Annotated in this window: 56 protein-coding genes, 1 tRNA gene and 1 pseudogene (2 of these 58 running past the window's edge); 25 read left to right on the forward strand and 33 right to left on the reverse strand. The window is 69.6% G+C overall.

Translation table 11 applies throughout. The features are described 5' to 3' along the window. The 3 genes from A4W93_RS11785 to A4W93_RS11795 form a co-directional block, all read left to right on the forward strand. Window positions 1-33 carry the end of a PEP-CTERM sorting domain-containing protein gene (locus tag A4W93_RS11785; protein ID WP_099959894.1) on the forward strand. It extends 612 nt beyond the left edge of the window, so the window shows 33 of its 645 coding nt (coding positions 613-645); the start codon falls outside the window, past its left edge; it ends in the stop codon at window positions 31-33. A gap of 109 nt (window positions 34-142) precedes the next feature. Next, window positions 143-562, forward strand: a complete 420-nt coding sequence (locus A4W93_RS11790) for a hypothetical protein (RefSeq protein ID WP_085750786.1) — start codon at window positions 143-145, stop codon at window positions 560-562. Between the two features lie 77 nt (window positions 563-639). Further along, window positions 640-1875, forward strand: a complete 1236-nt coding sequence (locus A4W93_RS11795; protein WP_085750787.1) for an MFS transporter — start codon at window positions 640-642, stop codon at window positions 1873-1875. A gap of 10 nt (window positions 1876-1885) precedes the next feature. On the opposite strand, the gene A4W93_RS11800 is transcribed toward A4W93_RS11795, so the two are convergent. The 10 genes from A4W93_RS11800 to A4W93_RS11845 all read right to left on the reverse strand — a co-directional run bounded on the left by A4W93_RS11800 (window position 1886) and on the right by A4W93_RS11845 (window position 10774). Continuing rightward, window positions 1886-2785 (reverse strand): sugar phosphate isomerase/epimerase family protein, encoded by a 900-nt coding sequence (locus tag A4W93_RS11800; RefSeq protein ID WP_085750788.1) that lies wholly within the window; start codon window positions 2783-2785, stop codon window positions 1886-1888. Window positions 2786-2798: 13 nt separating this feature from the next. Beyond that, window positions 2799-3650 (reverse strand): VOC family protein, encoded by an 852-nt coding sequence (locus A4W93_RS11805; RefSeq protein ID WP_085750789.1) that lies wholly within the window; start codon window positions 3648-3650, stop codon window positions 2799-2801. After that, window positions 3647-4105, reverse strand: a complete 459-nt coding sequence (gene aroQ / locus A4W93_RS11810; protein WP_085750790.1) for a type II 3-dehydroquinate dehydratase — start codon at window positions 4103-4105, stop codon at window positions 3647-3649. Before aroQ ends, A4W93_RS11805 begins: the two co-directional genes overlap by 4 nt. A 29-nt stretch (window positions 4106-4134) precedes the next feature. Beyond that, window positions 4135-5184 (reverse strand): Gfo/Idh/MocA family protein, encoded by a 1050-nt coding sequence (locus tag A4W93_RS11815; protein WP_085750791.1) that lies wholly within the window; start codon window positions 5182-5184, stop codon window positions 4135-4137. 93 nt (window positions 5185-5277) lie between these two features. Next, a complete protein-coding gene (locus A4W93_RS11820) occupies window positions 5278-6024 on the reverse strand; it encodes an ABC transporter ATP-binding protein (protein ID WP_085750792.1) in 747 nt (248 codons plus the stop codon). A gap of 5 nt (window positions 6025-6029) precedes the next feature. Further along, window positions 6030-6776 carry an ABC transporter ATP-binding protein gene (locus A4W93_RS11825; protein ID WP_085750793.1) on the reverse strand — a complete coding sequence of 249 codons (747 nt, stop codon included), beginning with the start codon at window positions 6774-6776 and terminating at the stop codon, window positions 6030-6032. Beyond that, window positions 6773-7762, reverse strand: a complete 990-nt coding sequence (locus A4W93_RS11830) for a branched-chain amino acid ABC transporter permease (RefSeq protein WP_085750794.1) — start codon at window positions 7760-7762, stop codon at window positions 6773-6775. The genes A4W93_RS11825 and A4W93_RS11830 overlap by 4 nt, the downstream gene beginning before the upstream one ends. Window positions 7763-7785: 23 nt before the next feature. Then, entirely contained in the window at window positions 7786-8661 is an 876-nt protein-coding gene (locus A4W93_RS11835; RefSeq protein ID WP_085750795.1) for a branched-chain amino acid ABC transporter permease, read from the reverse strand. A gap of 89 nt (window positions 8662-8750) precedes the next feature. Beyond that, the gene (locus A4W93_RS11840; RefSeq protein ID WP_085750796.1) at window positions 8751-9884 is read right to left on the reverse strand and encodes an ABC transporter substrate-binding protein; all 1134 of its coding nucleotides are present in this window, start codon (window positions 9882-9884) and stop codon (window positions 8751-8753) included. A gap of 38 nt (window positions 9885-9922) precedes the next feature. Beyond that, on the reverse strand, window positions 9923-10774 hold the full coding sequence (locus tag A4W93_RS11845; protein WP_085750797.1) for a shikimate dehydrogenase family protein: 852 nt from the start codon (window positions 10772-10774) through the stop codon (window positions 9923-9925). Between the two features lie 139 nt (window positions 10775-10913). Here A4W93_RS11845 and A4W93_RS11850 point away from each other — a divergent pair, with 139 nt between their 5' ends. The 3 genes from A4W93_RS11850 to A4W93_RS11860 all read left to right on the forward strand — a co-directional run bounded on the left by A4W93_RS11850 (window position 10914) and on the right by A4W93_RS11860 (window position 13507). Next, on the forward strand, window positions 10914-11687 hold the full coding sequence (locus A4W93_RS11850) for an IclR family transcriptional regulator domain-containing protein (RefSeq protein ID WP_085750798.1): 774 nt from the start codon (window positions 10914-10916) through the stop codon (window positions 11685-11687). Window positions 11688-11757: 70 nt separating this feature from the next. Next, entirely contained in the window at window positions 11758-12555 is a 798-nt protein-coding gene (locus A4W93_RS11855; protein ID WP_085750799.1) for an IclR family transcriptional regulator, read from the forward strand. A 25-nt stretch (window positions 12556-12580) separates the two neighbouring features. Next, window positions 12581-13507, forward strand: a complete 927-nt coding sequence (locus A4W93_RS11860) for a DMT family transporter (RefSeq protein ID WP_085750800.1) — start codon at window positions 12581-12583, stop codon at window positions 13505-13507. A gap of 1 nt (window position 13508) precedes the next feature. Here A4W93_RS11860 and A4W93_RS11865 read toward each other — a convergent pair whose 3' ends face one another. Continuing rightward, complete coding sequence (locus A4W93_RS11865) at window positions 13509-14126, reverse strand: YitT family protein (RefSeq protein ID WP_085754138.1); 618 nt, start codon at window positions 14124-14126, stop codon at window positions 13509-13511. Between the two features lie 77 nt (window positions 14127-14203). On the opposite strand from A4W93_RS11865, the gene A4W93_RS11870 reads away from it, so the two are divergent. Then, window positions 14204-14704 carry a hypothetical protein gene (locus A4W93_RS11870; protein ID WP_085750801.1) on the forward strand — a complete coding sequence of 167 codons (501 nt, stop codon included), beginning with the start codon at window positions 14204-14206 and terminating at the stop codon, window positions 14702-14704. On the opposite strand, the gene A4W93_RS11875 is transcribed toward A4W93_RS11870, so the two are convergent. The 4 genes from A4W93_RS11875 to A4W93_RS11890 are packed head-to-tail and all read right to left on the reverse strand — an operon-like array spanning window position 14701 to window position 18392. Further along, window positions 14701-15684: a quinone oxidoreductase family protein gene (locus A4W93_RS11875; RefSeq protein WP_085750802.1), complete on the reverse strand. Its 984-nt coding sequence runs from the start codon at window positions 15682-15684 to the stop codon at window positions 14701-14703. The two genes, A4W93_RS11870 and A4W93_RS11875, sit on opposite strands and share 4 nt — an antisense overlap. Next, complete coding sequence (locus A4W93_RS11880) at window positions 15681-16385, reverse strand: GntR family transcriptional regulator (protein ID WP_085750803.1); 705 nt, start codon at window positions 16383-16385, stop codon at window positions 15681-15683. Before A4W93_RS11880 ends, A4W93_RS11875 begins: the two co-directional genes overlap by 4 nt. After that, on the reverse strand, window positions 16382-17620 hold the full coding sequence (locus tag A4W93_RS11885; RefSeq protein WP_085750804.1) for a CaiB/BaiF CoA transferase family protein: 1239 nt from the start codon (window positions 17618-17620) through the stop codon (window positions 16382-16384). The genes A4W93_RS11880 and A4W93_RS11885 overlap by 4 nt, the downstream gene beginning before the upstream one ends. Window position 17621: 1 nt before the next feature. Beyond that, entirely contained in the window at window positions 17622-18392 is a 771-nt protein-coding gene (locus A4W93_RS11890) for an enoyl-CoA hydratase/isomerase family protein (RefSeq protein ID WP_085750805.1), read from the reverse strand. A 104-nt stretch (window positions 18393-18496) separates the two neighbouring features. On the opposite strand from A4W93_RS11890, the gene A4W93_RS11895 reads away from it, so the two are divergent. Then, window positions 18497-20035, forward strand: coding sequence for a carboxylesterase/lipase family protein (locus A4W93_RS11895; RefSeq protein ID WP_085750806.1), 1539 nt, complete (start codon window positions 18497-18499; stop codon window positions 20033-20035). A gap of 3 nt (window positions 20036-20038) precedes the next feature. Here A4W93_RS11895 and A4W93_RS11900 read toward each other — a convergent pair whose 3' ends face one another. Continuing rightward, complete coding sequence (locus tag A4W93_RS11900) at window positions 20039-20341, reverse strand: flagellar basal body protein (RefSeq protein WP_085750807.1); 303 nt, start codon at window positions 20339-20341, stop codon at window positions 20039-20041. Between the two features lie 89 nt (window positions 20342-20430). Between A4W93_RS11900 and tam the strand changes: the two genes are divergently transcribed. The 4 genes from tam (at window position 20431) to A4W93_RS11920 (ending at window position 24225) form a co-directional block, all read left to right on the forward strand. Next, entirely contained in the window at window positions 20431-21192 is a 762-nt protein-coding gene (gene tam / locus A4W93_RS11905) for a trans-aconitate 2-methyltransferase (RefSeq protein ID WP_085750808.1), read from the forward strand. 161 nt (window positions 21193-21353) lie between these two features. Further along, the gene (locus A4W93_RS11910) at window positions 21354-22235 is read left to right on the forward strand and encodes a basic amino acid ABC transporter substrate-binding protein (RefSeq protein ID WP_085750809.1); all 882 of its coding nucleotides are present in this window, start codon (window positions 21354-21356) and stop codon (window positions 22233-22235) included. Window positions 22236-22255: 20 nt separating this feature from the next. Further along, the gene (locus A4W93_RS11915; protein ID WP_085750810.1) at window positions 22256-23008 is read left to right on the forward strand and encodes an amino acid ABC transporter permease; all 753 of its coding nucleotides are present in this window, start codon (window positions 22256-22258) and stop codon (window positions 23006-23008) included. Between the two features lie 260 nt (window positions 23009-23268). Beyond that, complete coding sequence (locus tag A4W93_RS11920; RefSeq protein ID WP_085750811.1) at window positions 23269-24225, forward strand: porin; 957 nt, start codon at window positions 23269-23271, stop codon at window positions 24223-24225. 37 nt (window positions 24226-24262) lie between these two features. Here A4W93_RS11920 and A4W93_RS11925 read toward each other — a convergent pair whose 3' ends face one another. Genes A4W93_RS11925 through A4W93_RS11935 form a run of 3 tightly spaced genes read right to left on the reverse strand, consistent with a single transcriptional unit; the run spans window position 24263 to window position 27173 of the window. Then, complete coding sequence (locus tag A4W93_RS11925) at window positions 24263-25177, reverse strand: DMT family transporter (protein ID WP_085754139.1); 915 nt, start codon at window positions 25175-25177, stop codon at window positions 24263-24265. Further along, window positions 25174-25707, reverse strand: a complete 534-nt coding sequence (locus A4W93_RS11930; protein ID WP_085750812.1) for a methylated-DNA--[protein]-cysteine S-methyltransferase — start codon at window positions 25705-25707, stop codon at window positions 25174-25176. The genes A4W93_RS11925 and A4W93_RS11930 overlap by 4 nt, the downstream gene beginning before the upstream one ends. Then, complete coding sequence (locus A4W93_RS11935) at window positions 25704-27173, reverse strand: DNA-3-methyladenine glycosylase 2 family protein (protein ID WP_085750813.1); 1470 nt, start codon at window positions 27171-27173, stop codon at window positions 25704-25706. The genes A4W93_RS11930 and A4W93_RS11935 overlap by 4 nt, the downstream gene beginning before the upstream one ends. Window positions 27174-27294: 121 nt before the next feature. On the opposite strand from A4W93_RS11935, the gene A4W93_RS11940 reads away from it, so the two are divergent. The 3 genes from A4W93_RS11940 to A4W93_RS11950 are packed head-to-tail and all read left to right on the forward strand — an operon-like array spanning window position 27295 to window position 30951. Further along, the gene (locus tag A4W93_RS11940) at window positions 27295-28686 is read left to right on the forward strand and encodes a phosphomannomutase/phosphoglucomutase (RefSeq protein ID WP_085750814.1); all 1392 of its coding nucleotides are present in this window, start codon (window positions 27295-27297) and stop codon (window positions 28684-28686) included. Window positions 28687-28702: 16 nt separating this feature from the next. Beyond that, the gene (gene waaC, locus A4W93_RS11945; RefSeq protein WP_085750815.1) at window positions 28703-29674 is read left to right on the forward strand and encodes a lipopolysaccharide heptosyltransferase I; all 972 of its coding nucleotides are present in this window, start codon (window positions 28703-28705) and stop codon (window positions 29672-29674) included. Next, window positions 29671-30951, forward strand: coding sequence for a 3-deoxy-D-manno-octulosonic acid transferase (locus A4W93_RS11950; RefSeq protein WP_085754140.1), 1281 nt, complete (start codon window positions 29671-29673; stop codon window positions 30949-30951). The genes waaC and A4W93_RS11950 overlap by 4 nt, the downstream gene beginning before the upstream one ends. Here the strand turns inward: A4W93_RS11950 and A4W93_RS11955 are convergent. Next, window positions 30944-32014, reverse strand: a complete 1071-nt coding sequence (locus tag A4W93_RS11955; protein WP_157131638.1) for a hypothetical protein — start codon at window positions 32012-32014, stop codon at window positions 30944-30946. The two genes, A4W93_RS11950 and A4W93_RS11955, sit on opposite strands and share 8 nt — an antisense overlap. A gap of 261 nt (window positions 32015-32275) precedes the next feature. Here A4W93_RS11955 and A4W93_RS11960 point away from each other — a divergent pair. The 5 genes and pseudogenes from A4W93_RS11960 to A4W93_RS11975 all read left to right on the forward strand — a co-directional run. Then, window positions 32276-32569: pseudogene (locus A4W93_RS11960) on the forward strand (SulP family inorganic anion transporter); the annotation flags it as partial. Window positions 32570-32691: 122 nt separating this feature from the next. Then, a complete protein-coding gene (locus A4W93_RS29630; RefSeq protein WP_157131639.1) occupies window positions 32692-33042 on the forward strand; it encodes a hypothetical protein in 351 nt (116 codons plus the stop codon). Between the two features lie 85 nt (window positions 33043-33127). Continuing rightward, window positions 33128-33688, forward strand: a complete 561-nt coding sequence (locus A4W93_RS11965; RefSeq protein WP_157131640.1) for a hypothetical protein — start codon at window positions 33128-33130, stop codon at window positions 33686-33688. Beyond that, on the forward strand, window positions 33688-33996 hold the full coding sequence (locus A4W93_RS11970) for a cyclic-phosphate processing receiver domain-containing protein (protein WP_085750818.1): 309 nt from the start codon (window positions 33688-33690) through the stop codon (window positions 33994-33996). Before A4W93_RS11965 ends, A4W93_RS11970 begins: the two co-directional genes overlap by 1 nt. Continuing rightward, window positions 33983-34342, forward strand: coding sequence for a hypothetical protein (locus A4W93_RS11975; RefSeq protein WP_157131641.1), 360 nt, complete (start codon window positions 33983-33985; stop codon window positions 34340-34342). Before A4W93_RS11970 ends, A4W93_RS11975 begins: the two co-directional genes overlap by 14 nt. A 51-nt stretch (window positions 34343-34393) precedes the next feature. Here A4W93_RS11975 and A4W93_RS11980 read toward each other — a convergent pair whose 3' ends face one another. The 6 genes from A4W93_RS11980 to A4W93_RS12005 are packed head-to-tail and all read right to left on the reverse strand — an operon-like array spanning window position 34394 to window position 41903. Further along, window positions 34394-35743 carry a TolC family outer membrane protein gene (locus tag A4W93_RS11980; RefSeq protein ID WP_085750820.1) on the reverse strand — a complete coding sequence of 450 codons (1350 nt, stop codon included), beginning with the start codon at window positions 35741-35743 and terminating at the stop codon, window positions 34394-34396. A gap of 22 nt (window positions 35744-35765) precedes the next feature. Next, window positions 35766-36104 (reverse strand): rhodanese-like domain-containing protein, encoded by a 339-nt coding sequence (locus A4W93_RS11985; protein WP_085750821.1) that lies wholly within the window; start codon window positions 36102-36104, stop codon window positions 35766-35768. Between the two features lie 8 nt (window positions 36105-36112). Then, window positions 36113-36766, reverse strand: coding sequence for a protein-L-isoaspartate O-methyltransferase family protein (locus A4W93_RS11990; protein ID WP_085750822.1), 654 nt, complete (start codon window positions 36764-36766; stop codon window positions 36113-36115). Between the two features lie 45 nt (window positions 36767-36811). After that, a complete protein-coding gene (locus A4W93_RS11995) occupies window positions 36812-39973 on the reverse strand; it encodes an efflux RND transporter permease subunit (RefSeq protein ID WP_085750823.1) in 3162 nt (1053 codons plus the stop codon). A 15-nt stretch (window positions 39974-39988) separates the two neighbouring features. Continuing rightward, window positions 39989-41167 carry an efflux RND transporter periplasmic adaptor subunit gene (locus A4W93_RS12000; protein ID WP_085750824.1) on the reverse strand — a complete coding sequence of 393 codons (1179 nt, stop codon included), beginning with the start codon at window positions 41165-41167 and terminating at the stop codon, window positions 39989-39991. A 4-nt stretch (window positions 41168-41171) separates the two neighbouring features. After that, window positions 41172-41903 carry a TetR/AcrR family transcriptional regulator gene (locus A4W93_RS12005; RefSeq protein ID WP_237357767.1) on the reverse strand — a complete coding sequence of 244 codons (732 nt, stop codon included), beginning with the start codon at window positions 41901-41903 and terminating at the stop codon, window positions 41172-41174. Between the two features lie 136 nt (window positions 41904-42039). Here A4W93_RS12005 and A4W93_RS12010 point away from each other — a divergent pair, with 136 nt between their 5' ends. Then, window positions 42040-42897 carry an undecaprenyl-diphosphate phosphatase gene (locus A4W93_RS12010; protein WP_085750826.1) on the forward strand — a complete coding sequence of 286 codons (858 nt, stop codon included), beginning with the start codon at window positions 42040-42042 and terminating at the stop codon, window positions 42895-42897. 96 nt (window positions 42898-42993) lie between these two features. Here the strand turns inward: A4W93_RS12010 and trmB are convergent, their stop codons facing one another. After that, window positions 42994-43710, reverse strand: a complete 717-nt coding sequence (gene trmB / locus A4W93_RS12015) for a tRNA (guanosine(46)-N7)-methyltransferase TrmB (protein ID WP_085750827.1) — start codon at window positions 43708-43710, stop codon at window positions 42994-42996. Between the two features lie 164 nt (window positions 43711-43874). Further along, window positions 43875-44621 carry a hypothetical protein gene (locus A4W93_RS12020; protein ID WP_085750828.1) on the reverse strand — a complete coding sequence of 249 codons (747 nt, stop codon included), beginning with the start codon at window positions 44619-44621 and terminating at the stop codon, window positions 43875-43877. Between the two features lie 111 nt (window positions 44622-44732). Here A4W93_RS12020 and A4W93_RS12025 point away from each other — a divergent pair, with 111 nt between their 5' ends. Then, a complete protein-coding gene (locus tag A4W93_RS12025; RefSeq protein ID WP_169726532.1) occupies window positions 44733-46529 on the forward strand; it encodes an ATP-binding response regulator in 1797 nt (598 codons plus the stop codon). Between the two features lie 36 nt (window positions 46530-46565). Here the strand turns inward: A4W93_RS12025 and A4W93_RS12030 are convergent. Next, a tRNA-Gly gene (locus tag A4W93_RS12030) sits at window positions 46566-46639 on the reverse strand. Window positions 46640-46683: 44 nt separating this feature from the next. After that, a complete protein-coding gene (locus tag A4W93_RS12035; protein ID WP_085750830.1) occupies window positions 46684-47847 on the reverse strand; it encodes a mandelate racemase/muconate lactonizing enzyme family protein in 1164 nt (387 codons plus the stop codon). Window positions 47848-47956: 109 nt separating this feature from the next. On the opposite strand from A4W93_RS12035, the gene A4W93_RS12040 reads away from it, so the two are divergent. Then, window positions 47957-48862, forward strand: coding sequence for a LysR family transcriptional regulator (locus tag A4W93_RS12040; protein ID WP_320409218.1), 906 nt, complete (start codon window positions 47957-47959; stop codon window positions 48860-48862). 3 nt (window positions 48863-48865) lie between these two features. Here the strand turns inward: A4W93_RS12040 and A4W93_RS12045 are convergent, their stop codons facing one another. Both A4W93_RS12045 and A4W93_RS12050 read right to left on the reverse strand, forming a co-directional pair. Continuing rightward, a complete protein-coding gene (locus A4W93_RS12045; protein WP_085750831.1) occupies window positions 48866-49618 on the reverse strand; it encodes an MHYT domain-containing protein in 753 nt (250 codons plus the stop codon). 147 nt (window positions 49619-49765) lie between these two features. Beyond that, window positions 49766-50665 carry an aspartyl/asparaginyl beta-hydroxylase domain-containing protein gene (locus A4W93_RS12050; RefSeq protein WP_085750832.1) on the reverse strand — a complete coding sequence of 300 codons (900 nt, stop codon included), beginning with the start codon at window positions 50663-50665 and terminating at the stop codon, window positions 49766-49768. A 229-nt stretch (window positions 50666-50894) separates the two neighbouring features. Between A4W93_RS12050 and A4W93_RS12055 the strand changes: the two genes are divergently transcribed. Next, entirely contained in the window at window positions 50895-53069 is a 2175-nt protein-coding gene (locus tag A4W93_RS12055) for a putative bifunctional diguanylate cyclase/phosphodiesterase (protein ID WP_085750833.1), read from the forward strand. Window positions 53070-53078: 9 nt separating this feature from the next. Here the strand turns inward: A4W93_RS12055 and A4W93_RS12060 are convergent, their stop codons facing one another. Further along, on the reverse strand, window positions 53079-54080 hold the full coding sequence (locus A4W93_RS12060; protein ID WP_085750834.1) for a Bug family tripartite tricarboxylate transporter substrate binding protein: 1002 nt from the start codon (window positions 54078-54080) through the stop codon (window positions 53079-53081). A gap of 240 nt (window positions 54081-54320) precedes the next feature. Between A4W93_RS12060 and A4W93_RS30695 the strand changes: the two genes are divergently transcribed. Next, window positions 54321-54383, forward strand: partial view of a methyl-accepting chemotaxis protein gene (locus A4W93_RS30695; protein WP_085750835.1) — the start only. Its footprint extends 1509 nt past the window's final position; only the first 63 of its 1572 coding nucleotides appear in the window; it begins with the start codon at window positions 54321-54323; its stop codon lies off the right edge, out of view.

The following is a 54383-nucleotide window of genomic DNA, read 5'->3' on the forward strand; positions in this document are numbered from 1 at the left end:
AACCGCCGTGCCGGGAAGTCCGCCGCGGCCTGATACCGCGTTCCGCCGTACGCCCTCCTGGCGAGGGAAAGCCTCCGGGTGTTGAAAAACGTATAAACGGTATAAACTGTTTATACGTTTCAACCACGCCCGGAGTTTTTTCATGCCCGTTGCCAAGACCGCTGCCCCCGCCCGCAAGACCGCTGCCGCGAAGAAGCCTGCCGTGAAGAAGGCGCCCGCCGCCAAGCCGGCCGCGCCCGCGAAAAAGGCCGTGGCCGCCAAGCCGGCACCGGCGAAGAAGGCCGCCGCGGCGAAGAAGCCCGCGGCCGCACCGGTTGCCGAGAAGTCCCCGAAGCCCGTGAAGCAGAAGCTCGTGCGTGACAGCTTCACGATGCCGTCGTCCGACTTCGCGCTGATCGACAGCCTGAAGGAACGTGCGCTCGGCTTCCGCCGTCCCACGAAAAAGAGCGAGCTGCTGCGCGCCGGCCTGCAGGCCCTGGCCGCACTGACCGACGCCCAGCTTCAGGCGGCCCTCGCCAGCCTCGAGCCCCTGAAGACCGGCCGCCCCCGCAAAGAAGGCTGATCCCGACCGATCCCGGCTGATCAGGAAACATCCGCCCCGGTCACCCGGGCAGGGCGTTCCGCGGCCACAATCGACGGATGGCCACCCACACCGTCGATTCCCGCTACGCCTGGTTCCGCCTGATGGTCACGCTGCTGCTGATGACCATCGGCAGCGGTTCCATGTACGTGATCGCGGTGGTGCTGCCGTCGGTGCAGGCCGAGTTCGGCGTGGCCCGCGCCGATGCATCGATGCCCTACACGCTGATGATGATCGGCTTCGGGTTCGGCGGCATGCTGATGGGGCGCCTCGCCGACCGCTTCGGCGTGATGGTGCCCGCGCTGATCGGGTCCGCCGGCCTCGGCATCGGTTTCTTCGCCGCCGCGCACACGGGGGACATCTGGGCGTTCGGCCTCGCCCACGGCCTGCTGCTCGGCATGCTGGGCAGTTCGGCCACGTTCGGCCCGCTGGTGGCCGACGCCACGCTCTGGTTCGTGCGCCGCCGCGGCATCGCCGTGGCCCTGTGCGCCAGCGGCAACTACTTCGCCGGGGCCATCTGGCCGCCGGTGGTGCAGCATTTCATCCAGACCGAAGGCTGGCGCCAGACCTACATCGGCCTCGGCATCTTCTGCGCCGTGACGATGCCCCCGCTCGCGCTGCTGCTGCGCGCCCGCCCGCCCGCCGCCGTTGCCGCGGGGCAGGGCGCCGCCGGCACGGTGGGTTCCACGCGGCCCTTCGGCATGACGATGGGCGCGGCCCAGGCGCTGCTGTGCGTGGCGGGTGTCGCGTGCTGCGTCGCGATGGCCATGCCCCAGGTGCACATCGTGGCCTACTGCGGCGATCTCGGCTACGGTGCCGCGCGTGGCGCCGAGATGCTGTCGCTGATGCTCGCCTGCGGCATCGTCAGCCGCGTGGCGTCCGGCGCCATCTGCGACCGCATCGGCGGCCTGCGCACGCTGCTGCTGGGTTCGGTGCTGCAGGGCGTGGCGCTGCTGCTGTTCCTGCCGTTCGACGGCCTCGTGTCCCTCTACGTCATCTCGGCCTTGTTCGGCCTGTTCCAGGGCGGCATCGTCCCGATGTACGCCATCATCGTGCGCGAGCATTTCCCCGCGGCCGAGGCGGGCGGACGGTTCGGCACGGTGCTGATGTGCACGCTGTTCGGCATGGCGCTCGGCGGGTGGATGTCCGGCAAGGTGTTCGACCTCACCGGGTCGTACCAGGCGGCCTTCGTCAACGGCATCCTCTGGAACGCGCTGAACCTGTCGATCGCGGTGTTCCTGCTGCTGCGGGTGCGCCGGCTCGCCCGGTCCGGGGCGATGAGGCCGGCGCCCTGACGGCGCCTGCTCAGGCGCGCGACTTCAACCGCATCTGCCCCGGCAACGGCACCGACCGCCGAAGCACCCCGTCCTGCAGCCACACGGCCGAGCGCCACGCGCGCTGCGCGACGGTGATGGGCTGCATCTGCTGGTAGTCGTCGTTGAACACCTCGAAGCTGTAGTCGCCGCGGTAGCCGAGGCGATCCAGCGCCGTCACGAAGTGCGCGAGCTGCTCGCTGTGCACCCCTTCGCCGGGGAACACGCGGAAGTGGCGCGCCGTGGTGATGCGCTCCTCCACCGAACGGATCTCCTGCCACATGAAGTCGGCCAGCTGCACGAAGAAGATGCGGTCGGGGTCGAGGTCTTCCAGCTCCTCGAGCGGCGTCTTCGTCGCGAAGGCGTGGAAGGAGTCGAGCGCGAGGCCCAGGTTGGGGGCGTCGGCGCGGCACACGAGGTCCCAGGCCTGCGGGAACTCGTTGACGGTGCGGCCCCACGACAGCCCCTCGAACGCCACCTTGATGCCGAGCGGCAGCGCGAGCATCGCGAGCTTGCGCAGGTCGCGGGCCATCGCGTCGAGGTCGGTGGTGGCGTGCGTGGAGGTGGACGAGCACACGAGCAGCAGCTTCGAGCCCACGGCCTTGCACATCTCGAGCATCGACTTGGCGACGTCGATCTTGTAGTCGTGCAGGTGGCCCGAGAGGCCCTCGAAGTCGCGCAGCACCTGGAAGCCGCTCACGCGCAGGCCGCTGTCGCGCACGAGCTTCGCGGCCGCTTCCAGGCCGCCGTCGTGGCCGGCCACGTCGCGGGCCGACAGCATCACCTGCGAGAAGCCGCCTTCACGGATGGCCTGCAGCTTCGTCGCGAGGCTGCCGGACATCGAGATGGTGTCCATGCCGAAGTCGGACACGTCGATCGGAGGTTGGGTCATGGCGGGCTCCGGGTCAGCGCTCGTCGTGCACGAGCTCGAACCACACGCCGCCCAGCCACGTCTCGGTGATCGCGCCGCGCGCGTCCGCCCCGGTGCCGTGCGAGTCGACGAACGTGACGCCGCGCTGGCGCAGCTCCGCCATCGCGGCCGGGATGTCGGCCGCGCCGATGCCCACGCGCTCGAAACGTTCGGGCGATTCGTCGTCCGGCAGGTCGGGCAGGGGTTCGATCAGCTGCACGAAGAACTTGCCGCACGGGCTGCGCAGGATGCGGCCGGCGTGCAGCACGCCGAAGTGCGTCTCGGCCGGCGTCACCTGGAAGCCGAACAGCTCGCCGTAGAACTCGATCCAGTCGTTGATGCGATCGAGGCCCACGTACTGCACCACGCCGAACCAGTGCATGCCGGCGAGCGCCGGGGGCTTCTGGTCGACGGTGGGGATGGGCACGAAGTCCACGTCGTAGATCGAGAACTCGGTGTAGCGGTCGACGAAGTAGATGCGGCTGCTGCCCACGCCATGGATGGCGGGGATGTTGAGCTCCATCACCTCGACCTTCGTGGGCACGGCCCAGCCGCCCTTGGCGATCACCTGCTGGTACGCGCGCGCCGCGTCGCGCACGCGCAGCGCGATGGCCGAGATGCAGGGCGTCTCGCCCGGCGGCTCGTGGGCGTTGACGATGACGTTCATGTCGCCCTGGCGGTACAGCAGCACCTCGCGCGAGCGGTGGCGGGCCACGGGGCGGAAGCCCATGACCTCGAGCACCTGGCCGAGGGCCTGCGGCTTGCTGGTGGCGTATTCGACGAACTCGATGCCGTCGAGCTGCAGCGGGTTCGGCGAGTCGGCGAGGGCTTCGCGGATGCTGCTCATGCGGGCCTCCCGAACTTGCGGGCCAGGCCTTCGATGGCGATGGCGTAGCCGTCGACGCCGAAGCCCACCACGATGCCGGCAGCGGCCGGCGAGATGTACGAATGGTGGCGGAACGATTCGCGGGCGTGCACGTTCGAGATGTGTGTCTCGATCACCGGCACCTCGGCGCCCTTGATGGCGTCGTGCAGCGCGACGGACGTGTGCGTGTAGGCGCCGGGGTTGAACACCACGCCCAGCACCTCGCCGGCCTTCACGCCGCGGCCGGCTTCCTGGAGGGCGTCGATCAGCACGCCTTCATGGTTGCTCTGGCGGAAGTCGATCTCGAAGCCGATCTTCGCGGCGGTGTCGCGGCAGAGCGTTTCGACGTCGGCGAGGGTGGCGGCGCCGTACACACCCGGCTCGCGCTGGCCCAGCAGGTTCAGGTTGGGTCCGTTGAGGACGAGGATCTTGCGCATCGGAAGGTCTCCTTGGGAGGGTTCGGGAGTCAGCGTACGACGACGGCGCGTTCCGTGCGCGCCGCCTCGGCAACGGCCAGCGTCACCTGCAGTGTCTTTCGGGCATCGGCCGCGGTCACGCGCGGCGTGACCTCGCCGCGGATCACCTGGCAGAAGTGGGCGAGCTGGTTGGCGAGCGGGTCCACGTCCGGCAGCGGCAGCGTCTTCGTGGTGAGCGGTGCCCACCACGAGCGCTCGCCGGCGTAGTGGCGAAGCCGCATCGTGGGCACCTCCAGCGAGCCGTTCGTGCCGGCGATCACGTAGCAGTCCTCGTCGGCGTGGTGGTCGTAGCTCTTGTTCTCGCCGGCGGTCTGCTCCCAGCTGCGCGGGCTGGCCGCGCAGTCGGACAGGATGAACGTGCCGAGCGCACCGTTGGCGAAGCGCAGGTTGATGGCGACCGTGTCCTCGACGGGGAAGCCGCGGATGGCCCTCGACGCGAAGGCCTGGACCTCGACGATGTCGCCGACGAGGGCGCGCAGGTTGTCGATCTCGTGCACGAGGTTGATCAGGATCGGGCCGCCGCCCGGCTGCGTGCGCCAGGGGCCGTCGACGAAGTACTGGTCGGGCTTGACGAAGGTGGCGCTGGCGTTGACCGACACGATGCGGCCGAGCACGCCGCTCTGCACCGTCTCCACCGCGCGTTCGAGGATCGCGCTGTGGCGGCGGTGGTGGCCCACGAGCACCGGCACCTGCGTGCGCGCCGCGGCCTCGACGAGGCGCTGGGCCTCGTCCACCGTGTCGGCGACGGGTTTCTCGACGAGCACCGGCACGCCGGCCTCCAGGCAGAGCAGGGCGCCGGGCACGTGCAGCGCATTGGGGGTCGCGAGGATCACGCCGTCGGGCTTCTCCGCGGCGAGCAGCGCGGCGAGGTCCGCGTACAGCGGCACGCCGTGTTCGGACGCGAGGGCCGCCGCGGCGGGCGACGGGTCGGCGATGGCCGCGAGGTCGCAGCCGTGGAGCAGGGCGATGCGTTGCGCGTGCGCGCGGCCGATCAGGCCGGCGCCGGCGATGGCGAGACGCAAGGGTCGGACGGTGTCCATGGAATCTCTCTCACTTTCATGGCGACCGGGCAAGGCGCTGCCCGGCCCGCCCGCGGCGGGGTGTCGTGTGGGTCGGTCGGGCGGGTGTGGCGGTCAGGCGGCGGCCGGGGCGGGCGCCGCGTGCGCGCCCCCGAGGAACAGCCGTTCGATGTTGGGATCGTTGAGGAGCTCGTCGGCGGCCTTGTGCAGCACGAGGCGGCCCGACTCGAGCGCGATGGCCTCGTCGGCCATCTTCAGCGCGCTCTTGACGTTCTGCTCGACCATCAGCACCGTGGTGCCCTGTTCGGCGAGCTTGCGCAGCAGCTTGAACACGTCGGCCACCACCATCGGGCTCAGGCCGATCGATGGTTCGTCGATCAGGATGACCTTCGGGCGCAGCAGCAGTGCGCGGCCCACCTCGAGCTGCTTCTGCTCGCCCCCCGAGAGGGACGCGGCCGCGCTGTGCAGCCGCTCCTTCACGCGTGGGAACAGGTCCAGCACCTCGGGGATGCGCTCGCGGCAGGTCTTCATGCCGAGCGTGATGCCGCCGAGCTCCAGGTTCTCCATCACGGACAGCTGGCCGAAGAGGTTGCGGCCCTGCGGCACGAAGGCCACGCCGTGTTCCACGAGCAGGCTCTTGGCGCTGGCGCCCGTGATGTCCTGCCCGTCGAGCTTGATGGAGCCGTTGCGCACCTTCAGCATGCCGAAGAGTGTCTTCAGCACGGTGGACTTGCCGGCGCCGTTCGGGCCCAGCAGCAGCGTGATCTTGCCGCGCTTGGCCTTGAAGCTCAGGTTGTTGAGGATCATGAAGTCGCCGTAGCCGGCAACCACGTCGTCGAATTCGATGGCGATCGGGTCCATGGTTCTCAGTTCCCCAGGTAGGCGTCGAGCACTTGCTTGTTCGCGCGGATCTCGGCGGGCGTGCCGATGGCCATGACCTTGCCTTCCACCATCACCATGATGCGGTGGCACAGGTCCATCACGAAGTCCATGTTGTGCTCGATCACGATGAAGCTGCCCGAGCGGGACTGGTTCAGTTCCTTGAGCAGCGTGCTGATGCCGCCCACGAGGCTCGGGTTCACGCCGGCGCACGGCTCGTCGAGCAGCACGAGGGCCGGCTCGCTCATGAAGGCCATCGCGATGTCCACCAGCTTCTGCTGGCCGTAGCTCAGCTCGCCGGCCTTCTTGTGCGCGACGTGCCGGATGCGGAACTGGTCGATCAGCGCGTCGGCCTTGGCACCCAGGCCCGAGTCGCCCGGGGCGAACATGCGGCTGAACATCGAGCCCTGGTGTTCCTGCGCGGCGACGAGCAGGTTGTCGCGCACGGACATCTTGCCGAACACCTGCAGCGTCTGGAACGTGCGGCCCACGCCGCGCCGGTTCAGCTCGAGCGGCGAGAGGCCGGTGATGTTCTGGCCGTTGAGCTCGATCGAGCCTTCGTTCGGCGTGATCTGCCCGAGCACGCTGTTGAACATCGTCGTCTTGCCCGAGCCGTTGGGCCCGATGACGCCGAAGATCTCGCCGGGCATGACCTCGAAGGAGACCCCGCCCACGGCCTGGATGGCCCCGTACGCCTTCTTCAGGCCGGTGACTTTGAGAAGCGGTGCGCTCACGATTGGACTCCCACGGCACGGGCGGCCGACTGGCGGGCCGCGGAGGCTTCACGCGCCAGGCGGCGCGCCTTGATGCGGTCGGGGATGCTCAGCAGGCCGTCGGGCAGCCACAGCATCAGCAGCACGACCATGATGCCGAACACGAACAGGTACCAGGCCTGCGCGAAGCGCAGCCACTCGGGCAGCAGCACGCCCACGGCGGCACCGAGCACCGGGCCGAAGAAGTAGCCGGGACCGCCGACCACCACCATCAGGTACATCATGATCGACGTGCCGACCGAGAACGGCGCGGGTTCGATGAACTGCACGAGGTGGGCGAACAGGGCGCCCGCGATGCCGGCATAGGTCGCGCCGATCGCGAACGACAGCAGCGTGTACGACTGCACGTTGATGCCGAGGCTCTCCGCGCGGATCGGGTTGTCGCGCAGCGCGGTGAACGCCTTGCCCCACGGCGAGCGCATCAGGCCCCACAACAGGCCGGCCAGCAGCACCGTCATGCCGAGGATGAAGTAGTAGAACGACAGGTTCTTCTCGAGGCTCAGGCCCAGCAGCGAGGGACGGCCGTAGGCACTGATGTCCATGCCGAAGGTGCCGCCGGTCAGCCACTCTTCATTGCGCATCACGAGCCACACGGCGGTGTTGAAGCCCAGGGTCGCGAACGCGAGGTAGATGGTCTGCACGCGCAGGGCCGGGAAGCCGAGGCCGATGCCGATGATGAAGCAGCCGACCGCCGCGATGGGCAGGCCCAGCCAGAAGCTGATGCCGGCCTTCGCGAGGATGGCGACGGTGTAGGCGCCGATGCCGAAGAACGCGGCGTGGCCGAGGGACTTCTGGCCGGCGTAGCCGACGGTGAGGTTCAGGCCCATCGTCGCGATGACGAACACGAGCCAGTAGCTGACGAGGTAGATGCCGTAGTTCTTGAGGAACGGCGGCACGGCGAGCAGCAGCACGAGGCCGGCGATGCCGAAGAGGGTGGAGCGGTTCATGGGGTGTGTCTCGCGAAACGTTGTCAGACCTTGCGTTCGACCGACTTGCCCAGCAGACCCTGCGGCTTGAACAGGATCACGAGCATGAAGATCACGAGCGCCACGGCGTCCTTGTAGGCGGGCGAGATGTAGGCCGCGGCCAGGTTCTCGCAGACGCCCACGATCAGTCCGCCGAGCAGGGCCCCGCGGCTGTTGTTGAAGCCGCCGATGATCGCGGCGAAGAAGGCCTTGTTGCCGAGCGACTCGCCCATGTCGAACTTGGCGAGGTAGGTCGGCGTGACCAGCAGCGCGGCGGCGCAGGCCAGCAGCGCGTTGATGGCGAAGGTGTAGAAGATCATGCGCGGCACGTTGATGCCGAGCACGGTCGCGCTGTCGGTGTTCTGCGCCACGGCCTGCATCGCGCGGCCCGTCACCGTCTTGGCGAGGAAGGCCTGCGTGCCGAGCACGAGCACCAGGGCGAGGGCGAGGGTGCCCACGTCGGCCAGCGTGACGGTCACGCCGGCGATGTTGAAGAGCTTGTCGGCGAAGAGGCTCGGGAACGGATGGGCCTCGGCGCTGTAGCCCGCGCGGATGCCGTTGCGCATCGCGATGGCGAGGCCGATGGTGGCCACGACGATCGGCATCATGCCGAACTTGAGCAGCGGGTCGGCGATGCCGCGCTTGAAGCCCAGGCCGAGCACGAGCACGGCGACGGCACAGGTGAAGAGGAAGCTCAGGATGAGCGGCGCACCCATCGCGGAGAACGCCAGCATCATGAACGCCGGCAGCATCACGAACTCGCCCTGGGCGAAGTTGATGGTGCCCGACGCCTGCCAAAGCAACGTGAAGCCGAGCGCGGCCAGGGCGTAGATGCTGCCCGTGGCCATGCCTGAAAGAAAGAGTTGGAGGAAGTCGGTCATCTTGCTCTCGCGTAGGGATGAGTCCGCCCACCGCGGCACACGCGTGCCGCGGGGAAAGCGAACCGGAACGCCGCCTTGGGGAGGCGGATTTACTTCTTGGACAGCGGAGGCAGCGTTTCCTTGACCTCTTGCTTGCCACCCTTGACCTCGACGATGAAGCTTTCGCGGTCGAGGTCGCCGTTGTTGTCGATGGACACGTCCATGATCACGCCGGGTTCCTTGGCGGCGCTGATGTGCAGGCCGTGCAGGGCCTTGGCGACGGCGACGCGGTCGGCCTTGCCGGCCTTCTCGATGCCGGCCTTGAGCATGTAGACGCTGGTGTAGCCCTTGATGCCGTTGTGGTCCGACACGTAGTTGTAGGCCTTCTCGAACTTGGCGCGGAAGGCACGCATCGTCGGGATCGGCGCGTCGACGGTCAGGCCCACGTGGGCGAGGGCGCCGTTGGCGGCGTCGCCGGCGAGGTCGATGACCTTCTGGCCCGTGAGGGTGGTCTCGCCGATGATCGGCTTGGTCCAGCCCTGCTTGCGCAGTTCACGCAGCGCGCGGGCCGATTCCTCTTCGTTGGTGTAGACGAAGATGGCGTCGGCGTTGCTCTGCTTGGCCTTGAGCACCGGGGCGGAGAAGTCGACCTGGCCGGAGTCGGTGGAGATGTCGGCGACGACCTTCAGGCCGGCGGCGGCGGCAGCGGTGTTGAAGGCGTCGCGGCCGCCCTTGCCGAAGTCGTTGTTGACGAACACGACGGCCACGGTCTTGGCCTTGAGGTTCGAGGCCAGATAGCGCGCGAGCTTCGGCATCGACGTGGTCTGCGTGAAGCTGGTGCGGAAGACGTACGGGTTGCCCTGCTGCGTGATCGAGGCGGCTTCGGCGCCGGTGAAGTTCGGCACTTCGGCGCGGCGGGTCTCCGCCATGCTGACGATCATCGAACCCGAGAACGTGGGGCCGAACACGGCGAAGGCGCCGTCGTCCACCGCCTTGGTCGCGAGGCCCTTGGCCACGCCGGGGTTCGACTGGGTGTCGTTCACCGAGGCCTGGATCTTCTGGCCCAGGATGCCGCCGGCCGCGTTGATTTCCTTCACGGCGAGGTCGAGCCCGTTCTTGAAGTTGGTGCCGGCGGTGGCGCCTGCGCCCGACAACTCCTGGATGACGGCGATCTTGATCTGTGCGTGTGCGGCGCCGGCGGCGAGTGCGCAGGCGGTGAGGGCGGCCAGGTGGATCTTTTTCATGATGGTCTTCTGCTCAGTGGGCTGGGGGGAGATCGGCATCAGGCCTGCGTGAACAGGGCACGGACGTCGGCGGGGTCGGCTTGCACCGTCTTCGCGATGTGGTCGAAGCCGAAAAAGGAAAGGTACTCGGGGACCTGCTGCACCATCATCTCGAAGCCCGGGTGGGCGTCGACGCCACGTTCGCGGCAGGCGCGCACGAGCGGAGTGGGCTGGTTCTTCATCAGGATGTCCACGACGGTGGCGTCGGCGTCCACGCGGGACACGTCGAACGGCAGCGGGTCGCCGATCTTCAGGCCGAGCGGCGTGGCGTGGGCCACCAGGTCGTAGCCGGCGGGGTCGGCGGTCTTCGCGGACACCACGTCGACGCCGAACTCGGCGCGCAGGCGGGCGGCGACCTCGTCGGTGCGGCCCGGCGTGTTGTCGAACAGCGCGACGCGGCCCGCGCCCTGCTGGGCGAGCGACGCGGCGATGGCGACGCCGCCACCGCCCACACCCACCACCAGCACGTTGCGGCCCTTGACCGGCACGCCGAACGTGCCGAGCGCCTTCGTGAAACCGACGCCGTCGAACAGGGCGCCCTCGATGGTGCCGTCGGCGTTGCGGCGCACGGCGTTCACGGCGCCCGCGGCGCGGCCGAGCGGGTCGCACTTGTCGAGCACGGCGGTGATGCCGGTCTTGTGGGGGATGGCGACCCAGAGGCCGTCGATGTTGCCTGCCTTGAACACGTGGCGCACGAAGCCTTCGAGCTCGTTCGAAGGAATCTGGGCGGGGACGAGCACGGCATCCACGCCATGCTGTTCGAACAAGTGGTTGAAGGCTTCGGGCGCGCGCACCTGGGCGACAGGATCGCCGACGATCAGGAAAACGCGAGTGGTACCGGAAATCTTCATGACAGGGATCAAAGTGTGCGACGGTTCTACCTTAGGCACACCTCGTGGAACCCACAAGGCCGGAACTGTCGTTTTGAGCGATGATCGCGCACAAGGCGCGTTCAGCGCTCATTTTGCGGGTTAACTCGGGGCCTCGACCATGGACGCCATTCCGCTGGAGATCGAAAAAAAGGACCTCGTCGACGGCCTCGGCAAGGGGCTTCGGGTCATCGAGGCCTTCGACGACGACCATCCGCACCTCACCGCGTCGGAAGTCGCGGTGCGTGCCGGCATGACCCGCACGGCCGCGCGCCGCTACCTGCTGAGCCTCGTGCACTTCGGGTACGCCGCGGGCGACGGCAAGCGCTTCTGGCTGCTGCCGCGCGTGCTGCGTCTCGGGCAGAGCTACCTCGCGGCGGCGCGGCTGCCGCGGCTCGTGCAGCCGTTCATCCAGCGGGTGTCGATGCGCACCGGCGAGACGGTCAACTTCAGCGTGCTCGACGGCCACGAGATCGTCTATCTCGCTCGCAGCAGCCCGCCGCGCTACGTCTCCATCGGCTACCAGGTGGGCATCCGCGTGCCGGCGCACGTGGTCACGCCGGGCGTGGCCATCATGTCGACGTGGACCGACGAGGCCATCGACCAGTGGATCGCCACGCACGAGTTCTTCGGCTTCACGGCCCAGACCGTGGTGGAGGCCAGCCGCTTCCGCGAACACGTGATGGCGGCCCGCACGCTGGGCTTCTGGATGACCGAGCAGCAGCTCGACCCGGCGTTGCGCGGCATCGCCGTGCCGGTCAAGGACCGCAAGGGCGAGTGCCGGGGCAGCATCGGCATGACGCTGCAGTCGCAGTCGTACACGCAGGAGTCGATGCTCGAGAAACTGCTGCCCGCGCTGCGTGAGGTGGCCGTGGAACTCCGGCCCATTTTGTGAGCTTTCGCACACGACCCGACACAGTAATCTGGAACTGTGTTCCAATGTTAACGTTGTTCGGATCGTTCCCGTGGCCACCCAACAGATCACCCGCGCCCTCGGCGCCCTCGAATTGCTCTGCGCCCATCCCGCCGGCCTGCCGCTGCAGGCGGTCGCCGATGCGCTCGACATGCCCAAGAGCGCGGCCCACCGCACGCTCGCCGAGCTGGCCGCCCTCGGCCATGTGCGCCAGGATCCCGACACCGCCCGCTACCTGCTGACCACGCGCCTGCTGTCGCTCGCGTTCGGTTTCCTCGGGCAGAGCGGCCTGAACGACGTGGTCCAGCCCATCCTCGACCGCCTTGCCGAAGTGAGCGGCGAGCTGGTGCGCCTGGGTGTGATCGATGGCGACCGCCAGGTGTGGGTGACCAAGTCGCAGGGCGCGCGCAGCGGCATGCGCTACGACCCCGACATGGGGCGTGGCGCCGCGCTGTCGTGCACCGCCTCGGGCCATGCGTGGCTGGCCTCGCTGCCGGGCGACGACGCGCTCGCGCTGCTCGCCCGCGAAGGCATCGCGTCGCACGACGGGCTTGGGTCGCAGGCGCCGAAGACGCTGCAGGACGTGATGGCCCTCGTGCAGAAGGCACGCGCACGCGGCTACGCCTGGGTCGTCGACAGTTCCGCGCCGGGCCTCGCGGCGCTGGCCGTGGCCGTGCTGCACCCGGTCACCGGCGCCGTGATCGGCACGGTGAGCGTGGCCGGCCCGAGCCTGCGGCTCACCGAGGCGCGCCTGCCGGTGGTGTCACCCGCGCTGCTGGCCGCCGCGCGCGAGCTGGGCTTCGCGAGCAGCGGTTCCTCCTTCTTCGCGGCACGCGGCAGCGCGCGCTGAGTTCCACCTTCCACCGAGATCTCCCATGACCACCCCCACCGCGGGCGACCGGGCGCTGCAAGGCGTGCTGTTCGTGGCCACCGCCGTTGCCTGTTTCGCCGCGCTCGACACCACGACCAAGGTGGTGAGCACTGCCGCGCCCCTCCTGCTCGCGGTGTGGTTCCGCTACGCGTTCCAGGCGGTGGTGACGGCCGGGGTGATGCTGCCGCGGCGGGGCCTGTCGCTGCTGCGCGCGCGCCACCCGTGGCTGCAACTGCTGCGCGGGGTGCTGCTGTTCGTGTCGAGCATGCTGTCCTTCGTGGCGCTGCGGTTCACGCCGGTGGGGGAGTTCACGGCCATCATCATGCTGACGCCGCTCGTGGTCACGGTGCTCGCGGCCACGTCGCTCGGCGAGAAGGTCTCGCCGCTGCGCTGGCTGCTGGTGTTCGGCGGCTTCTGCGGCGCGCTGGTGGTGATCCGCCCCGGCCGCGAGATGTTCGACTGGTCGGGCCTGCTGCCGCTGCTGCTGGTGGCCGTGCTCGGCTCGTTCCAGGCGCTGACCGGCAAGATGGCCCGCATCGAGGACCCGGGCACCACGCACTTCTACACCGGCCTCGTGGGCGCGGCGCTCGGCACCGCCGCGCTGCCGTTCGTGTGGACGGCGCTCCCGCTCGACATCTGGCTCCTGCTGCTGCTGATGGGTGTGTTCGGCAGCGTCGGGCACATGATGCTGATCCTCGGCTACGCCCGCGCCCCGGTCGCCACGCTCACGCCGTACCTGTACCTGCAGGTGGTGTTCGCCACGCTCGGCGGCTGGCTCGTGTTCGCCCACGTGCCCGACACCTGGGCGCTGCTGGGCATTCTCGCGATCTGCCTGTGCGGCGCGGCGGGCACCTGGCTGTCGGCGCGCGAACGTCGCCGGACCGATGCCGCCGAATCGGGCTACATGCCGCCCGAGGCCGAGGGAATCTGACTCAGAGCACCGCGTACCGGCCCGGCCGGTGGTTCACCGCGATGAAGAGGTTCATCGCCACCGCGCCCAGCACCGAGTACGCCACGCGGTCGGCCGGGATCACGAAGAGAGACAGCGCGAGGATGGTGCAGTCGATCCCCATCTGCACCTTGCCCGCGCGCCAGCCGCGGGCCTGCTGCAGGTAGAGCGACACCACCGTGGCGCCGCCCAGGCTGGCCCGGTGCCGCGCGAGGAACAGGCAGCCCGAGCCGAGCAGCAGTCCGCCCAGCACGGCCGCGTACGCCGGGTGGAGCCGCTCGATCGCGAAGAGCTGAGGCGACCATTCCGCGAAGCCCGAGAGCAGGGTGATCGCGACGAAGGTCTTCAGCGTGAACTCGCGGCCCATGCGCTGCCACGCGAACCAGTAGAACGGCAGGTTGATCAGGAAGAAGAGCTTGCCCAGGCTCACGCCCGTGGCGTAGTGCAGCACGAAGGCGGCGCCCGCAGTGCCGCCCGTCATCAGCCCCACCTGGCCGTAGAGGATCAGCGCGAGCGAGACGAACAGCGTTCCGGTGAAGATGGCCTGCGCGTCCTCGAAGGGAGTGTGGACCTGGACGCCGGGATCGGTGGGAGAGGGCATGGGCATGGCGGGCAGTGTGCCAGCGGTGAAGCAGGGACAATGCCCGGGCCCGGCCGTCGGGCGACCTGGAGGACCCGATGAAACTCGCGATGCACGTTCACTTCGAGGGCGAAGGCGCCGTGGTGGCGGCCGTGGCCTTCGAGGCGTGGGACGCACCGGAGGCGTCGAAGACCTGGACCACCCGCATCGCGCAGGCGCCCAAGGCCGTGCGTGGTGAACCCGACCTGCGCGAAGTGCCGTGCCTGCTGCAGTTGCTGGGCGAACACGGCCTGAAGCCCGAGATGATCCTCTTCGACGGCTTCGTGTTCGTCGACGCGCAGGAGACCCCCGGCCCCGGCCGGCACCTGTTCGACGGGCTGGGTGGCCACGTCCCGGTCATCGGGATCTCGAAGAAGAGCCTGCCCGGGCTGTCGGCGCAGTACGAGGTGGCGCGCGAGGAGGAAACCCCGCCGCTCTTGATCACCAGTGCGGGCGTGGACCTGGGGGCCGCGAAGGCGCGCGTGAGGGCCATGCATGGCCGCAAGCGCGTGCCGACGCTGATGAAGCTGGTGGCGCGGCTCGCGAAGAATTCCGACTAGGGCACCAGCACCGCCGCCCCGGTGGTGAGCCTGCCCTCGAGGTCCTCGTGGGCCTTGCGGACATCCGACAGCGCGTAGCGCCGGTCGACGGCGAGCCGCACGTCGCCCGCACGCGCCGCGGCGAAGAGGCGTTCGGCCCCGCGCCGCAGGTCGGCCGGGTCGGTGATGAAGGTGCGCAGCGTGGGCCGGCACACGCTCAGCGACTTCGAATGCAGGCGCTGCAGGTCGAACATCCCCACGTCACCCGACGCGGTGCCGTAGCTGATCAGGAGGCCCATCGGCCGCAGGCAGTCGAGCGAACGCTCGAACACGGCCCTGCCCACCGCGTCGTACACGACCCCCACGCCGCGGCCGCCGGTGAGTTCGAGCGTGCGCGCGGCGAAGTCTTCCGTGCGGTAGTCGATCACGTGGTGGCAGCCGTGTTCCTGTGCGACGGCCACCTTGGCGGCCGAGCCCACGGTGCCGATCACGGTGGCGCCGAGCGCCCGCGCCCACTGGCTCAGCAGCGTGCCCATGCCGCCGGCGGCGGCGTGCACGAGCACGGTGTCGCCCGGCCGGACCGTGTAGAGCCGGTGCAGCAGGTACTCGGCGGTGAGGCCGCGCAGCAGCGTGGCGGCGGCCACGTCCTCGGCGATGTCGTCGGGCAACGGCACCACGTGGGAGGCGGCGACCAGGCGCTCGACCTGGTAGGCCCCGGGCTGCAGGCTCGCGATCGACTGGCCGACCGCGAGGTGCGTGACCCCCGGTCCGACGGCCGTGACGACCCCCGCGCCGAGCGACCCGAGCGTGATGGGGAAGGGCTTGGCGGTGTGCGGCCCGTGCCGGCCTTCGCGCTCGTAGATGTCGGCGTAGTTCAGGCCGATCGCGCTCTGGCGCAGGCGCACCTGGCCGGGGCCCGGCTCGGCGAGCGGCACGGTGGCCGGCTCCAGCACCTCGGGGCCACCGTGGCGGTGGAGGTGGATGGTGGCGGAGCGGCTCATGGCTTGGCGGAGGCACGCCGGCGCGGCGCGGGCGCCGGGGCCGGCTGGGTCATGCTTGCGATGGTGTCGGCGTACACGTTGCCGCCGCTCGAGATGTGGCGGGTCATCGCGAGGTGGGCCGCGTCCTCGTCGCCTTCGAGCACCGCGGCGAGCACGGCACGGTGCTCGGCCACCGACTGGCGCACGCGCCCCGGCCGGTCGAAGACGCTGTTGCGCGGGTGGCCCATGCGCGCGCGCATCGAGCGCAGCTGCTTCGCGAGCACCTCGTTGCGGCTGCCGTCGTACAGCGCCTCGTGGAAGCGGCGGTTGGCTTCGCCATAGGCGACCGGGTCCTCCGCCTGGGCCGCGGTCTCGCAGGCCTGGGCCGCGTCGCGCAGCACGGCACGCTGCTCGGCCGGCATTCGGCGCGCCGAGAGCCGGGCGGCGAGGCCTTCGAGCTCGACGAGGATCTCGAGCATCGCGACGTAGTCGGGCAGGGTCACGCCGGCCACCACGGCACCGTGCCGCGGCACCGACGTGACGAGCCCGGCCGAGGTGAGCTGCAGCAGGGCCTCGCGGGCCGGCGTGCGCGACACCTCGAAGCGCTCCATCAGCGCCTGTTCGTCGAGGCGCGAGCCCGCGGGCAACTGGCCCGAACCGATCTCGGCCTCCAGCGTGGCGCGGATCTTGTCGCTGAGGTTGACGCGAGGGGTCGAGGTCATCGTGATTCTCCGGATGGGGCGGGCGCCTGGAACACGGTGCCGTCGTCGATCAGCGACCGCACTTCGTCGTCGGTCAGGCCGAACTCGTGCAGCACCGAGGCCGAATGTTGCCCGAGTCGCGGCGCGGGCCCCGTGTTGGCGAACGCACGGCCGCCGATCTGCACCGGCGAACCCAGGCCGCGCGTGTGGCCGCCCTTCGGGTGCGCCACGTCGATCACCATGCCCGCCGCGCGCGACTGCGGGTGTTCCATCGCCTGGGCCACGTCGTGCACCGGGCCGGCCGGCACGCCGGCCTCGTCGAACTTCGCGAGCCAGTGCGCGGTGGTGTGGCGGCGCAGCTCGGCCGTCATCACCTCGGCGAGCGCCGCGCGGTTCGCGAGCCGTGCGGGGGACGTGGCGAAGCGCGGGTCGGCGATCCATTCGGGGTGGCCGAGGAGCTGGGCGATGCGCTCCCAGTTCGCCGGGTTGGCGCCGCCGATGGCCAGCGCCCCGTCCGCGCAGTCGAAAGTTTCGTACGGGGCCGTGAGCGGGTGGGCGGTGCCGGCGGGTTTGGCGATGGTGCCCTGCGAGAAGTACGCGGCGGCGAACCAGTACATCTGCTGCATCGACGCGTGCAGCAGCGAGGTGTCCACGCGTGTGCCGCGGCCGGTCTTCAGGCGCTGCACGTAGCCCGCGAGCACGCCGAACGCGGCGAGCAGGCCGGCGTTGATGTCGGCCACCGAGTTGCCGGGCTTGACCGGCCGCCCGCCCGGTTCGCCGGTGACGCTGAGCAGCCCCGAGAACGCCTGCAGGATCAGGTCGAAGCCGCCCTGGTGCGCGAGCGGGCCGGTGCGGCCGTAGCCGGTGATGCTGCAGTAGACCAGCGCGGGGTTCTCGGCGGCGAGCTGCTCGTAGCCGAGCCCGAGCCGCTCGAGCGTGCCGAGGCGGAAGTTTTCGGTGACCACGTCGGCGCCGCGCACGAGGCGTCGCACGAGCGCGTTGCCGCGCGGCGTGCGGATGTCGAGCGCGAGGGACCGCTTGCCGCGGTTGACCATCAGGAACGACGGCGCGAGGCCCGAGTCGCCGTCGCGGCGGTAGCCCCGGGCGTCGTCGCCGGCCGGGAACTTCTCGATCTTGATGACGTCGGCACCGAGGTCGCCGAGCATCTGGCCGCACGTGGGGCCGGCGAGGATCTGCGACAGCTCGAGCACCTTCACGCTGGTGAGCGGCAGCACGGGGGTGTTCACGTCGTCCATGTCACTCCCCGGTGAAGACGGGCGCGCGGCCTTCGGCACGCGCGGCCAGCGCTTCGCGCATGTCGCGCGAGGCGAGGCTCTGCTTGTGCAACGTGCGGGCGACGGCGTCGTCGAACTGCTGCCGGGCCACGTCGTTGAGCACCCGTTTCGTGCCCTCGAGCACCTTCGGCGCCATCGCGCCGAGCTGGCCCACGAGGTGCGCCACGGCACCGTCGAGCCCGGCGGCGGGCACCACCTCGTCGAGGAAACCGATGCGCAACATCTCGACGGCCTCGATGGTGCGGCCCGTGAGGAACAGCGACTTCGACGCGGCGAGGCCGAGGCGCGTGACCCAGCGCCGCAGCCCGTGCGGGTAGTACTGCAGGCCGAACTTCGCGGCGGGCATGAACATGCGCGCGGTGTCGACGCCGATGCGGAAGTCGCAGGCCAGCGCCAGGTCGGTGGCGCCGCCGTACACCGGGCCGTTCAGCCGGGCGATGGTGACGGGGCGGGCGGTCTCGACCTCGTCGGCGAGCGCCTGGAAGTCGACGAGCGGGTCGCGTGTGCCGCCGCCGAGGGCGTTGAGGTCGAAGCCCGAGCAGAAGCTCTTGCCCGTGCCGGTCAGCACGAGCACGCGCACGGCCGCGTTGTCGTTCAGTTCGGCGAGGGTGCGCCGCAGGAACACCACGTCGGCGGGTTCGAGGCGGTTGTGCACGGCGGGGCGGTTCAGGCGCACGGTGGCCACGGGGCCATCGATGGTGACGAGGGGGGCGGTGGCGTCCGGGGCGGTCATGAGGGGATCCAGGTTGGATGCGGAGTATCCATCAATGAATACATTGAGTGTCATATCGTATTCCATGAGGCCTCGCCACGCACTTCCTCGCCACAATCGACCGCATGACCGAAGCCGAACTCTTCACGGTGGTGGAGACCACCCAGGGCCGCGTGCGCGGGTTGCGCACGAGCGGCATCCATGCGTTCAAGGGCCTGCGCTACGGCGCCGACACGTCGGGCCGCAACCGCTTCATGCCGCCGCACCCGGTGCTGCCGTGGGCGGGCGTGCGCGACGCCACGGGTTACGGCCCGTACGCCCCGCAGATGCCCAGCAGCCGGCTGCACGCGTATGCCGACCTGATCCTCTACGACCAGCAGCCGGGCGGCATGGGCGAGGACTGCCTCGCCCTCAACGTGTGGACCCCGAGCGTCTCGGACCTCGCGCGCAAGCCCGTGCTCGTGCACCTGCACGGCGGGGGCTTCTATGCCGGCTCGGGCAACTCGCCGCAGTTCGACGGGGAGATGCTGGCCCGCTTCGGCGACGCGGTGGTGGTCACGGTGAATCACCGCCTCGGCGCCTTCGGTTTCCTGAACCTCGCCGAGCTGGGCGGGGAACGGTACGCGTCGTCGGGGGCCGTGGGCATGCTCGACATCGTCGCGGCGCTGCGCTGGGTGCGCGAGAACATCGCGTCCTTCGGCGGCGACCCGCGCCGCGTGCTGGTGTTCGGCCAGTCGGGCGGTGGCGCGAAGACCAGCGTGCTGATGGCGATGCCGTCGGCACGCGGGCTGTTCCACCGCGCCGGCGTGATGAGCGGCTCCACGCTGCGCGTGATGCCGGAGGCCGCGGCGGCCCGCACGGCCGAGGCCTTCCTCGACCACCTGGGCGTCGAGCGCGGCGCGCTGCAGCGCCTGCACGAACTGCCGTTCCAACAGCTGCTGGCCGCACAGGTGGCGCTCGAGATGTCCGACCGCCGGCTCGGCGAAGCCCCGCGCGTGTTCGCGCCGGTGGTCGACGGGGCGGCGATCCCGCGGCATCCGTTCGACCCCGGCGCCCCCGCCGAGTCGGCCGACGTGCCGCTGCTCGTGGGCACCACGCTCGACGAACGTGCCTACCGCATGACCGACTTCGACGTCGACGAGACGGGCCTGCTCGCCTGGGCCGCGAAACGCATCGGCCCCGACGCGGCCGACGTGGTGGCGATGTACCGCGACGAGGACCCGAAGGCCACGCCGTTCCTGCTGAAGGCCCGCATCGACACCGACATGACCTTCCGCCGCGCGGCCCATGTGCAGACGGACCGCAAGGCGGCGGCCGGGCAGGCCTCGGTGTTCTCGTACCTCTGGTCCATCCCGAGCCCCGCGTGGGGCGGACGGTACGGCGCGTGTCACGGGGTCGACATCGGTCCGAGCCTGCACGACATCCGGCACGGGCTCAACGGTCCGGCGGCCGAGCAGGTGCGCCTCGCCGACCAGCTGGCCGCGGCGTGGGTGGCGTTCGCCGCCACGGGCGATCCGTCGAACCCGCACCTGCCGGCATGGGCGCCGTACACGGCCGCCTCGCGGACCACGATGGTGTTCGAGCGCGGCAGCGCGTGCACCGCCCTGCACGACGACCCGCGGGGCCGTTTCAGGACGTTCTGGGCGGGGCGGCCGGTGGCCTGAGGGTCAGGCGGCGATGTCCAGCAGCGACCCCATCATGCGGTCGCTGGTGCGGAACACCGACAGGTTCGCGAGGAACGCGTTTTTCGATTGCAGCAGGCCGACCATGTCGGTCTCGAGCGCGGCGCCCGGATCCTCGGCGCGGGTGACCGTGGTGGTCACGCCGCCGTTCGCGCCCTCGGTGGCCACCACCTGCTGGCGGCGGAAACCTTCGGTGCCGAGGTTGGCGATGTTGTGCGCGCTCGTGCGCAAGCCAGCCTGGGCGGCGTTCATGCCGGAGACGGCGGTGGCGGAGGGCAGGGCGAGCATGGCGCCAGTGTAGGGCGGGGCGGCCCCGGGCGGTTGCGCAGGAACTCACGGTGCGGCAGGCTGTGACCCTCGATTCAAGGACTTCCGCCATGGCCACCTGGGACCACGCCCAATACCTCAAGTTCGCCGACGAACGCACCCGTCCCGCCCGGGACCTTCTCGCCCGCGTGCCGCTCGACACCGCCACCGACGTGGTCGACCTCGGCTGCGGCCCCGGCAACAGCACCGCGCTGCTCGCCGAGCGCTGGCCCGCGGCGCGCGTGACCGGGGTCGACAGCTCGCCCGAGATGCTGTCGCGCGCCCGTGCCGACCTGCCCGCCGTCGACTGGGTCGAGGCCGACATCGGCACCTGGCGGCCCGCCGCCCCGGTCGATCTGCTCTACGGCAACGCCGTGGCGCAGTGGCTGCCCGACCACGGCGCGCTGCTGCCGTCCCTGCTGTCGCACCTGCGCCCGGGCGGTGTGCTCGCCATCCAGATGCCCCACAACCACCACGAGCCCAGCCACCGGCTGATGCGCGAGACGCCGGGGCCGTGGGCCGAGCGGCTGCGTGCCGTGCGGGCCACGCCGCGCGTGTCCCCGGTGGCGCAGTACCACGACTGGCTGGCCCCCGTCGCGAGCCGGGTCGACCTCTGGGAGACGACGTACCAGCACGTGATGCCCGACGCCGATGCCATCGTCGAATGGGTCAAGGGCACGGGGCTGCGCCCGTACCTCGACGCACTTGACGCGTCCGAGCGTCCGGCCTTCCTCGAGGCGTACCGACGGGGCGTCGACGAGGCCTACCCGCCACGGGCCGATGGCCGGCGTCTCTTTGCGTTCCCGCGCCTTTTCCTCGTCGCCGTGCGCTGAACCGTGCCGAAATCGGAGACAATCCCGCCCCTCGGGGAAACCATGAGTGCTTGGGTGAAGGGCTGGTCCATGCTGTCGGGCGGTCTCTTCGCCTTCTCGGGCATACAAACTGCTATCCCCGCCCCGGGCCCGACGGGCCCGTTGTCTTCACCGAGGAACACATGACCCAACTCAGCACCCGACGATTCCTCCAGACCTCCGGTCTGGTCCTGGCCGGCTTCATCCTGGCCGCCTGCGGCAAGAAGGCCGACGCGCCCGCGCCCGCCGCCGAACCGGCGTCCGCCGCCGCATCGGTCGCCGCCGCACCGCCGCCGCCGCCCGCCAAGGTCTACGTCGTGGGCACCGATGCCGCCTATGCCCCGTTCGAATCGCAGAACGACAAGGGCGAGATCGTCGGCTTCGACATCGACGTTGTCTCGGCCATCGCGCAGAAGGGCGGCTTCGAGGTCAAGTTCATCAACACGCCGTGGGAAGGCATCTTCAACACGCTGACCCAGGGCGACCGCGACCTGGTGGTGTCCGCCGTGACCATCACCGAAGAGCGCAAGCAGACGATGGACTTCAGCACGCCGTACTTCGATGCGTACCAGCTGATCGCCGTGAAGACGAACTCGAAGGTCACGAAGTTCTCCGACCTGAAGAAGCTCAAGGTGGGCGTGCAGAACGGCACCACGGGCGACGAGGTCGTGACGAAGCTGCAGGGCAAGTCGAGCGCGAACATCAAGCGCTTCGAGTCGACCCCGCTCGCACTGAAGGAACTGGAAGCCGGCGGCGTGGACGCCGTGGTGGCCGACAACGGCGTGATCGTCAACTACGTCGCCAACAACTCGAACAACCAGTTCAAGACGGTGACGGACAAGGAGTTCGCGCCCGAGCAGTACGGCATCGCCTTCAAGAAGGGCAACACCGAGCTCGTCGAGAAGTTCAGCAAGGGCCTGGCCGACATCAAGGCCGACGGCACGTACGACTCGATCTACAAGAAGTACTTCGGCGAAGCGCCGGCCGCCGCCGCGGCCGCCCCGGCCTCGGCCGCGTCGAACTGAGCACAGGCACCGCCCGCTGAATGGACTTGCGCTGGGAGATTCTGGCCGGCTACGGACCCCTGTTCGTGGCCGGCCTGTGGATGACGGTCAAGCTGACCTTCGTGTCGATCACCTGCGGCATGGTGCTCGGCGTGCTGCTCGGGCTCGTGAGCAGTTCGCGCGACGCCCCGCCGCCGCGGTCGGTGCCGCTCGGATGGGCCCTGAAGGCCCTGCGCGCGGTCACCACCGCGTACGTGACCTTCTTCCGCGGCACGCCGCTGTTCGTGCAGATCCTGCTCGTGCACTTCGCGCTGATGCCCACGCTGATCCATGCGGACCACGGGCTGCTCTACTCGGGTGAGGGCGCGCGCGAGTTCCGCCAGAACTACGGCGCGTTCTTCTCGGGCGCCCTGGCGCTCACGCTGAACGCCGGGGCCTACATCTCCGAGATCTTCCGCGCCGGCATCCAGAGCATCCACACCGGCCAGACCCAGGCCGGCTACAGCCTCGGCTTCACGCATGGGCAGACCATGCGCTACATCGTGCTGCCACAGGCGTTCCGGCGCATGCTGCCCGCGCTCGTGAACGAGGGCGTGACGCTCATCAAGGACTCGTCCCTCGTTTCGGCCATCGGCCTCGCCGAACTGGCCCTCGCCGCGAGAACCGTGGCGGGTGCGTATTCCCGCTACTGGGAGCCGTACCTGTTGATTTCGGTGATGTACCTGGTGCTCACGATGCTGCTGAGCCTGCTCGCCAAACGCCTCGAGGCTCCCGCGCACCGGCGCGGCAAGTGACGCGCTTCGGCGCTGGCGGTGCGTGAGGGTTGCCTCCACGCAACGTCAGCGTCGTGTTGGCCCCGACAAAGCGCACGTTTGCACCGTTCTGGCGTTAACCTTTCCCCGCTCTGCCCCGATTGTGAAACTGCGATGACCTTCCGGAAGGAAGGCTGGATCTCTTTCGTCCAACCGTCGACTGGAACACGATTTCAGCATCGGCACACACCTTGCAGTAGGCCCCCCGCGTTGCAACTTTCGACCCAACAAGGACAACCCACATGAAGCGCACCCTTCTCATTGCATCCCTCTCGCTCGCCACCGCCGGCACCGCGTTCGCTCAAAGCAGCGTCACCGTCTGGGGCCGCCTGAACGTCTCCGCCGAACGCCAGAAGGTCGCGGGCGGCGACAGCCGCTCCGAACTCGTGAACAACGCATCCCGTCTCGGCTTCCGCGGCGTGGAAGACCTCGGCGGCGGCCTGAAGGCCGGCTTCGCGATCGAACACGGTTTCGACCCGACGACGGGCACGGCCAACAACACGCTGCCCAACGGGCAAGCCGCGTTCTGGGGTCGTGGCAGCGAGGTCTACCTGGCCAGCAACTTCGGCACGATCCGCCTCGGCAACTACACCAGCGAGGCGTACTACGCCACGGCCGACTGGGTCAGCATGCACAACCACGACACGGGTACGTCGGCCGACGCGCTGTACGCGTACCTGAACAACGACACCAACAAGGTGTCGTACCGCACGCCGGAGTTCGCGGGCCTGTGGGGTGAAGTGGCTGTCAGCGAAGCGCAGTACGGCGCCGACGACAAGGGCTACGACGTGGCCGTCAACTACGCGCTGGGTGGCCTGGCTGCCGGCCTCGGCTACCAGAAGGTCGGCGACCGCAACCAGTTCGCCCTGCGTGGTGCCTACACCTTCGGTGGCTTCACCGTCGGCGGCTACTACCAGCGCGACGAGGACGGCATCATCGTCGGCGGCGGCAAGCGCGACAACTTCCGCCTGTCGGGCATGTACGCCTTCGGTGCCAACGAGCTGCACCTGAACTACGGCTGGGCCGACGACTACTCGAAGATCAACGACAGCGGCGCGACGCAATGGACCGTGGCCTACGGCTACAACCTGAGCAAGCGCACCCGCCTCTATGCCTTCTACACGAAGCTGGACGGCGACGCCAACAGCTACGCGACCGACTTCGAATCGTTCGCCCTGGGCATCCGCCACAACTTCTGATGGCGAACCGAGCGAACGGGAAACCGTTCGTTCGTGCTCAGCGGCCGGTCGGAAGACCGGCCGTTTTTCTTTGTGGCCACCGCAGCACGCCCGTGGTCAGTGCGGTGCCCAACAGGATCGTGGCGCAGCCGAGCACCATGTCGGCACTCACGTGTTCGCCGAGGAACAGGAAGCCCCACAGCGCGGCGAACAGCGGGATCAGGAACGTGACCGAGATGGCGCGCGCCGGGCCGATGGTGGCGATGAGCCGGAAGAACATCACGTAGGCGATGCCGGTGCACACGATGGCCAGCAGCAGCGCGGCGCCCCAGGCCCGGGTCGACGGGGTCGTGGCGGGCCAGGTGAAGAAGGCCGGCGCGGCAAGGCACAGCGTGGCGGCGATCTGGCTGCCGGCGGCCGAGGCCACCGGCGGCACGCCCGTCAGGAACCGTTTCGTGAAGCTCGCCGAGAAGCCGTAGCCGAGCGTGGCGCCCACGCACGCGAGCAGCGGCGCCGCGGCGTTCAGGTCCATGCCGGCCGCGAGCGCCGCACCCGAGCGGCTCCACACGAGCCACACGACCCCGCCGAAGCCCACCGCCAGCCCGACCGCGCGGGGCGGGGTCATCTGGTCTTTCAGCCACAGCCAGGCGATGAGCGCCCCCATCAGCGGGGTCGCGGCGTTGAAGATCGACAGCACCGCGGCCGGGATCGACAGCGCCGCGAAGCTGAAGCACAGGAACGGGATGGCCGAGTTGGTGAGGCCGACCACGAACAGCGGACGCCAGTGGCGCAGCGCGGCGCGGGCCTCGCCACGCCACAGCATCAGCGGCACGAGGAACACGAGGGCACCGCTCACGCGCACGAAGGCGAGGGCGATGGGGCCGAACTCGCTGGCCCCGGCCCGCATGAAGAGGAACGAGGCGCCCCAGATGGCGGCGAGGCCGAGCAGCTCGGCGAAGTGCAGGGTGTTCAGAGCAGGAGCTCCTGTCGGGGCTGGAGGACACCTTCGAGGCGCAGCAGCGCCTGCTTCCGGTCGAGCCCGCCAGCATAGCCGGTGAGGCTGCCGTCGCGTCCGATGACCCGATGGCAGGGCACGATGATGCCGACGGGATTCCGTCCGACGGCCGCGCCGACCGCCCGCACCGCGTGGGGCGACCCCACCGCGCGGGCGATGTCGGCGTAGCTGCAGGTCTCGCCGGGCGCGATCGCCAGCAGCGCCTGCCACACCGCGCGCTGGAAGGGTGTGCCATGCAGGTCGAGCGGCAGGTCGAACGTGGTGAGCCCACCCTCGAAGTACGCGTCGAGCTGCCGCGCGGCCTCGCGGATCAGCGGGTCGTCCGGATCCTCGGGCGCGTCGAAGGTGGCGGGGAACCATTTCTGGGCGTCGAACCACATGCCGGCCAGGCCCCGTTCGGTGCGCACCCACAGCAGGGGGCCGAACGGCGAGGGCAGCCGGGCCTGCGCGGTGCACAGGCCGTGGAGAGAGCGGGAGGTCGGGTTCATGGCGAGGTGGAGAGGCTGTTCCAGAGGCGCAGCACGGCGTACGCGCGCCACGGCTGCCAGCGTTCGGCGAGGCGCTCGGCCTCGCGCGGGGTGGTGGCGCCGAAGAGCGCCTTCATCGCGTTGAGCACGGCCACGTCCTTCGGCGGGAAGGCGTCGGGCCAGCCGGTGGCGCGCATCGCGATGTAGTGCGCGGTCCACGGGCCGATGCCCGGCAGATCGCACAGGTCGGCGATCAGCGGTTCGGGCGACCGTTCGGTGCGCATGCGGGCCGACAGCCGGGGCCAGGCCTCGGCCAGCGCGGCGATGGCCCCGGCTCGCGCGCGGATGATGCCCAACTCGGCCACCGACTCGACCGGCGCCGAGGCCAGCACTTCGGGCGACGGGAAGGTGCGATCGATCTCGGGCCAGGGGCTCGCGGCCGGTTGGCCGAAGCGGTCCACCAGCCGGCGCGCGAGCGTGCGCGCCGCGGCCACGGTGACCTGCTGGCCCAGCACGGCGCGCACCGCCATCTCGAACGCATCCACGCTGCCGGGCAGGCGCTGGCCCGGCGCACCGGGCAGGTCGGCCAGCGCGAGGTCGATGGTGGCGGGGTCGGCGTCGAGGTCGAGCCAGCGGCGCACGGTGGCGAGCAGCCGCCCGCTGACCGGTGACAGCTCGGGCGCGAACCGCACCCGCACGAGCGGTCGGTCGACGAGGAACTCGGCTTCGAGCCAGCCCGCCATGTCGCCCAGCACGCCGGCCCGCACGCTGCGCCGGATGCACGCGCCGGCCACGGCCTCGACGCCCGGCACGGCTCGGGCCGCGAGGAATTTCAGCAGGGCCGCATGGTCGTAGGGCGGACGCAGCCCGAGGTGCACGACCACGGCCTCGGTGGCGGGCGCGTCGGTGTCGGTCTCGCGCCGGAGTGCCGACGGGCTCATGCGGTAGCTCTCCGCGAAGGCCGCGTTGAACCGTCGCACGCTCATGAAGCCGCTCGCGAGCGCCACGGCCGTGACGGGCAGGCGGGTGTCGGTCAGCAACTGCTTGGAAAGCAGCAGCCGGCGGGTCTGCAGGTACTGCAGCGGCGTCACGCCGTGTTCGGCGAGGAAGATGCGGCGCAGGTGCCGGTCGCTCACGCCCAGGCGTTCGGCCAGTGCGGCGATGGACGGCACACCACCGTCGCCCACGCGCCCGTCGAGCCAGTGCGCCGCCTGGCGGGCGAGGGTGCGGGACGCGTCCATCGTGGACCATGCATGCCCCGGACCCGGGGCCACCTCGGGGCGGCACTTCAGGCAGGGCCGGAACGACGACGCCTCGGCCTGGGCCGGGGTGCCGAAGAACCGGCAGTTTTCGCGCTTCGGGATTCGCACCCGGCAAACGGGGCGGCAATAGATGCCGGTCGAGGTCACCCCCACGAACAGCCGCCCGTCGAAGCGGGCGTCGCGGGCCTTGAGTACCTCGTAGGCAGCATCGTCGTCGAGTTCCATGAGGTGATTATCGGCATGGCGATTGCAACGAACTCGCCGTTTCCGGACACGTCCCGGACCCTCAAAAAAGGGACTTCCCGGGTCCCTACAATCCCGCAACCTTCACGGAGAGCACAAGAGCATGCAAGTCACCGCGTCCAACTTCAAGGCCTACGACATCCGGGGCATCGTCGGCAAGACCATCGACGAAGCCTTCGCCGAACACCTGGGACGCGCCTTCGGCAGCGCCGCCATCGAGGCGGGCGAAAAGGCCGTGGCCGTGGGCCGGGACGGCCGCCTGTCGGGCCCGTCGCTCGTGGCCGCCCTGGTGCGCGGCCTCGCGTCCACCGGCCTCGACGTGGTCGACCTCGGCGCCGTCACCACCCCGATGCTGTACTACGTGGCCGCCACCCGCGGGAAGCACGGCTGCAACAGCGGCATCCAGGTCACGGGCAGCCACAACCCCAAGGACTACAACGGCTTCAAGATGGTGCTGGCCGGCCGCGCCATCTACGGCGACGAGATCCAGGCCCTGCGCCAGCGCATCGAGAAGGAAGACTATGTGAAGGGTGAGGGCCGCTCGGCCCCGATGGACATCGTCCCCGAGTACAGCCACCGCATCACGAGCGACGCGCGCCTGGCCCGCCGCATGAAGATCGTCGTCGACTCGGGCAACGGCATTCCCGGCGCTTCGGCCCCGGCCATCCTGCGCGCCCTGGGTTGCGACGTGACCGAGCTGTACTCCGAGGTGGACGGCGACTTCCCGAACCACCACCCGGACCCCAGCAAGCCGGAGAACCTCGCCGACCTGATCCGCGCCGTGAAGGAAGGCGACGCCGAGATCGGCCTCGCCTTCGACGGCGACGGCGACCGCCTGGGCGTGGTCACGAAGGACGGCAACATCATCTACCCCGACCGGCAGCTGATGCTGTTCGCCACCGACATCCTCCGCCGCAACAAGGGCGCCACGATCATCTACGACGTCAAGTGCACGCAGCGCCTGGCCCCGGTGATCCGCGAGGCCGGCGGCAAGCCGCTGATGTACATGACGGGGCACTCGCTCGTGAAGGCCAAGCTCAAGGAAACGAAGGCCCCGCTCGCCGGCGAGATGAGCGGCCACATCTTCTTCAGCGAACGCTGGTACGGCTTCGACGACGCCACGTACACCGCGGCCCGCCTGCTCGAGATCCTGTCGCGCACCGACAACCCGAGCGCCGAGCTGAACGCGCTGCCCACGAGCTTCAGCACGCCCGAGCTGAACGTGCCGTGCGCCGAGGGCGAGGCCCGCCAGATCGTGCAGAAGTTGCTGGAGACGGGCGAGTTTCCGGGCGCCAAGGAGATCATCACGATCGACGGCCTGCGCGCGGAGTACGATGATGGTTTCGGGCTGATCCGGTCGTCCAACACGACGCCGGTGCTGGTGCTGCGCTTCGAAGGCCACACCGAGGACGCCCTTCACCGCATCGAAGGGCAGTTCATGGACGCGTTGCGCAAGGTCAAACCCGACGCCCAGTTCGCCGCTTCGGCCCACTAGGCCCATCCGCTTCTCTGTGCGCGTCCTCCTCGTCAAACTCTCCTCGCTGGGGGACGTCGTCCACGCGATGCCGGTCGTTCACGACATCCAGGCCGCCCACCCCGGGGCGGTGGTGGACTGGGTCGTCGAACCGGGTTTCGCACCGCTCGTGCGGCGGGTCGCGGGCATCGGCACGGTGTTCGAATGCGCGCAGCGCCGCTGGCGCAAGGCCTGGTGGACGAAGGCCGTGCGCGAGGAGCGCCGCGCGTTCCGCGAGGCGCTGCGAGCGAGCGAATACGACGCGGTGATCGATCTGCAGGGCCTGACCAAGTCGGTGCTCGTCGCCCGGCAGGCCCGCGGCAAGCGCTACGGCCTCGCCAACCGCACCGACGGATCGGGCTACGAGGCACCGGCCCGCTGGTTCGTCGACGAGGCCATCCCCATCACCCCGCACATCCACGCCCTCGACCGCTCGCGCGAGCTGGCGGCGAAGGCGCTCGGCTACACCGTCTCCGGCCCGCCGGTGTTCGGGCTGCAATCCCACGGACCCCGCTGCGACGTGCCCACGCTCGTCTTCGTGCACGGCACGTCGCGTGACGACAAGCTGTGGCCCGAGGCGAACTGGATCGAGTTCGGCCAGCGCTGCGTGTCGTCCGGTTTTTCCGTTGTCCTGCCGCAGGCCGGGGACGTCGAACGCGAACGGGCGGGCCGCATCGCCGCGGCCATCGGGCCGCAGGCGTCGGTGTGGCCGCCGATGTCGCTCGACGCGCTCGTGGACCGCATGGGCGGCACGCAGGGCGTGATCGGCGTCGACAGCGGCCTGAGCCACATCGCCGTGGCCCTCGACCTGCCGCACGTGCAGCTCTACAACTTCCCGACGGCGTGGCGCACCGGGCCCCAGGTGTCGCACGGACATCGCCACCAGGCCTCCCTCGAACGCGATCCCACGCCCGAGGTGGACCTCGTGTGGGCGGCCTGGCAGGTGGTGCGAAGGGCTGCGCGTTCATGAGCGGCGGCTGGGGTTCGCGCGCCGCCCGGGGCGCGTATTCGCTGGCCTTGCGCCTCGCGTCGCCGGCCTACCTCGGCAAGCTGCTGTGGCGCAGCCGCGTCGAGCCGCCGTACCGGCATGCGCTCGGCGAACGCTTCGGCTTCTACGGCAAGCCCGCGCAGCCCGGGGCCCTGTGGCTCCACGCCGTGTCCCTCGGCGAGACACGCGCGGCCCAGGCGCTCGTCGACGCGCTGCGTGCCGAACGCCCGGACCTGCGCCTGATCCTCACGAACGGCACGGCCACGGGCCACGAGGCCGGCCACGCGATGCTGCGCGACGGCGACGTGCAGACCTGGCTGCCGTTCGACACCCCCGGCGCCACGCGCCGCTTCTTCCGCCACTTCAAGCCCGCCGCCGGCGTGCTGATGGAAACCGAGATCTGGCCCAACGTGCTCGAGGCGGCGCGCGGGGCCGGCGTGCCCGTCGTGCTCGCGAACGCGCGCCTGAGCGAGAAGAGCCTGCGCCAGGGCCAGCGCTTCGGCGCGGTGCTGGGCCCTGCGATGGCCTCGCTGCACGAGGCGCTCGCGCAGACCGAGGCCGACGCGGCACGCCTGCGGACCGCCGGCGTTCGCCAGGCGATCGTCTGCGGCAACCTGAAGTTCGACATGCGCATCGACCCCGCGCTGCTGCAGCTCGGCCAGGCCTGGCGCGAGGCGCTGGGCCGGCCGGTGATGCTCGGCACGTCCACGCGCGAAGGCGAGGAGGGCGGGTTGATCGACGCCTGGAAGGCGCAGCCCGCCGACCAGCGCGGCCTGTTGCTGATCGTGCCGCGCCATCCCCAGCGTTTCGATGAGGTGGCGGCGCTGGTGCTGGCGGCCGGCCTCACGCTCGCCCGCCGATCCAGCTGGGGTGACACGCCGCCGGAAGACGCGCTGAAGGCCGACGTGTGGCTGGGCGACTCGATGCGCGAGATGCCGCTGTACTACGGCCTGTCCGACGTCGCGCTGCTGGGCGGCAGCTTCGCCCCGCTGGGCGGGCAGAACCTGATCGAGGCGGCCGCGTGCGGCTGCCCGATCGTGATGGGCCCGCACACGTTCAACTTCGCGGAGGCCGCCGAGCTGTCGCTGGCGGCCGGGGCATCGCTGCGGGCCACGGACATCGTCGATGGCGTGGCACAGGCCGTGGGCCTCATGGCACCCGGCTGGCGCGGTCCTGTCGCTGCGAAGGCGCTGGCGTTCGCGGCCGCCCACCAGGGCGCGGCGAAGCGGATGGCCGGGCGCATTGCGCCGCTCAGCTGACGCGTGCCCGTTCCGCCAGAGGAAGACCGAGGCGCGCACAGACCGGCACGCAGACCGCGGGGTCGGCCACCAGAAAACCCAGCCACTCGGCGTTCTCCCAAGGCGACGCCTCGAACTGGAGGGCCCGATCCGGGCGTCCCAGCTCCGCCATGAAACGGTCGACGGCGTTCAGCACGGAAGGCAGGTCCATCCAGGTACCCTCGCTCTTGAAGGGAAAGCTGTGCGTCCTGCCCCCGTGGCTGAACCGCACCCGCTTTCCGCCGGCGACCCGGTAGACGCGCACGCCCTCCTGGGAAAGCGCCGCATCGTCGCCGACTTTGAATCGGCGTTCCGCGTCGGGCGTGCGCATGATGAGTTCGGCGTGCTCGGTGACATCGATCAGCTGTTCCTCGGAGTCCGACTCCTGCGACACCTCCGCGACGTCGACGGCCGGCACCGCCCTGGCCAGGAGCTGCTGGAACAGCTGGTCGTGCCGCGGATCGAATCCGCTGTCTCTCACGGATGCGATGAGAAGCCGGGTCTCGACGTTGAACAAGGCCGCGAGAACGTAGAAGAAACCGCACGAGAGCGCGGAGACCGGGTTCGCGATCCAGGCATCGATTCGGGCCCTCCCGGACTCGGACATGCTTTCGACCAGGCTCGCATCCCGCAGGATCGCGGCCACATCCGCCGCGGCGAGACCTTCTTCCTGCCACCGGAACATCAAGCGGTCCCACGGGTGCAGGGCCCCTGAGACCTCAGGGTCACGCGCGCCGCTGCGCGCGAGCAACTGGGCGATGGACTGCCCCGCATAACCCTCCGTGTGGTCTGGCAGCGCTGCGCGCAACGCGGTGAGCAGCGCGGGATCGACCGGCCAGATGCCGTTCTTGTAGGTCGTTTCGTCGAGCACGTGATAGAGGCGGTTGCCGATCTCGACCACGACCTGGTGCAGCAGATAGCGTTCGTCTCCTGGCGACTTGAACCGATGCGACTTCTCCCAGCCCATCGCCTCGAGCACCCTGCGCGTGCTGAGCTTGAAGTCGTCCTGATCCTCCCCACCCATGCGAAGCTCCTTCGGATTCACGGCGGCGGATTCCCAGGATCGAAAAGGGCGACTCGGGTGCAAGCCGGAGTCAGCCATCGGGGCGCCGATCGCCGATAGTCTATCCACCGCTGCTTCCCGGTGGCGTCCAGGCGGCCCGAGGCAGCGGCCATCCCTCCGACCGGCGATGTCCTGCTTATCATCGTCCTCGTCCGCGGCATGAACGTTCCGGGGAAGCCGGGTGCGTTGTCCGTTCGCAGCGCACACCTCGCGGGCATCCCCAACACCCATGGAGTGCAGATCATGAAGCGGCCAAGCCCCGCCTGGAATCTCGTGTTCACCGGGCATTCGGGCGGATGGAAGCGCTGGGTTCCCGGGCTGCAACTCCTCGGCCGCTACGAGGCGGCCTGGCTGCCGAACGACGTGGCCGCCGGCCTGGTGCTGGCCACCATGCTGGTTCCCGTCGGGATCGCCTATGCGGTCGCATCGGGCCTCCCGGGGACCCATGGGCTGTACGCCACCATCGTGCCGCTGCTGGCCTACGCGTTGTTCGGTCCCAGCCGGATTCTCGTGCTGGGGCCGGACTCTGCACTCGCCACGCGTCCGGACCGATCGGAGCCGGCGGAGTGAACCGGACTGGCCTTCGGGGTCGCTGACTCCGAATGTGCCCCGAACAGACGTATGCTTCCGGCAACCCTCGACCAGCATCAGCCCGGCACATGAGCGTCAAGACTTGCGGCGTAGACGAGTTTCAGCAACGTTTGAAGGAATGGCGCGGCGGCCCCGCTTCGTTCAATGCCTACAGGGACGACCATGATCGACTGATCCTGAAGCTCGCCCATCCGATGGCGCAGCAAGAGCCCGTTGGTCTTGCGTTCTTCTATTGCACGTATGTCGCCGGCCCTACCTCATGGCACGCCGCCGATCTGGTCGTGCGGGAGGCCGCGCGAGAAGATGGTTCGCTTGGCTATGAAGCGTGCGACAGCGTCGCAGGTTTGGTCGTGCGGTTCGCTAGCGCGAGTCTGTACGGTCATGAAGAGGCGGTACTGCCCGAGCGGAACTCGAAGTGAAGCTGGGCGACCGCTCCCAGCCTGATGCGGTCACCGCTGCGCAGGCGGAAGCGAACCCTGTCGGCCGAACGCTAAGATCTCAGGAATGAACTCCGAGTCCTCGTCCCATCCCTCATCTCTTGCGCACCTCGACGGAGAGTGCATTGTGAGATGGGTTGGGTTGGAGATGGCGCTGGACGGTGGGCGTGCGGTGGTGACAGACGAGACGGTCGTCACCGGCCTCGCGGGCGACTCACCCGTCGTTTGGGCGCATCCTGATGTTCCCTTCTGGCAATTCTCAGGCGTCTACATCGAGCGCGGCGATGGCCTTCACTTCCGGTTGTTCGCAGAAGATGCAGACGACCGCCCGAATGGCTTGCTCCTTGCGAGAACGGAGGGTGTGCCCGAACCCGTTGAGGAAGCGCCGGGCAGTCTGTATCGGACACGGGTGCTGGAACACCTGCCGACTGGAGTGGCAAGATTGTCTGTGCTTCGCCAGGGGCCCGGCGGAGCCGTCCTGGATGCTTCGTTGGAGATCTCGGGCCAAGTGATACGGCTGCTCTGTGGCGAGATGTATCTCCGCGAGGACGGGTCGTTCGAAATGGTGAGCCCGAACGAATCGGTGCTCGTTCAGTTGAACGGCATGCGCCCCGACTGCGCTGGCTGATGCGAATCTATCTGGACGACGAGCGCAACACGCCTCCGGGATGGACGCGTGCATTCTGGCCCGACGAGGTCATCAAGCTCCTTCAAGCCGGAGGCGTCGAAGAGGTCAGCCTGGACCATGACCTCGGCGACGACCAGCGTGGCACAGGATACGACGTGGTCCTCTGGATCGAGGAAGCCGTCGCCCTGCATGGCTTCGTTCCTCCGAGAATTCGCGTGCACTCGGCGAACTCTTCGGCCCGCCAGAAGATGGAGGCCGGCATTCTGGCAATCGAGAGGCTCAGCAAGAAAGCCCATGGCAACCGCTGAGAGCCGGGAGACCGCTTCCAGCCTGAAGCAATCTGCTGTTCCTGAAGAGATGACCCACCCACGGCGTGACGCGATGCATCGAAGGGATCTGGACATCAAGGGGTTTCTCGGCAGAACGGCTGCTGTGGCTGCCATCCTGCTGTTCTTCCACTGGATTCCCGACCTGTACGTCTGGTTCTCGGCCAACGCCCAGCATCGCGCCGTCGTCATCGATCCTCGACGTTATCGATTCATCCTGATCGTTGCCTATGCCCTTTGTGGATTCGGGTTCCTTCTGGAGTCCTCGGGAATCCTTCGCGAACTGATCCGTCGCCGCCGCCATCGCATCCGGTCTGATCCGGAGTGACCCCGGCGCGACGCCGCAACCCCGCGCCGCGCCTTTCGACGGGGTGGTTTCTCAGGGCGCCAGCAGCTGATTCGCCGCCCCGATGGCCGCCGGCTGCAACCGCCCCGCCGCCTGCCGCAGCCGCAGGCTGTTCACGATGACGTCGTAGCGCGCCTTCGCGAGGTCGCGGCGGGTCTGGTAGAGCTGGGTCTGGGCGTTCAGCACGTCGATGTTCACGCGCACGCCCACCTTGTAGCCGAGCTGGGTCGACTCGACGGCGAGCTGGCTCGACGACTCGGCGGCTTCCAGCGCCTTGACCTGCGCCTCGCCGGACTGCACGCCGAAGAAGGCGGTGCGCGTGGCCTGGGCGATGGTGCGGCGGGTGGCGTCGAGCGTGTTGCGCGACTGTTCCTCGAGCGCCAGCGTCTCCTTCACGCGGTTCTGCACCGCGAAGCCCGCGAACAGCGGCACCTTCAGCGTGACGCCGATGCTCGATTGCATCGTCGAGCCGTTGTACGGGATCAGCGTCGGGTTGGCCGGGTTGATCGGGTTCGGGTTCTTCGTCGTCTGGTCGACCCGGCCGCGGCCGTAGGCGGCGTCGAAGTCGACCGTGGGCAGGTGGCCGGCGCGTGCCTTCTCGGTCTCGAGCTTCGCGATGTCGTAGCCGAGCTGGGCCTTGCGCACCTGCGGCGCCGATTCGGATTCGGCGACCCAGTCGTCCACGTTGGCGGGCAGCACCGGTGGCAGCACCACCGGCAGGGCCAGTGGGCGCGGGTCCACGCCGGCGCGGCCGATGAGCTGGTCGAGCGCGAGCCGCTTGATGCGCAGGTCGTTCTCGGCGGCGATCTCCTGGGCCGTGCTGAGGTCGAACCGGGCCTGGGCCTCGCGGGTGTCGGTGATGGTGGCCGTGCCCACCTCGAAGTTGCGCTTGGCCGACGCGAGCTGTTCGGCGATGGCAGTCTTGCCCGCGCGGGCGGTGGTCAGCGTGTCCTGCGCGGCCAGCACGTCGAAGTAGGTCTGCGCCACGCGCACGATCAGTTCCTGGTCAGCGGTCTGCAGGTCGGCCGACGCGATGTCCACCGACCGCTCGGCTTGCTCGATCGTCACGCTGGTGGCGCGGTTGAACAGCGGCTGCTTGCCGGCCACCGTGGCGGACGGGCCCCGGCCCTCGGTCTCCGAGTAGGCCTGCTGCTCGGTGCGCTTGTAATCCGCCGTCAATCCCACCGACGGCCGCAGCCCGGCCTTCGCCTGCTCCAGCCGGTACTGCGCCGAATCGGCGACGGCCCGCGCCGCGAGGTACGTCGCGTCGTACCCGCGGGCGATCTCGTACACCTCGGAGAGGCTTTCCGCGTGGACCGGCGCGGCGGCGGCCACGGCCAGGGCGCAGGCCAGCGCGAGGCGGGTCGGGGAGAGGAGGGACATGAAGGTTCCTTGGGGACGGAAATCAGTAGAGCGGCACCGAGGCATCCACCTCGCGGGACCAGGCGTCGATGCCGCCTGCGATGTTGAAGACCTGATCGAAACCCTGGCGCTCGAGGAACGCGCCGACCTGCAGGCTGCGCATGCCGTGGTGGCACAGGCTCAGCACGGGCTGGGCCGGGTCCAGCTCGGCCAGGCGCGCCGGCACCTCGTTCATCGGGATGCAGACGGTGGGCGCCCCGTCCAGCGCGAGCGAGGCCGCCTGCATTTCCCACGGCTCGCGCACGTCGAGCACGACGGGGCGCGCGCCCTCGTCGAACGAGGCCAGCAGCGCCGGCAGGTCGGTGACGCGAACCTGTTGCATGGCCGTGCTCAGAACGTGAAGCGCGACGGCTCGTCGAAGCCGCTCAGGCGCGGCGCGACGGTGTCGAACACCTCGACGTTGCGGAACTCCTGCTCGCCCACGCGCGTGACGATGGTGGCGCGCATCACGGGCTCCTGGCCCACGATGGCGATCAGGCGGCCGCCGACCTTCAGCTCGGCCAGCAGCGCCTTCGGCACCGAGGCGACCGAACCCGACAGCACGATCACGTCGAACGGCCCCTGCGTGGGCAGGCCCTTCGACGCGTCGCCCTCGAGCACGACGGCGTTGGTGATGGACGCGCGGCGCAGGTTCGCGATGGCGGCCTTCGCGAGTTCGGGCTGGAGTTCGACCGACACGACCTCGCGCGCCTTGTGGGCGAGCAGGGCGGCCATGTAGCCGGAGCCGGTGCCGACTTCGAGGACACGCTCGTGCTTGCGCACGTCGAGCTCCTGGAGGAAGCGGGCCTCGACGCGCGGGGCCAGCATGAACTGGCCGTGGCCGAGGGGGATCTCGGTGTCGAAGAAGGCCTTGGCGCGGTGTTCGGCGGGCACGAAGTCCTCGCGCTTGACGACGGCCAGCAGCGACAGCACGCCCTGGTCCAGCACGTCCCACGGCCGGATCTGCTGTTCGATCATGTTGAAGCGGGCTTGTTCGATGCTCATGGCGTGGATCCTCGGAAAAAATTCGGGCGGAAAGAATCGATCATTTTATTTGGCGGGGATGGCGTCCGCCGGGGCGGCCTTCCCACGGAACTTCCGCGCGGCCCAGGCCGCGAGGTCGTCGAGGTAGCAGTAGATGACCGGCACGACCACCAGGGTCAGCAGCGACGAGGTGATCACGCCGCCGATCACGGCCTGTCCCATCGGCGCGCGCTGCTCGGAACCCTCGGACAGCGCGAACGCGAGCGGCACCATGCCGAAGATCATCGCGAGCGTGGTCATCAGGATCGGGCGCAGCCGCACCTTGGCCGCCATCAGCAGCGCCTGTTCGCGCGGCAGCGGGGCGTCGCCGTGGTCGCCCTGGCGGGCGCGGATCGCGAAGTCGATCAGCAGGATGGCGTTCTTGGTCACGAGGCCCATCAGCATCACGATGCCGATGATGCTGAACATGTTCAGCGTGGAGCGGAACAGCAGCAGCGTGAGCACCACGCCGATCAGCGTGAGCGGCAGCGAGCTCATCAGCGCGAGCGGCTGCAGGAAGCTGCGGAACTGGCTCGCGAGGATCATGTAGATGAACACGATGGCCAGCGCCAGGGCGCCCACGGCGTACGCGAACGACTCGTTCATGTTCTTCGTGGAGCCGCCGAAGGTGTAGCGGTAGCCCGGTGGCCAGTTCACCGCGTCGAGCACCTTGCGGATGTCCGCCGACACGTCGCCCGCGCTGCGGCCGAACGCGTTCGCGTCCATGTTGATCTCGCGGTTCATGTCGCGCCGGTTGATCTGGTTCGGGCCGGTGGAGGCCCGCACGTCGGCCACCTGGGACAGGCGCACGTAGCGGGGCGAGCCGTCGGCGGCGGCCGCCACGTTGATGGGCAGGCGCTGCAGGTCGTCGATGGACACGCGGCTGTCGGGCGTCAGGCGCACGTTGACGTCGTAGTTCTCGCCGTCGGGCGCGCGCCAGTTGCCCACCGTGGTGCCGGCGACGAGCGTGCGCAGGCCGGTGGCGAGCATGTTGACGTTCAGGCCCACGTCGGAGGCCGCGTCGCGCCGCACGTCGATCGACACCGTGGGCTTGTTCGGCTTCAGCGTGGTGTCGAGGTCCACGAGGCCCGGGATGGCCCGCAGCTTCGGCAGCAGTTCGTTCGACAGCTGCTCGAGTTCACCGAGGTCGCTGCCCTGGATCGAGAACTGCAGGCTCTTGCCGCCGCCCAGATCGGTGGGGCCGATGTTGGTGACGGTGATGCCCGGGACGTGGTTCATCGCGTCGCGCAGCGGCACGCTGAGCGCGGCCAGGTCGCGGGTGCGCTGGGCCCGGTCGACGAGCCGCACGTAGACCACGCCGTAGATCTTGCCGGCCGCCTGGCCGCTGTTGATCGTGGTGACCGTGAACTTCACCTCCGGCATCTTGCGCAGCGCGTCGTCGATCTGCTTCGCCCGCGTCTCGGTCACTTCCAGGGCCGAACCCACCGGCGTGTAGAAGTTGATCTGCGTCTCGGAGAAGTCGGCCTTCGGCACGAACTCGGCGCCCAGCACCGGGATGATGAAGAAGCTGCCGACGAAGGTGGCCAGCGCGATCAGCAGGGTGGCGAGCTTGTGGGACAGCGACCACCCGAGGATGTGCTGGTACAGGTCGGCCAGCCACTCGGTGAAGCGGTCGAACACGCCGGTCACGCGGCCGATGGTGCGGTCGTACAGGGTCACCGGCGGACCGCGATGCGTGCCGTGCGCCTGCGGGTCGTGCCAGACGCTCGACAGCATCGGGTCGAGCGTGAAGCTCACGAACATCGAGATGAGCACGGCGGCCACGATGGTGATGCCGAACTCGTGGAAGAACTTGCCCACGATGCCGCCCATGAAGCCGATGGGCAGGAACACCGCGACGATGGACAGCGTGGTGGCGAGCACGGCCAGGCCGATCTCGTTCGTGCCGTCGAGCGCCGCCTGGTGCGCGCTCTTGCCCATCTGCACGTGGCGCACGATGTTCTCGCGCACGACGATGGCGTCGTCGATCAGCAGGCCCACGCACAGGCTCAGCGCCATCATCGTGATGGTGTTGATGGTGAAGCCGAAGGCGTACATGAACAGGAACGTGCCGATCAGCGCGATGGGCAGCGTAAGGCCGGTGATCACCGTGGAGCGCCATGAGTTCAGGAACAGGAACACGATCAGCACCGTGAGCACCGCGCCCTCGACCAGCGTGCGCTTGACGTTGGCCACCGACACGCGGATGGCGCGCGAGTTGTCGCGGATCACCTCGGTGCGGATGCCCGGCGGGGTCACGTTCTTCGCGCCGTCGAGCGCCTTCATCAGGCCGTCGACCACCGCGATGGTGTTTTCACCCTGCGACTTCTGCACCGACAGCAGCACCGTGCGCTGGCCGTTGTAGAGCGCGAGGCTCTCGATCTCCTGCGGGCCGTCGACCACGTCGGCCACCTGCGACAGGCGGATCGGGTTGCCGGCGCGGCGGGCCACCACGATGTCGCGGAAGTCTTCCGGCCGCTTCATGCGGGCGTTGATCTGCACGACCCGCTCCTGCTCCAGCGAGCGGATCGAGCCCATCGGCAGTTCCTGGTTCTCGCTGCGCACGGCGGACAGCACCTGTTCGGCGGTGACGCCGAGCGCCTCCATCGCGGGCGGGCGCAAGTACAGGTTGATCTGGCGGGCGCTGCCGCCCACGACGGTGACCGAACCCACGCCGCGCACGTTCTCGAGGCGCTTCTGCAGCACCTGCGTGCCCCAGTTGGTCAGCTCCTGCGCGCTCTTGCTGGTGTCGGTGGACAGCAGCGCGACGTTGAAGATGGGCACGCTCTGCGGGTCGAAGCGCGAGATGCGGGGCTCCTTGACCTCGTCGCGCAGCAGCGGGCGGATCAGCGAGACCTTCTCGCGCACGTCGTCGGCCGCCTTGCGTCCGTCCACGTCGAGGTTGAACTCGACGATGACGACCGAGGTGCCCTCGTACGAACGCGAGTACAGCGAGTTGATGCCGGCGACGGTGTTGACCGCTTCCTCGACCTTCTTCGTGACCTCGCTCTCGACGATCTCGGGCGAGGCGCCCGGATAGTCCATCGCGATCACGACGGTGGGGAAGTCGATGTTGGGGAACTGGTCGATGGCCAGGCGCTGGTAGCTGAACAGGCCCAGCACGACGAACGCGAGCATGACCATCGTGGCCATGACCGGGTTGCCGATGGAGACGCGGGTGAACCACATGGTGGCGGGCCCCGGTCAGCGGGCGGCCGAGGCCGCGGAAGGGATGGCGGCGGGGGCGGACGCCGCCGTGGCGGCCAGGCTCACCGCCGTGTCGGCCCGGACGGCCCCGACGGTGCTGCGCAGCACCACGGCGCCGTCGGCCAGGCCATCGGTCACCTCGACCGAGGCTTCGCGCTGACCGTCGACGAGCGCGTCGCCGCGCACGCCGAGTGTGACGAGGCGCTGCACGATGCGGCCGTTCTCGACCGTGAACACGTAGGGGCGCGGCTGGTCGACCCGCACGGTGCTGACCGGCACGGCCAGCGCCGGCTTGCGCTGCAGTTCCACCGCGCCCTTGGCGAAGAGGCCCTGGCGCAGCCCTGGATGGGGCTTGAGCGCGAGGTAGACCATCACCGAGCGGGTGCCGGCCTGAGTGCTCGGGTTGATGCGGGCGACCGTCGCCTCGACGAGGTCGGAGAGGCCGTCGACGCGGAGGCGGGCCACCTGGCCCACCTGCACGTCGGCCACGTCTTCCGGCGCCACGGCGGCTTCGAGTTCGATGCGGGAGAGGTCGACGATCTCGACGATGCGGCCGTCGATGGGCACCCGCTCGCCAGGCTGCACCATGCGCTGCGAGATCAGCCCGGAGATGGGGGCGACCAGGCGGGCGTCGGCCACGGACTTGCGGGCCAGGCCCACCGCGGCCACCGCGGCTTCGTACGAGGCCTGCGCCGCGGCGTGGTTCGACACCGAGGTCTCGAGGCCGGTGGCCGAGATGAAACCCTGGGCGACGAGCGCGCGGTTGTTCTCCAGCGCGCGCTGGGCGATGCCCAGCTGCGCGCGCGACGACTCGGCGGTCTGTGCGGCCTGCTGCACGCGCAGGTCGGCCTCGGTGGTGTCGATCTGGCCGATCACCTGGCCGGCCTTGACGGTGTCGCCTTCACGCACCGTGAGGGACTTGAGTTCGGCCGCGATCTTGGCCTTCACGACGGCGGTGTTGACGGCCTTCAGGCCACCGGACAGGTTCAGCGTGCGGGTGAGGTCGAGCGTGCGGGCGGTGACCACGTCGTTGCGGGCCAGCTCCAGCGCGGCCGATGCGGCGGGGGCCGCGGCCGAGAGGCGGGCGAGCTTGCGGGCGTGCAGCGTGCGCAGCACGGCCAGGCCCAGCACGAGGATCAGCACGATGGCGATCAACCACTTGATGCGGCGTTTCATTCAGTCAGGCTTTCGAGGGATCGGATCGAAGGGGGACGTCGCGCGCGAGCAGGCCGCGCAACATGATGTCGATCTGCGTCTCGATCATCCGCCCGGCATCGATCTCGTCCATGCCGACGGGGCAGGGGCCGAAAGCGTGTTTGTGAAGGGCGAGGAAGATCAGGGGCGCGATCAGCACGTGGGTGACCTCGTGGGCGGGAACCGCGCGGAACTCGCCGCTGTCCACCCCACGCTGCACCATCTTCGAGATCAGGTCGTGGGCCGGCACGATGACCTCCTGGTTGTAGAACTCCGCGATTTCCGGGAAATTGCGAGCCTCGGCCATGATGATCTTGTGGATGCCCCCGGCCGGGGTTTCGCCCACCTGTTCCCACCAGGTGCGCAGCAGGATCGCCAACAGGTCCGACGTCGGGCCTTCGAAACCATCGGCGATTCCCGCACCGTCGGCGAGGATCTTCGACAGGTTCTGTCGGATCACCGCCTTCAGCAGTTCTTCCTTGCTCGGGTAATACAGATAGAGCGTGCCCTTCGACACCCCGGCCCGCAACGCCACTTCCTCCGATCGCGTCGCCGCGAACCCCTTCTCGACGAACAGCGCGAGGGCCGCGTCCAGGAGTTCCTGGGGACGCGCTTCCTTGCGGCGCTGCCGGACGGGAGTGGAGGGTGTTGGTTTCGCGGGCATGGGCATACTGACTGAACGGTCAGTAATGTAGCGTCCGGAGCGGGAGAGGGTCAAGGCTGCCTGTCGTGGGAGACACGTCCATGGCTGCCCGGTAAAGAACAGTGAACGGGCGTGCAGTATCACCCGGTCACGGAACCTGCGACCCGCGTCGGTATCATCCAGCGTCGATTAGTTTGCACAGGAGCTGGGTTTGGACATCGTTTTGTGGGTCAAGGCGGCGATCATGGGGATCGTCGAGGGTCTGACGGAATTTCTGCCCATCTCCAGCACCGGTCACCTCATCCTCACGGGGTCACTGCTCGATTTCACCGGCGACACCATCAAGGTGTTCGAGATCGCCATCCAGACCGGCGCGATGATCGCCGTGGTGTGGGAGTACCGCGCCCGGCTCATGAGCACCTTCGCGGGCATCCGCACCGAACCCGTGGCACAGCGGTTCGCGCTCAACGTGGTCGTGGCCTTCATTCCCGCGGCCATCTTCGGCTTCCTCTTCAACAAGGCGATCAAGGCGCACCTCTTCCACCCGGTGCCGGTGGCCGTGGCCTTCATCGTGGGCGGCTTCATCATCCTGTGGGTGGAACGCCGCCACAAGCGCCTGTACGGCGACCGTGACCTGGAAGGCGGCCGCGTGGCGCGCGTCGAAACCGTGGACGACATGACCCCGCTCGACGCGCTGAAAGTCGGCCTGCTGCAGTGCCTCGCACTCATTCCCGGCACCAGCCGCTCCGGCGCCACCATCATCGGTTCGCTGGTGCTCGGCTTCTCGCGCAAGGCCGCCACCGAGTTCAGCTTCTTCCTGGGCATCCCCACGCTGACGGCGGCGGGCGCCTATTCGGTGTGGAAGTCGCGGGACCTGCTGCAATGGTCCGATGTGCCCATCTTCGTCATCGGCACGGTGTTCGCGTTCGTCAGCGCGCTCATCTGCATCCGCTGGCTGATCCGCTACGTGTCCTCGCACGACTTCACGCTGTTCGCGTGGTACCGGATCGTGTTCGGGCTGATCGTGCTCGGCACGGCTTACACCGGCGCGGTCAATTGGTCGGCTTGAGCCCCAGGCGGGTCATCCCGGCGAACGCCGGGATCCACTGCGGTCCACGCGCGCCATGAACCGGTGGACCCCGGCGTTCGCCGGGGTGACGATGCGTCAGGCGCGCTTGCGGAACACAAGGTCCCACACCCCGTGGCCGAGCTTCAGGCCGCGGTTCTCGAACTTCGTGAGCGGCCGGTAGTCCGGCTTCGGCGCATAGCCCTCGGCCGTGTTCACCAGCCCCGGCTCGGCCGACAGCACCTCCAGCATCTGCTCCGCGTACGGCTGCCAGTCGGTGGCGCAGTGGAGGTAGCCGCCGGGTGCGAGGCGGGTGATGAGCTTGTTCACGAAGGGCCCCTGGATCAGGCGGCGCTTGTTGTGCTTCTTCTTGTGCCAGGGGTCGGGGAAGAAGATGTGCACGCCCGCGAGCGAGCCGGGCGTGATCATGTGCTCCAGCACCTCCACCGCATCGTGCTGGACGATGCGGATGTTGCCGATGCCCCGTTCGTCGATGTGCTTGAGCAGCGCGCCCACGCCGGGCGTGTGCACCTCGACGCCGATGAAGTCGGTGCCGGGCAGCGTCTGCGCGATGGTGGCCGTGGCGTCGCCCATGCCGAAGCCGATCTCGAACACCACCGGGGCCGTGCGGCCGAACAGGGCCGGCGTGTCCAGCGGCGCGGCCGCATAGGGCACCACGAACTTCGGCGCCAGTGTCTCGAGCGCGCGCATCTGGCCCGTGCCCATGCGGCCCGCACGCACGACGAAGCTGCGGATGGTGCGGTGCGGGTGTTCGTCGGACGGGGTGCGGGGAAGGGCGTGGCGCGGGTCGGTCATGGAACGGCAAAGGCGGTCGGTCCGGCGAAGGCCGGGCGCGGGGCTGGCATTGTCTCACCTGGGCGGTGCGACCGGGGCGTCGGGGAGGTGGCATCGCGGGACTTCCTGCCAAAAGAGGTGGCCCGGCGCACCGGGCCACCAAGCCATGGCAATGGCACTGCAAATCAGGGGGTGGCGGAGTTCTCCGCCTGGGCCGTGTCCTGCCACCAGGGCATGTCGCCGGGTGAAGCGGCTTCGCCGCCGGGTTGCGCCGGAGGGGCGGTCCCGGCACGGGCCTCGCGCAGCACCCGCGCCATGGCGCTGTACTGCTCGCGCACCCGCGTGCTGATGCCGCGCAGCACCTTGCGGAAGCGCGCTTCCTCGATGCGCCGCGCGCGTGTGTCGACCAGGCCCAGCAGCCAGGCGCGCTCGAGGCTCGCGAACGCGTCGTCGGCCGTGGACAGCACGCGCAGGTAGGTGCGGGCCGCCGGGTGCACGATGGGGGCGGCGACCGTGACCGGGTCGGCGTAGCGGATGGGCACGTCGGCGAGGCCCTGGGCCGCGATCAGCCCGTCGGACCGTTGCACCGCGCCCTCGAAGACGTCCTGCGCCGCGGCGAGGTGCGCCGAGACGACACGTTCGGCCTCGTGCGCGGCGCGCGGGTCGACGTGGCGGAAATCCCGCGCGCGGTCGAGGGCGTCGAGCCAGTGGCTGATGGGCGTGAAGTCGCGCCGGTAGAACTGCACCACGCGCGGCGTGCGCAGTTCGCAGGCGACGGTGACCACGCCGCGGCGGAAGGCCTTGGCCGGCGCCCGCGCGGACGGGGGCGCCGGCCGGGGGCGGGCGGGCGCTTCGGCCGAGGGCGACGGCACGAGGGCCTCGGGCGGGAGGGGCGGCGCGGCCGGATCGCTGCAAGGGGAGGGGGCGGTCATGGCGGTCTCCTGGTGGAGCCCTCACGGTACGCCGCGCCCCGTTCCCACCCCCTTCGAAACGCGCTCGAAATGCACGGGGTCCGTGCCGGGACCTGCCGCAGAATGTCGGTCATGCACACCTCCTGGCGCGATCGCCTTCGCGAACATCCCCTGGGTGCCGCGCTGTGGGCCGGCGCGCTGGCCCTGGCCTTGTCGCTGACCCTGTCGCAGTTCCTCCACCGCGACCTGCTCGGCGAGATCGGCGAGGTGTCGCGCCTGCTCGAGCGGCAGCAGGCCCTCGCCGCCGAACACGAGGCCACCACCGATGCGCTGCTCGTGCTGTCCCGCGCGTTGCAGCGCACCGAACCGCCCACGGCCGAGTCGTCCGCGTTCGTCGCGCAGCAGGCCGCGGCCTTCCGCCAGCACGTCGACCAGCTCGACCAGCGCCTCTCCGCCATGCCCGCCATCGCGGCCGGCGCCGCGTACCGCGACACGCTGCCCGCGCTGCGCGCCTTCCCCGGCGACGATGTGGTGCCGGGCTCGGCGGCATCGCTCGGTGCGGTCGACGCCGCCGAGCGCCTCGCCCGCCTGGGCCGCGCACTGCGGGTCAACGACGATGCCGACCGCCTCGCCCAGCAGGCTGCGATGATCCGCCTGCGCTCGCGCACGATCGCACTCACGTACGTGATGTGCCTGCTCTTCACGTTCACCGCGGCGGTCGCCACCTACGGCGTGCTCTCCGCGCTGCGCGAACGCACCACCCGGCGCGAGGCCGACGCCGCCCGCCGCGAGGCCGTGGACGCCGGCGAACGCGCACAGGCCGCCAGCCGCGACAAGAGCCGCTTCCTCGGCATGCTGAGCCACGAGCTGCTCACGCCCCTGCAGTCCATCATCAGCAGCATGGACATCATCGAGTCGCGCGGCCGCGTCGAGGCCGGCGAACCGCTGTTCCTGCGGCTGCGCGAGGGCACCCGCGCGCTGCGCGCGCGGCTGAGCGACCTGGTCGACTTCGCCAAGATGTCCGCCGGCAGCCTCGCGGTGAGCCCGCGCCGCTTCCGCCTCGACCGGCTCGTCGAGGAGGTCATCGCCGACCACGAGGAGGCCGTGCTCCGCAAGGACCTCGACATCCACTGGGAACCCGGCCCCGACCTGAGGCAGGCCGTCGTCACCGACCCGCGCCGCGTGCGCCAGATCCTCGACAACCTGGTCTCCAACGCCATCAAGTACACCGAACGCGGCGGGGTCACCGTGCAGGCCGCCGTCTCCGCCGACGCCGGCCGCCTGGACCTGGAGGTGCGCGACACCGGCATCGGCATCGCCCCCGACGTGCTGACCCGCATCTTCGACCCGTTCTACCGGGCCAGCGCGTCCGCGTCCATGGCCGACGGCAGCGGCCTCGGCCTCGCGGTGGTGCGCAGCCTGGTCGACCTGCTGGACGGCGAGATCCTCGTCGAGTCCACGCCGGGCACCGGCACCCGCTTCGCGGTCACGCTGCCACTCGGGGCCGGCGTCGCCGCATCGCCCGAGGCCGCGCCGTCCCCGGCGGTGGTGTCACCGGCCGTGCTGGTGGTCGACGACGCCCACGACGCCCGCGCCGCGATGGCCGACGTGCTGCGCGGCCTGGGTTATGCGCCCACCGAGGCGGGCACGGCCCGCGAGGCACTGCGGCTGCTGGACGAACGTGCCTTCACCGCCGTGCTGCTGGACATCGACCTGCCGGACGTTCCGGGTGGCGAACTGGCCCGCCGCATCCGCGAAGGGCAGGGGCCGAACCAGGCGACGCGCCTGGTGAAAGTGTCCGCGTCCCACGACCCCGAAAGCCCCGACGATCGCTGGTTCGACACCCGGGCCGACAAACCCGCATCCGCCGCACAGTTGCGTGCGGCGCTGCACGACGCGGTGTCACCGGCCCACGCGCGAACCGCGTGAATGAAAAAAGCACCCCATGGGGTGCTTTTCGAGATCTGGAGCGGGTGAAGGGAATCGAACCCTCGTATGAAGCTTGGGAAGCTGCCGTTCTACCATTGAACTACACCCGCGGACCGGGCGCATTCTAGCGCACGGATGCGACGTCTCGATCAGGTCAGGACGCGAGCGCCTTCATCTCCGCGTACAGGTCGGCCTTGCCCTCGAAGCCGATGCCAGGCAACTCGGGCAGCATCACGTACCCGTTGTCCACCGCCACCCCATCCGGGAACCCGCCATACGGCTGGAACAGGTCCGGATAGCTTTCGTTGCCGCCGAGGCCCAGGCCCGCGGCGATCGCGAGCGACATCTGGTGCCCGCCGTGCGGGATGCAGCGCGACGGCGACCAGCCGTGGTCCTTCAGCATGTCGAGCGTGCGCAGGTACTCGACGAGGCCGTAGCTCAGCGCGCAGTCGAACTGCAGCCAGTCGCGGTCGGGGCGCATGCCGCCGTGGCGGATCAGGTTGCGGGCGTCCTGCATCGAGAACAGGTTCTCGCCGGTGGCCATCGGGCCGGCGTAGTGCTGGGCGAGTTCGGCCTGCAGTGTGTAGTCGAGCGGGTCGCCGGCCTCCTCGTACCAGAAGAGGTCGTACTGGGACAACGCCTTCGCGTAGGCCACCGCGGTCTTCAGGTCGAAGCGCCCGTTGGCGTCCACCGCGAGCTTCTGGCCGGGCTGCAGCAGCTTGAGCACGGCCTCGATGCGCTGGCAGTCCTCCGCGAGCGACGCGCCGCCGATCTTCTTCTTCACGACCGAGTAGCCGCGGTCGAGGTAGCCGCGCATCTCGCGCTCGAGGCCGTCGAGGCCCTGGCCCGGCCAGTAGTAGCCGCCGGCGGCGTAGACGAACACCTTGCGGTTGGCCTGGCCGTTGCCGTAGCGGTCGGCCAGCAGCTGGTACAGCGGCTTGCCCTCGATCTTCGCGACGGCGTCCCACAGCGCCATGTCGATGGTGCCCACGGCGACGGACCGCTCGCCGTGGCCGCCGGGCTTCTCGTTGGTCATCATCGTGGCCCAGACCTTGTGCGGGCACAGGATGCCGCGCTCGTCGAGCAGCGTGCCGGGTTCGGCTTCGAGCACGCGCGGGATGAAGCGCTCGCGCATCAGTGCGCCCTGGCCGTAGCGGCCGTTCGAGTTGAAGCCGTAGCCGACGACGGGCTTGCCGTCGCGGATCACGTCGGTGACCACGGCGACGAGGCTCAGGGTCATCTTCGAGAAGTCGATGTAGGCGTTGCGGATGTTCGACTTGATGAAGCGGGTGGACTCGCGGATCTCGACGATCTTCATGGGACGCTTTCGGGGGGGTGAAGAGAGAACGCGATGATCCGCGCCGGTCGCCCCGCGGTCCAATGCTGCTATCTTCTCCTTCCATGCTTTCAAAGCACCGCCGACCCGCATGACGATGAACCTCTCGTGGCTGGAGGACTTCCAGGCCCTCGCGCAGAGCGGCAACTTCTCGCGGGCGGCGGAGTTGCGCCACATGACCCAGCCCGCGTTCAGCCGGCGCATCCGGGCACTGGAGGAATGGCTCCGCGTGCCGCTGTTCGATCGCAGCACCCACCCGGTCACCCTCACCGAAACCGGCGAGTGGTTCCGCGGCATCGCCGACGAGATCCTGAACCGGGTGGCGCGGGTGCCCGACGAGGCCCGTGCCGTGGCCGACGCCAGCGCGGCCACGCTGCGGTTCGCTGCCACGCATGCGCTGTCGCTGACCTTCCTGCCCGCGTGGCTGCGGCGGCTGGAGGCGCGCACGCCCATCGGGCCCATCCAGCTGGTGTCCGACGTGGCGGCCCATGGGGAAGCGCTGATGGTGCAGGGGCGTGTGCAGTTCCTGCTGTGCCACGCGCATCCCCACGCACCGGGCCGGCTCGACCCCGTGGCGTTCCGGTCGTTGCGCGTGGGGAGCGACACACTGCTGCCGGTGAGTGCGCCCCGAGCGGACGGCACGCCGGCGTTCTGCCTGGACACGGCGGCCGGTGAACGGGTGCCGCTGCTCGCCTACACGGCCGAGTCGGGTCTCGGGCGCGTGGTGCGCGCCGTGCGCGGTGACGCACTGGAGCGGCTGCGTGCCGAGCCGGTCTTCACGGCTCACCTCGCCACGCTGCTCAAGAGCATGGCCCTCGAAGGGCGAGGGGTGGCGTGGCTCCCCCGTTCGCTGATCGAGGACGAGCTGCGCGACGCGCGGCTGGTGCCGGCCGGCGGCGGCACATGGCCCATCGAGATCGAGATCCGCCTGTTCCGCCGCGCCGCGGCCGAACTGCCGGCGGCCGAGGCCTTCTGGCGCGCCGCTGGCGCCGATTGAAGGTCAGGCCGTGCGTTCGCGCGCGTGCATGCGCTGCATCATCGAGTCGGCCATGATCATCAGCAGGAGGCACAGGGCCACGACGATCACGAAGAAGCCGAGGTCGTCGGGACGCAGCAGGCCCGCCAGGCGCGGACTCGTGTCCTGCGTCGAGCACACGAGCGATGCGGCGGCCATGCCGGTGTAGTGCATCGAGCAGACCGCCACGCCCATCACAAGGGCCGCGGCGGCGCGGTTCAGGGCGCCGTGCGCATGGAACGCGAGCCACAGCGCGGCCGTGGCGGCCACCACGGCGATCACGAGCGACAGGCCCACGAGCATCGGCGCCCACTCGAACCAGCCGCCGAACTTCATGCCGTACATGCCCATGTAGTGCATCAGCGCGACGCCGAGGCCGGCCAGCGGACCGGCCACCAGCAGGCGCGACACCGCGAACGGCCTGGCGGCCATGTAGCCGAGGGCCAGCGAGGAGACACCCACCGCCGCCACGAGCGACACGCCCGTCAGCAGCGGGTCGTACCCGATCAGCACCGGTGCCTTGAACGCGATCATGCCGAGGAAGTGCATGGACCAGATGCTGACGCCGCCGAGCGCCAGTCCCGCCATCAACACGTTGAAGCGGCTCAGCCGCCCGTCGCCCGAGAGGCGGAACGTGGTCGCGACCCACAGCGCGGCATAGGCACCGAACGTGGACACGAGGAACGAGGCGGCGACCATCCAGAGGTCGTGGCCGGTGGTGAGCACTTGCGGGGTCATGGGGGGACGGCGTTAGGGGTAAACCCGCATTTGGCCATCGGCCTGTTCGTCCCGCCATGGGGGCCGGACCGGTCGGTCCGACGAAGCGTGTCATCGTGCACGCCCGCCCCCCCGGTCGCGGGGGGGGCGGCAGAGGTCACCAGGAAGTCACCAGAACAGCGCCCAGAGCAGCAGCGCGATCAGGGCCCACTTGCCCAGGTAGTACACGTTGCGGTTGGATGCCTTCAGCGCCTTGGCCTTCAGGCGCAGCTGGTACACATGGTGGAACAGCTTGTTGATGCCGCCCACGGCCTCGTTCTCGGTATTCTGGCTCGACGCCGCGGCCATCACGTGTTTCGCGAAGAAGCGGTTGAACCAGCGCAGCGGCGCCGTCCACAACGGGCGCTCCACGTCGCAGAACAGGATCACGCGCTGGTGGTCGGTGGTGTTTTCGGCGTGGTGGATGAAGGTCTCGTCGAACATCACCGCCTCGCCGTCGCGCCAGTGGTAGCGCTCGCCGTCGACCTCGATGTAGCAGCCGGGGTCGTTCGGCGTGGTGAGGCCCAGGTGGTAGCGCAGCGAACCGGCGTACGGGTCGCGGTGGCGCACGAGCTTCGAGCCGGGGGGCAGCGACGCGAACATCGCCGCCTTGATGGTCGGGATCGACTTCAGCAGCGCCACGGTCTGCGGGCACAGCCGCTGGGCGGATTCCAGGTCCTTGCCGTACCAGCTCAGGTAGAAGCGTTTCCAGCCCGTGCGGAAGAACGAGTTGAACCCGATGTCGTTGTAGCCGGCGGCGGCCCGGATGAACCCCTCGTCGTTCAGGCGCAGCGCCTCGTCGCGGATCACCTGCCAGTTGGCCTTCAGCACGTCCAGCTCGGGGAAGTCGTCGGTGCGGATGTAGGCGGTGGCCGGCGTGCGCGAGAACAGGTACATCAGCGCGTTGACGGGCGCGAGCAGGATCGTGAAGTCGAGCGAACGCTTCAGTTCGAACCGCACGCGGCCCCGGAAGTGGGCGTACAGCGCCGAGGCGATGAAGATGAGCAGGACCCAGTGGCGTAGCAGCATGGCGCGGGAGAGGGGGCGTTCGGGACAACCCTGAACTGTACTGCCACTGGAGACAGCCCACGCGGGGTGGGGGATCCCCGCCGATGAGACCGGTCCCAACCCGCACTCCGTGACATCGCTCACGGGCTGGCCGGGCTCGGGCAGGCCGAAGCCCTCAGGATTTACCCGCATGTGCCGATAGGCTGGGACCGAGTGCCGTCGCCCGACGGCTCCAGCTCCCGGCGCCTGCATGATGTACCTGATTCCGCGCTACGACTCCTGGGTCGTGGCGGCCTCGATCCTGATCGCGTTCCTGGCTTCGTACGTGGCACTGGACCTGGTCCAGCGCATCCGGGCCAACCGCGCGCGCGCGGCGGCGATGTGGTGGATCGGCGGGTCGGTGGCGATGGGCACCGGCATCTGGTCGATGCACTTCGTGGGCATGCTCGCGTTCACGCTGCCCATCGCGCTCGGCTACACCGGCGCGATGACCCTGATGTCGTGGGTGGCCGCGGTGGCCGTGTCGGCCGTGGGCCTCGGCATCACCGCGAAGGGCGAGGTGACGACGGCCCGCGTGGCGGGTGGCGCCGTCGCGATGGGCGCCGGCATCTGCGCGATGCACTACACCGGCATGGCCGCGATCGACATCGCGCCCGGCATCCACTGGGACCTGGGCCTCGTCGCCGCCTCGGCGGCCATCGCCGTCGGCGCCTCGGCCGCGGCCCTGCTGATCTTCTTCTGGCTGCGCGGCAACACGACCCGGCGCGGCACCACGTACAAGCTGCTCGCCGCCGCGGCGATGGGAGCGGCCATCAGCGGCATGCACTACACCGGCATGGCCGCCGCGAACTTCGTGGACGGCGCGGTCTGCACCAGTGCCGACCAGCTGGGCGGCGACCAGCTCGGCACGATGGTGATGTTCGCCTCGGCCCTGCTGCTGCTGACCACCTTGCTCACCGCCACGCTCGACGCGCGCATGCAGGACCGCACCGCGCGCCTCGCCGAATCGCTGCAGTCCGCCAACAGCCAGCTGCAGACCGCCAACGACGAACTGCAGCGCCGTGCCTTCCTGGACCCGCTCACGGGCCTGCCCAACCGCCTGCTGTTCGAGGACCGCCTCGCCCACGCGCTGTCGCGCGGGGAAGGGCGGGTCGTGCGCCGCCTGGCCGTGCTGTTCGTCGACCTCGACGGCTTCAAGCCCGTCAACGATTCGCTGGGCCATGCCGCAGGCGACGAGGTGCTGAAGGCGGTCGCCGCGCGGCTGGCCACCGCGGCGCGGGAGTGCGACACCGTCGCCCGCATCGGCGGCGACGAGTTCGTGCTGCTGGCCGAGGACCTGGTCGACGCGGCCGACGCCGTGGCGCTCGCCACGCGCGTGGTCCATGCGCTGGGCCTGCCGTTCATGTTCCAGGGGCGCCAGCTGCAGGTCTCGGCCTCGGTCGGGATCGCGGTGCACCCGGACCATGGCGCGGCCAAGCAACTGATGGCGCACGCGGATGCCGCGATGTACGCCGCCAAACGTGCCGGCGGCAACACCTATGCGCTGTTCGAGTCGCACATGAACGCCGGCGCGGCCCGCCAGCTCGCGCTGCAGTCGGACCTGCGCCACGCCCGCGCGCGCGGCCAGCTGAGCCTGCACTACCAGCCCAAGTTCGACGGCGAACGGTCGCAGATCCGCGGTGTCGAGGCGCTGATGCGCTGGAAGCACCCGGACCACGGCAACGTGCCCCCGAACGTCTTCATCCCGATGGCCGAACGGTTCGGGCTCATCAAGGAGCTGGGCGACTGGGTCATCGACGAGGCCTGCCGCCAGATGCGCGCGTGGGACGAGCAGGGCATGCGCATGCGGGTCGCGATCAACCTCTCGGTGCACCAGCTGCGGCAGGAGGACCTGGTCGACCGCGTGCAGTCCGCGCTCGGGCGCCACGAGATCGAGGCCTCGCGCCTGCTGTGCGAGATCACCGAGAGCATCGCGATGGAGGACATCGAGGTCACCCAGCGCGCCTTCGAGGGCCTGCGCCGCATCGGCGTGTTCCTGTCGATCGACGACTTCGGCACGGGCTACTCGAGCCTCAGCTACCTGCGCAAGCTGCCGGCCCAGCAGCTCAAGATCGACCGCAGCTTCATCCAGGACCTGGAAACGAGCCGCGATGCCCGCGCCATCGTCGACGCCGTCGTCAAGCTCGCCCACGCGCTCGACCTGAAGGTCGTCGCCGAGGGGGTGGAGACGGAAGGCCAGCGCGACATCCTCCTCGCGCTGCAGTGCGACGAACTCCAGGGCTACCTGTTCGCCCGGCCGATGCCGGCGTCGGACCTGCTCGACTGGGCGTCGGGACACAACCCGGTGAGCGACGTCGACTTCTCGCCGTCGCTGTTCGTTGACCCGGGGTTCGATCCGCTGGGCCGGGATTCCTCCCCGGCCTGACCTCCCGCGCTACTGGGGCACCAGGCCCGCGGCCTTCACCAGTTCCGCGTGCAGCTTGATGTCGTGTTCGATCAGCTGGCGCAGTTCTTCCGGGGTGCTGGTCGCCACCTCGATGCCGGTCTCGCTCAGCTTGGCGCGTGTTTCGGAATCGAAGGCCGTGGCCACCGCGCGGTTGAGCTGGTCGACGATGGGGCGGGGCGTCTTCGCCGGCGCCAGCAGGGCCATCCACGCGGACAGGTTGACGTCGGCGAGGCCGGCCTCGGCCATCGTGGGCACCTGCGGCAGCGTGGGCGAACGGGTCGGGCTCATCACGGCCAGGGCGTGCAGCCGGCCCGACTTCACGTAGGGCACCGCCTCGGGCATCACGGCGAACATCAGGTCCACCTGGCCGCCGATGGTGTCGTTGATGGCCAGGGCGCCGCCGCGGTACGGCACGTGCAGCAGCCTGGTCTTCGTGCGGGTCTCGAAGAGCAGGCCCGCGAGGTGCTGCGGGCTGCCGTCGCCCGACGAGGCGTAGGTGATGGCCCCCGATGCGGCACGGGCCGCGGCGATGACGGCCGCCACGTTGGGGTACTTCTGCGGGTCCTTCACCACCAGCACCATCGGCTGGTTCACGAGGCGCGAGATGGGCGTGAAGTCCGTCTCCGGGTCATAGGACAGCTTCTTGAAGACGCTCTTGTTGGTGGTCAGGAACGAGGCCGGGGACACGGTCAGGGTGTAGCCGTCGGCCGGGGCGCGTGCCACCACCGGCATGCCGATCTGCCCGGACCCACCGGCCCGGTTGTCCACGATCCACGGCTGGCCCCACGCCGTGGCCAGCTTCTGGCCCAGGGTGCGCGCGATCATGTCGACGCTGCCGCCCGCGGGCAGCGCCACGATGAGCTTGACGGGCTGGTCAGGGTACTTGCCCTGGGCGAACGTCAGTGCCGGCAGCGGCAGGGCACCGGCTGCGCTCACGGCGCCGAGCCGGCGCAGCGCCTCGCGGCGGGACAGGGTGGACGGTGTGGTCATGGAATCATTCCTGGAGTCTGGGTGCGAAGGCGAGGGGCGTCTCGGTGGATCCGTTGCGCCGCAACTCCTTGACGCAAGCTGTGTGCCACGTCGACCCTTGGCCATGATCCCGTCCGCACTGGCCGCCTCGCCCTGAATTCCCGGGTTTCTCCCCATCTTGTAATCACCTGTAGTCGCTTGAGTACAGCGTTCCGTCTGCCGACATGATCGATACAGAGCGCAACCAAGAGGTACTCCCCGATGACCCGAAACTCCTCCTTCTCCTTCCGCCGCCTCGGCAGCTGGCGCATCAGCACCCGGCTC

This window comes from Piscinibacter gummiphilus (assembly GCF_002116905.1).
Lineage (GTDB): Bacteria > Pseudomonadota > Gammaproteobacteria > Burkholderiales > Burkholderiaceae_C > Rhizobacter > Rhizobacter gummiphilus.

Excerpts from the sequence above, each read along its gene's own strand:
- A4W93_RS11845 (WP_085750797.1), bottom strand. The coding sequence starts at position 10,774 with ATGAAGATTTCCGGTACCACTCGCGTTTTCCTGATCGTCGGCGATCCT.
- A4W93_RS12040 (WP_320409218.1), top strand. The coding sequence starts at position 47,957 with ATGACGATGAACCTCTCGTGGCTGGAGGACTTCCAGGCCCTCGCGCAG.
- A4W93_RS11840 (WP_085750796.1), bottom strand. The coding sequence starts at position 9,884 with ATGAAAAAGATCCACCTGGCCGCCCTCACCGCCTGCGCACTCGCCGCC.
- A4W93_RS11875 (WP_085750802.1), bottom strand. The coding sequence starts at position 15,684 with ATGAGCCGCTCCGCCACCATCCACCTCCACCGCCACGGTGGCCCCGAG.
- A4W93_RS11965 (WP_157131640.1), top strand. The coding sequence starts at position 33,128 with ATGAACTCCGAGTCCTCGTCCCATCCCTCATCTCTTGCGCACCTCGAC.
- A4W93_RS12035 (WP_085750830.1), bottom strand. The coding sequence starts at position 47,847 with ATGAAGATCGTCGAGATCCGCGAGTCCACCCGCTTCATCAAGTCGAAC.
- A4W93_RS12060 (WP_085750834.1), bottom strand. The coding sequence starts at position 54,080 with ATGACCACACCGTCCACCCTGTCCCGCCGCGAGGCGCTGCGCCGGCTC.
- A4W93_RS11850 (WP_085750798.1), top strand. The coding sequence starts at position 10,914 with ATGGACGCCATTCCGCTGGAGATCGAAAAAAAGGACCTCGTCGACGGC.
- A4W93_RS11800 (WP_085750788.1), bottom strand. The coding sequence starts at position 2,785 with ATGACCCAACCTCCGATCGACGTGTCCGACTTCGGCATGGACACCATC.
- A4W93_RS11870 (WP_085750801.1), top strand. The coding sequence starts at position 14,204 with ATGAAACTCGCGATGCACGTTCACTTCGAGGGCGAAGGCGCCGTGGTG.
- A4W93_RS11920 (WP_085750811.1), top strand. The coding sequence starts at position 23,269 with ATGAAGCGCACCCTTCTCATTGCATCCCTCTCGCTCGCCACCGCCGGC.
- A4W93_RS11915 (WP_085750810.1), top strand. The coding sequence starts at position 22,256 with ATGGACTTGCGCTGGGAGATTCTGGCCGGCTACGGACCCCTGTTCGTG.
- trmB (WP_085750827.1), bottom strand. The coding sequence starts at position 43,710 with ATGACCGACCCGCGCCACGCCCTTCCCCGCACCCCGTCCGACGAACAC.
- A4W93_RS11930 (WP_085750812.1), bottom strand. The coding sequence starts at position 25,707 with ATGAACCCGACCTCCCGCTCTCTCCACGGCCTGTGCACCGCGCAGGCC.
- A4W93_RS11885 (WP_085750804.1), bottom strand. The coding sequence starts at position 17,620 with ATGGACGACGTGAACACCCCCGTGCTGCCGCTCACCAGCGTGAAGGTG.
- A4W93_RS11795 (WP_085750787.1), top strand. The coding sequence starts at position 640 with ATGGCCACCCACACCGTCGATTCCCGCTACGCCTGGTTCCGCCTGATG.
- A4W93_RS29630 (WP_157131639.1), top strand. The coding sequence starts at position 32,692 with ATGAGCGTCAAGACTTGCGGCGTAGACGAGTTTCAGCAACGTTTGAAG.
- A4W93_RS11830 (WP_085750794.1), bottom strand. The coding sequence starts at position 7,762 with ATGAACCGCTCCACCCTCTTCGGCATCGCCGGCCTCGTGCTGCTGCTC.
- A4W93_RS11935 (WP_085750813.1), bottom strand. The coding sequence starts at position 27,173 with ATGGAACTCGACGACGATGCTGCCTACGAGGTACTCAAGGCCCGCGAC.
- A4W93_RS11980 (WP_085750820.1), bottom strand. The coding sequence starts at position 35,743 with ATGTCCCTCCTCTCCCCGACCCGCCTCGCGCTGGCCTGCGCCCTGGCC.
- A4W93_RS12025 (WP_169726532.1), top strand. The coding sequence starts at position 44,733 with ATGCACACCTCCTGGCGCGATCGCCTTCGCGAACATCCCCTGGGTGCC.
- A4W93_RS12050 (WP_085750832.1), bottom strand. The coding sequence starts at position 50,665 with ATGCTGCTACGCCACTGGGTCCTGCTCATCTTCATCGCCTCGGCGCTG.
- A4W93_RS11805 (WP_085750789.1), bottom strand. The coding sequence starts at position 3,650 with ATGAGCAGCATCCGCGAAGCCCTCGCCGACTCGCCGAACCCGCTGCAG.
- A4W93_RS11950 (WP_085754140.1), top strand. The coding sequence starts at position 29,671 with ATGAGCGGCGGCTGGGGTTCGCGCGCCGCCCGGGGCGCGTATTCGCTG.
- A4W93_RS11820 (WP_085750792.1), bottom strand. The coding sequence starts at position 6,024 with ATGGACCCGATCGCCATCGAATTCGACGACGTGGTTGCCGGCTACGGC.
- A4W93_RS11835 (WP_085750795.1), bottom strand. The coding sequence starts at position 8,661 with ATGACCGACTTCCTCCAACTCTTTCTTTCAGGCATGGCCACGGGCAGC.
- A4W93_RS11975 (WP_157131641.1), top strand. The coding sequence starts at position 33,983 with ATGGCAACCGCTGAGAGCCGGGAGACCGCTTCCAGCCTGAAGCAATCT.
- A4W93_RS11990 (WP_085750822.1), bottom strand. The coding sequence starts at position 36,766 with ATGAGCATCGAACAAGCCCGCTTCAACATGATCGAACAGCAGATCCGG.
- A4W93_RS11890 (WP_085750805.1), bottom strand. The coding sequence starts at position 18,392 with ATGACCGCCCCGGACGCCACCGCCCCCCTCGTCACCATCGATGGCCCC.
- A4W93_RS11860 (WP_085750800.1), top strand. The coding sequence starts at position 12,581 with ATGACCACCCCCACCGCGGGCGACCGGGCGCTGCAAGGCGTGCTGTTC.
- A4W93_RS12020 (WP_085750828.1), bottom strand. The coding sequence starts at position 44,621 with ATGACCGCCCCCTCCCCTTGCAGCGATCCGGCCGCGCCGCCCCTCCCG.
- A4W93_RS11790 (WP_085750786.1), top strand. The coding sequence starts at position 143 with ATGCCCGTTGCCAAGACCGCTGCCCCCGCCCGCAAGACCGCTGCCGCG.
- A4W93_RS12045 (WP_085750831.1), bottom strand. The coding sequence starts at position 49,618 with ATGACCCCGCAAGTGCTCACCACCGGCCACGACCTCTGGATGGTCGCC.
- A4W93_RS11815 (WP_085750791.1), bottom strand. The coding sequence starts at position 5,184 with ATGGACACCGTCCGACCCTTGCGTCTCGCCATCGCCGGCGCCGGCCTG.
- tam (WP_085750808.1), top strand. The coding sequence starts at position 20,431 with ATGGCCACCTGGGACCACGCCCAATACCTCAAGTTCGCCGACGAACGC.
- A4W93_RS12000 (WP_085750824.1), bottom strand. The coding sequence starts at position 41,167 with ATGAAACGCCGCATCAAGTGGTTGATCGCCATCGTGCTGATCCTCGTG.
- A4W93_RS11995 (WP_085750823.1), bottom strand. The coding sequence starts at position 39,973 with ATGTGGTTCACCCGCGTCTCCATCGGCAACCCGGTCATGGCCACGATG.
- A4W93_RS11970 (WP_085750818.1), top strand. The coding sequence starts at position 33,688 with ATGCGAATCTATCTGGACGACGAGCGCAACACGCCTCCGGGATGGACG.
- A4W93_RS11910 (WP_085750809.1), top strand. The coding sequence starts at position 21,354 with ATGACCCAACTCAGCACCCGACGATTCCTCCAGACCTCCGGTCTGGTC.
- A4W93_RS11985 (WP_085750821.1), bottom strand. The coding sequence starts at position 36,104 with ATGCAACAGGTTCGCGTCACCGACCTGCCGGCGCTGCTGGCCTCGTTC.
- A4W93_RS11900 (WP_085750807.1), bottom strand. The coding sequence starts at position 20,341 with ATGCTCGCCCTGCCCTCCGCCACCGCCGTCTCCGGCATGAACGCCGCC.
- A4W93_RS11865 (WP_085754138.1), bottom strand. The coding sequence starts at position 14,126 with ATGCCCTCTCCCACCGATCCCGGCGTCCAGGTCCACACTCCCTTCGAG.
- A4W93_RS11880 (WP_085750803.1), bottom strand. The coding sequence starts at position 16,385 with ATGACCTCGACCCCTCGCGTCAACCTCAGCGACAAGATCCGCGCCACG.
- aroQ (WP_085750790.1), bottom strand. The coding sequence starts at position 4,105 with ATGCGCAAGATCCTCGTCCTCAACGGACCCAACCTGAACCTGCTGGGC.
- A4W93_RS11940 (WP_085750814.1), top strand. The coding sequence starts at position 27,295 with ATGCAAGTCACCGCGTCCAACTTCAAGGCCTACGACATCCGGGGCATC.
- A4W93_RS11895 (WP_085750806.1), top strand. The coding sequence starts at position 18,497 with ATGACCGAAGCCGAACTCTTCACGGTGGTGGAGACCACCCAGGGCCGC.
- A4W93_RS12055 (WP_085750833.1), top strand. The coding sequence starts at position 50,895 with ATGATGTACCTGATTCCGCGCTACGACTCCTGGGTCGTGGCGGCCTCG.